Origin of the sequence: Salinimicrobium sp. WS361, assembly GCF_050750585.1 — a bacterium.
In the GTDB taxonomy this organism is placed as follows: domain Bacteria; phylum Bacteroidota; class Bacteroidia; order Flavobacteriales; family Flavobacteriaceae; genus Salinimicrobium.
The window spans coordinates 171,885-229,555 of sequence record NZ_JBOJLM010000001.1; the positions used below are offsets into that span (position 1 = coordinate 171,885).

Below are 57,671 nucleotides of genomic sequence, written 5' to 3' on the forward strand. Positions count from 1 at the left end.
TTGTAGTGAACGGTGTGGAGTATACTCAGTCTAAAACAGTTTCCCGTTTCAGTGAAAATGGAAAAGAATATTTAAAAGTAACGCTGACTGAAGCAGAGACCGATTCGGCTGTTTATGTGGCCAAAGATCCGGGTGGCACCGTAGCTTCAGATATTAAGCAAATTGATATGGTATACCAAAGAGCTGAATAAAGTAATTTTTGCCCCCAGAAAAGAATCCCCAAAAATGTCATTTTTGGGGATTCTTTTTTAATGTATAAGGAATAATGTATAAGGAATAATGTATAAGGAATAATGTATAAGGAATATTGTTTCGGCAAACAACAGTCAGTTTTTTTACCATTGTTACCTGTAGTGCTTATGCTACTTTAAAATCCTCATCTTTTAATTCAACACTAAATTTAATATTAGCTTTTAAAGCCCGGAATACTTTCAAAATCGTCTCAATAGTTACATTTTTTGCATTCCGTTCTAGTTTGGAAATTTGCGACTTTTGAACACCTACCAATTCTCCGAGCTGCTCTTGAGTCAGTTGTCTTTCTTTTCTGGCAGATTTTATCATTTCTCCTAAAACTTCCAATTTCAGGTCAAACTCATATTTGTCACGATCCTTTGTTCCAACTTCACCAATATGTTTGTCTTTCATTTGATCGAGCGTCATCATTTTCATTTTTTCCTTTGGGGTGTCCATAACTTTTGATTTTTATTGCTCAAAATATTCTTTCTTTATCTGTTTTGCTTTTTCAATTTCTTCTTTTGGCACTTTATCGGTTTTTTTGATAATGCCGTGTGTGGAAATTACAAGTGTTTCAGTTTTTTCCGTTTTATCCCAGAAGGCAAATAATCTATATTGTAGTCCTCTAAATTTTGTTCTGAATTCCCATATATCATCTGTAAGTTTCTTGAATAATTTCGGGTCGTTTACAAGTTTCGCTTTATCTAAATTGAAAAAATTTTCTTTCTCGTTTTCTCGTCCAGGTTTTCAAGAAAGTCAATTGCCTGCTCTAGAAAAACGACTTCAAACTTTTTCTCCATTCAGATTGCTTTGTTGTTCTCCAACAACAAAGCTAATGCAAAGTTTCAATATATGGAAACTTTTATAGATGAGATTACATCATAAGTAACATTTTTGAATCATCTATCTCCTTAATCCTTAGACATTATCCCTTAATCCTTGCCTTAATGTGCTTCCAGCCAGTTTTCTCCCAGGCCAAGTTCTACTTCCAGGGGTACTTCCATCTTAAAGGCGTTCTCCATTTCATGTTTCACCATTTTTTCAATGTCCTGTAATTCGGGACGGTACACATCAAAAACAAGTTCATCATGTACCTGTAACAGCATTTTTGTGCGGTAGTTCCCTTCCTGTAGCTTTTCGTGGATATTGATCATGGCCAGCTTAATGATATCGGCGGCGCTTCCCTGTATTGGGGCGTTTACAGCATTCCTTTCGGCTGCACTCCGCACCATCTGGTTACGGGAATTGATATCCCGCAAATACCTTCTTCTGCCGAGCACTGTTTGCACATATCCATGTTCGCGGGCAAATTCTACCTGTTCACTAATGAAATTCCGAAGCTTTGGATAGGTCTTATAATATGTGTCTATAAGTTCTTTTGCTTCTCCTCTGGAAAGTTCGGTTTGATTGCTTAATCCAAAAGCCGAAACCCCGTATACAATTCCGAAGTTCACAGTTTTTGCATTGCTACGTTGTTCCCTGGTGACCTCTTCTATAGGAACATTAAAAACTTTTGCAGCCGTAGAAGCGTGAATATCCTGATTCTGTTGAAATGCAGAGATCATGTTGTCTTCCTGACTCAAGGCTGCGATAATTCTTAGTTCTATCTGGGAATAATCTGCCGCCAGTAAAATATGGTCTTCATCTCTGGGGACAAATGCCTGTCGCACCTGTCGTCCTCTCTCGGTACGGATTGGAATATTCTGAAGGTTGGGGTTTGTTGAGCTCAATCTTCCTGTAGCTGCAACCGTTTGCATATAATCTGTATGCACTCTGCCCGTATTCTCATTTACCTGCAGGGGCAGGGCATCAATATAGGTGTTCTTGAGTTTTACGAGTCCGCGGTAGTCGAGTACCTGCCGGACTATTGCATGCTGCGGCGCCAGGGCCGAGAGAATTTCTTCGCCCGTAGAATATTGTCCAGATTTTGTCTTTTTTGGCTTCTCTACCAGTTTCAGTTTTTCAAATAAAATGATACCGAGCTGTTTTGGGGAGCCTATATTAAACTCTTCTCCTGCGGTCTCAAAAATGGCATTTTCGAGCTGCTTTATATCTTTATCTAATGCTTCGGAAAGGCTCGCCAAAAAGTCTTTGTCCAGTTTTATGCCCTCCAGCTCCATATCGGCCAGTACCCGTACCAGCGGAATCTCAATCTCATTGAAAAGTTTTTCAGTATTGGCCTCCTTTAATTCAGGTGTAAAATGCTGTTTCAGCTGAAGGATCACATCGGCATCTTCAGCACTAAATTCAGTTTGCTGTTCCAGCGAAATATCACGCATGGATTTTTGGTTCTTTCCTTTTCCCAGCAATTCTTCCACAAAAACGGGAGAGTAATTTAGATAAGTTTCTGCAAGTACATCCAGGCTGTGGCGCATATCGGGATTGATAAGGTAATGCGCGATCATGGTATCAAAGAGCGGCCCTTTGAACCTGATGTTGTACTTAGCCAGTACTTTAATATCGTGTTTTAAGTTTTGTCCTACTTTTTCAATGTCTTCAGCTTCAAAGAAAGGACGGAGTTTTTCCATGACCTCCTGTGCTTCGGCCCGATTTTCGGGTACCGGAAGATAAAATCCTTTTCCGGCTTCCCATGAAAATGCAACACCAATAATTTCTGCGGAAAGAGGGTTTGATCCGGTGGTGGTGAACTCAAAACAAACGCACTTTTGCTTCATTAAATTCTGAAGGAAAAGCTCCATCGCAAAACCTGAATTTACACTCTGATAAACATGAGGTACATCTTTAATGGTCTTTCTTCCTGAAAATTTCTCCACACTTTCGGCTGCTTCGGTGCCAAAAAGGGAAAATTGTCCGGCTCCTGCCTCCCGTTCCTGGGCTTTTGCAGTAGCTGTGCTCGTAACCTGTGTAGGCCTGGCTGTTTCTTCTCCCGAAAACAACTTCAGAAATTGCTCTTTTAGACGCCTGAATTCCAGTTCTTCAAAGATCTCCTGCACCTTTTCGGCATCGGGCATGGAAAGTTCATAATCTTCAGCATGAAATTTCACATCACAGTCAGTCATAATGGCTGCCAATTGTTTAGACATCATACCCTGTTCGGCGTGAGCCTCCACTTTTTCGCGCATCTTCCCTTTCAGCTTATCGGTATTTGCCAGCAGGTTTTCCATGCTGCCAAACTCTTGCAGGAATTTCTTGGCCGTTTTTTCACCCACTCCCGGCAAGCCCGGGATATTATCTACTGCATCGCCCATCATTCCAAGAAAGTCTATCACCTGCTCGGGGCGTTCTACTGCGAATTTTTTCTGTACTTCGGGGATTCCCCAAATTTCAATTCCGTTACCCATACGGGCCGGGCGGTACATAAAGATATTTTCGGAGACCAGCTGCGCAAAATCTTTATCGGGCGTTACCATGAAGACTTTATAGCCTTCTTTTTCTGCCTGTTTTGCGAGGGTGCCAATAATGTCATCGGCCTCACAACCCGGTAGTACTACCACGGGAATGTGCATGGCGGTTAATATCTCCTGTATGTAAGGAATGGCTTTTAAAATAGGTTCGGGCGTGGCATCGCGGTGCGCTTTATAAGCTTCAAACAATTCGGTGCGGGCGGCACTTCCTTCCTTATCAAAACACACGGCTAAATGATCGGGCTGTTCACGTCTTATAACGTCAAACAGGGAATTCATAAAGCCCATAATGGCCGAGGTATCAAGACCCTTGGAGTTCACAATGGGATTGTTGATAAAAGCGTAATAACCCCTAAAAATCAGGGCGTAAGCATCGAGAAGGAATAGACGTTTTTGTTCGGGCATGAATTAAATTTTAAGAGGATAAATTTACGAAACTTAAATGAGTATTAAGGTGGCCTTTGCAGGAGTGAGGTTTAAGTATTCAGTGTTAATATAATAGCAACAAATTGTAAGTTTTAAGCCGATAACCTGGGCGGACTCAAAAAAGTGTGCCGGTATGTTTTTCAGGAAAAACATACCGGCACAACTCAATTATCTAAAAAACTTCAGGAGTAACCTGACTTTTACACGGATAATTCTCTGTTCCTGTTTTTAAATCCGTAGAAAAAGATGTATCCGTAACATAACATGACCAGGATAAGAGCAAGATTAAATCCGAAGGAATCTGTAAGGTATCCAAAAGCAGGAGGAATAATGGCGCCACCCACAATCATAGTACACAATACCCCCGAACCCTGTGGTTTGTTGTCGCCAAGCCCGTCAAGTGCAAGACTAAAGATGGTGGGGAACATGATTGAATTGAACAACCCTACCGCGATAAGCGTCCACATGGCTACAAGGCCCGTGGTAATGTTTGAAATGAATACCAATCCAATAGCACAGACAGCAAAGGTGCTCAATACCATTGCTGGATTAAGGATCTTGGTGAGATAGGAACCAATAAAGCGGCCAATCATGGCGCCGGTCCAGTAGAAGGTAACAAAAACGCCCACTACGGCCATATCTGTAGAAGTGGTAACACCCGAAGAAAGGATCCATTCGGCGAGGGTTCGCATAAATGGCGTTTCCCGAATCACGTCGGGCAGGTTAAGAGTTAAGAAATAGTTGACCATATAGGAGCCAATCGCTACTTCGGCACCCACATAGAAGAACAATCCAAAAGCACCCATGATAAGATTTCGGTCTTTAAGCACCACGCCATAATCATTAGAAGCTTCGGTATCTGTTACCTTCGGAAGGTTTACAAAAAGAAATACCAGTGCGATAAGGATGATAAAAATTGCAATTCCTACGAAAGGCGTTTGTACGGCTGCAGCTTCCGAAGCATAATATTTTACCTGTTCAGCTTCGGTCATATAAGCGATCTCTTCTTTAGTCATCACCTTGTCGCTTAAAATCAATAAAGCTCCCAAAGCCGGAGCGATCGCAGTTCCGAGGGAATTAAAAGCCTGGGAAAGGTTAAGACGGCTGGACGCAGTTTTTGCCGGCCCCAGTATAGTTACATATGGATTGGCCGCTACCTGTAGGATGGTGATCCCACCCGCCAGGATAAAATAACCCAGCATAAATACTCCAAACACGCGGTAAGATGCCGCAGGCCAAAACAGGAGGCACCCTGTAGCCATGGTGAAAAGCCCCAGTACAATCCCTTTTTTATATCCTATTTTGGAGAGCAGCCAGCCCGCCGGGATTGACAATAAGAAATAGGCGCCAAAAAAGGCAAATTGAACCATCCCTGCCTGGAAGTAAGAAAGCGTAAAGACTTCTCGTAACCTTGGGATTAGCGAGTCAACCAGCACGGTAATAAAGCCCCATAAAAAGAAGAGGACAGTAAGAAAGATAAATGCGGTACGATAGGATTTTTTTTGTTCCATTTTTAAATGTAGGGTTTAGTAGGGATGTTTGCTATTGGTTGCCTTTTTTTGCCACACTTCTCTTAGCGCCAGAAAACGTTGTAGCGGCAAGGGCCGAAAAAGATATTCCCCGGTGGGGGTGTCGTAAACACGTTGATAAAATGCCATTTTTGACAGGTTAGCGCAATCATTATAAAGGGAAACTGTAGTTGCTTTGGCTGCACCACGTGAGGTGTTCTTTGTAAAATGATGTGTTTTCAAATTAGCTAAAGCACAGTTAAAGAAAAATCTGCCGTAAATGTATGAAAACTGATCCAGAAATTGTGTGCCTGTAAAGCTGCGGCTGTATGAGAATGCTCATGTTTTAAGCTGAAAATTTATTAGCCTGTTTAAGACCATTTTACAAGCTCGGAGCATATATTTTTGCTGAAGTTAGGCCAATGCAATTCTCTTCCGCAGAAATTTTGTGCCAGATCATTACATTTTAAAATGCTGAAGTACTTACTTATGCAAAATATTAATTGTGCTATAAATGAAAGATTTGGCAGGCCGCAACTTTTGGCAGGGCTTTCGCAGTACCTTTGCAGCTTAAAAATTTTTACATGCGCTGGATCATTTTTGTAATTATATACGTCATTCTCGATATATACGCATATCAGGCCTTTAAAACCGTTACCCGCCATTCCTGGATCTATTTTATCTATCTCGCCCTTTCTTTAGGGGTTTTGGCCTATTTGCTATACCAGTTCAATGTGCCCGAGAAACAAGGTCTCACAGGTGCGCGCAGTTATGCTATAGGTTTCTTTCTCGCTTTTTTCGCACCCAAACTTATCCTTTTTGTGCTTTTATTTGGCGAAGATCTGGTGAGGCTGGTGGTGAGTGGCTTTCAAAAACTTGCACATTCAAATGCCGATTATTCATTGCCGTCACGGCGTAAATTTGTGAGCCAGATTGCCATGGGAATCGCAGCTATTCCCTTCGCTTCGCTGCTCTACGGAATGTACCAGGGACGATACAACTATAAGGTCTTAAAGTACGTTTTACATTTTGACGATCTGCCAAAAGCATTTGACGGATACAGGATTACCCAGATAAGCGACATTCACTCCGGAAGTTTTGACAATCCTGAAAAGATCCGATACGGAATAGATCTAATTAATGAGCAAAAGAGCGATGCCGTGATGTTTACGGGAGACCTGGTGAACAATACAGCATCTGAAATGGATCCGTGGAAGGAAGTTTTTTCCACGATCTCTGCACCCGATGGTGTTTTCTCTGTATTGGGAAATCACGATTATGGCGATTATGTGAACTGGGAATCTGCAACGGCAAAAAAGGCAAATTTGGAGGCTCTTAAAGGAGTGCACCGGGAGATGGGCTGGAATCTTTTGCTCGATGAACACAAGAAAATCACCCGTGGCAGTGATGCTATTGCAATAGTGGGAGTAGAGAACTGGGGCGCCGGTTTTAAGCAGGTTGGTGATCTTAGTAAAGCAGCCAGGGAACTTTCGGGAGACGAATTCAAGATCCTCCTGTCGCACGACCCTTCTCACTGGCAGGAAAAGGTAAAAAAGGATGACAAAAAATTCCACCTTACCCTTAGCGGACACACCCACGGGATGCAGTTTGGAATAGAAATTCCGGGCTGGTTTAAATGGAGCCCGGCGCAGTACAGGTATGAGCACTGGGCGGGTATCTACAATGAAGCCGGACGTTTTCTAAATGTAAACCGTGGTTTCGGATTCCTGGCTTACCCGGGTCGGGTAGGGATTTGGCCTGAAGTTTCGGTAATTGAACTTCGGAAGGGGCCAAAACCCGCATAAAACAAACTTTTGACTATATTTGAGAAAGGCTGCAGGAACTCATGTTTCTGCAGCCGACTATCAATTTCAGGTATATGTCGAAATTTGGAGAGTTAATCGATTTGCAGGTGCCGGTCCTGCTTGAGTTCTACACCCACTGGCATGAAGCTTCCGAAGCTATGAATCCGGTTTTAAAAGATGTTGCAGCAGCATTGGGCGACAGGGCCAGGGTCATCAAAATTGATGTTGATAAGAATTCTGAACTTGCTGAAGCTTTGCGAATAAAAGGCCTGCCCACGCTTATGATCTATAAGGAAGGGGAGATGAAGTGGAGGCAGAGCGGTGAACAGGATGCCAACACCCTGATAGGCCTTATTAAAGAATATTTATAAAAATAGGTTCCAAAAATGCCATTTTTGGAACCTGTTTTAGTTTTTTTCGGCTTTACTTCTGAAGGAAATTGCTTCAAAAAGTTCTTCAGTTCATGAAGATGATTTCCGCAGAAAAACGCAAAGCACTACTTCTGCCAAAATCAGATCTGCGCTACAAAATCTGAAAAGACCTGCTTATGGCGTTCAAGATCAAGATCTGGCGACACAGAAACCCGCGCAATGTAATCTTTATCGTCTTCTTTAGTAGTTCCCTGGGTAGAGGTTGCAGGAATGGTCCAGTAACAGCCTTTTAATTGCCCATAGCTCACGCAGTACTTGCTCTCATTGGGAATCTCGCTAATCATCATGCCAATTAGCTTTTGATTTAATGCCCTTTTATAAGTTTCCCTTTCTTCGGCAGTGTCGCCTTTTGTAGGAAGATCAAGTGAAAATACTGATGGGGTGAATCCCTGGCTCGCAAGTTCTTCTGAAACAAAATTTATTTTTGCTCCGGGTAAGGTTTCGTGGATGTAATTGACAAATTCCCGCGTGTTTTTGTAAGCCTCCTTGATCCTTTGGTTCATTGACGGAAGTTGCTCAGCCAGTATTTCAACCTGAAGATGGGTAGCCTCATTGTTACAAAGTTTTAGATGCCTGTCAATTTTATCAAGCAATCCTTCGGCTTTTTCATTGGCAACACAATAGCCCGCAGTACATTTTCCGCCACTGGGAAATTTTGATCCGCTCACATAAGATATGACTCGCGTATTAGAAAGGATGCCATCTTTAGCCGGGAACTGCACATTTGGGCAGAAGGTTTGATCTAAAATAAAAACAGGGTCAATAGCAGGCTGGCCATTTGCGGTTTCGCGTGCTTTCCCGAGAACTGCCTTTAGGTTATCAAGATTGGGCACTTCTACCCGTGGATTGGTGGGTATTTCAGCAATGATATAAGGAACGGCATCCTGCTGTGCGATCTTTTCTAAAACCGCATCAATGCTATCTACCATATTGTTGTTCCCGTCAACAAGTAAATCTACTACTTCAACATGATCAAGACAGGCGGCAACCCTTCGTGCCTGGTCGTTTGTGCCGCCATAACAGTTAGGTGGCACAATGAATTTTATGTCTTTACCCGGATGTTTTTCAAGAGCACTGTCAACAAGCCCCATCATGATAGCGTACTGCATAGAAAGCCCAGATGACGCCAGTAATGCCTTAGAACCGGTAGCGGTAATCTCTTTAATAGACTTTAGCACACTGGCTTTATTGACTGCAAGATCATTTTGTGAGCGTTTATATGATTTCCCTGTTATAAGCTGTAAGGCAGCAAAAGAATCGGCCGGGGTCATGGCTATGGTTTCCCTTCTTCGCACATGCTGAATTTCGGAAACGTAATCGTCATTTTGATCTCCACTTACCAGTAAGATACTGCCAAGCTGTGGATGGATCTGGATAAAAAAGTCGACCGTAGCCGGAAGGTCAACAGTACCAAAATCCGTTTTTTGGGAAATGAGGATTGTACTGCCATCAAATTCAGGGATTTCTTCCAGATTGTTGATCTGCTTTAATTCGAAGTTATATCCGTAAACACGTCTAACCACATCGGCATCAAAAAAACCGGGTAATTCTTCAGTATAAAGAATGCGGGTGTTCTTCTTAGCGAAAAGATTTTTTCTAAGCACGGCCAGTATGGGAACTGTCCTGGATGAAAAACTGATCACATTCTGTGGCTTAAGAGAATTGAGTCGTGCAATGGTCCATTCAAGGATACTGGACAGTGGATGTCCCAGCCGGATATAATCAAAAGCGGTAGGTAGGGCACTGAGTGCTTCTTTTTTGGAATTATTATTCTGGTATAAATTTTCGAACTGTCTTAAGAACTGGGTTTTTGCCTGTTCTTCATTGTAGATGTCCAGCCTGTGGGTAGTGAGTGTTACCCAGTCATTGGGCATATTTTTTAAAACTGCTTCAAGGTAATTTAGCACGTTTTTCTCTTTCATGGTCTTTACTTTCAAATGGACCTGCAAGATAGACCGAATTGGACTTATTACAAAAGAGATGATGCAGAATTGTTACTCCTGTTCCCGGGCCAGGATGAAGACAGTCTCCACTATCTGCATTTCATTTTAAAAAAAATACAGGGCTTTTTCAGAAGGAAAATTATGCATTGTTGATGTACTGACTTCGATGCTTTGTATCGGCTTAAAATCAGTGAGAAAGTTTTTTCCTGAAACTTCCTTTTGTTAAAGCAATCACCATGAGCCCCAAACCTAAGCCTTCAATTAGGCCGATTGCGAAATCGTATTTTTCAGAAATATTTATAAAGTGACTCATCAGTTGGGCGATTGCGATTATAAATATCCCTGCAGAAATGAGTAGTAGCGTCCTGGTTCTGTTTAATTTGTTCACTTTTGATGGTTTTAAATGTGGCACTTTCAGTTATAATATGCTGTTACTGGCAGAGTGCTTCCCGGTTTCTTTGTTCAAGAATTCAGTTTTGGAATTGTCTGCATCTACAAATATTCGAAGCTGCTATATAAAAGCTGAATTACTGATGGTTCGGCATTCTCCACTTGCTGCACAGCGTCAAGATAATTTTCATAAGAATTTAAAGGAATTCCATTTCTATGCTCCTTTAAAGTTGAGAAGAACTTTATTTCGAACCATACTTTACCCAGCATTCTTTGCTCCTGGGGATTTAAGCTTTCATGATCGTAGATGATGTGCTGCATTTGTCGACGGGCCAACTCCTTAATGTCATTGGCTGCATTACTATGGGTAGGCAGATTCCTGATAGCTCCAACAATTATGTAAGTCTTTCCATAACCCACTTTAGAAACATACTGGTTGCCATACTTAAGCTCAAACACCTCTTTGTTTTCTTCCCATGCGTCTTTAAGCGAATCTCCCACCTTACCTACAGCAGTAAAGTTATCGTAGCCATGCGGGTATTTCACGCCGCCTACGAGAACAACATCTTCGGTCACCGGGTATTGTTCAATGATCGACTGGTAAAGCTCATCGGTAATGGCAAGGCTGATCCCGGCTTGCGGCCGGTAATTATTGTAAAAGAATTCGTCGAATAAGCGGTAAGGGTACATATATTCCAGCGGATTTACACTGAACTGCCAGACGGGGCTTTGAGATAAAGATTCATTTTTGTCAATGTAAGAAGTTTCAGAAATACCGAATGGATTACCCAGAGGCATATAGGTATTTGTGTTCATTCCAGATCCAAACTTTTCCTGATAAGGGAGATGCTGTTGCAGAAGGGTTTTTCCGTTCTTAATGACGGTGAGAGTTCGTTCTTCTGAAGCTGAATTGAAAACCATCTCGCTTGAGCTTAAATTGTCGCTCGAGGTAAAATTGACCGAAATGAGATCTCCGCCGTCATTATAGTTGTAAATAGTTGTGCCATCTTCACTAAAAACCTTCTTGGTTAACGGCTGTCCATTTTCATAAATGGTTTCAAACCATAGGCTCCCGTCAGGGTTATAATATTTAGACCAAAGTGGTTTGTTGTCCTCACTGCGGCTTACTTCCATATATAGATGATGGTTGGGGATGCCAGAGTATATTTTTGCTGATTTTATAAAACCATTTTCATAGTACTCATATTCTTTTGTAGGTTCATCGCTACCGTAGCGTGCCTCTTTTATCCAGCCATTTTCGTGCTGACTAATAAGCTCAAAATATTTGTTGGATTCAATAGAGTAATCAGTTTTCGGGGTATCGTCTTTTTGGCAGGATGACAATAGAAATACAAATACGAGCGCCAGGTAGAGGTGTGAATTTTTGACCATTTTAGGAGAAAGATGAAAAAATCGCATTGAATTAGTAATTAATAAGGCTAAAATAATAATTTAAAGTAAAGAGTTTAGATAATTTCAGAATCTGCCCAATTGCGGTGCTGAAAGTTTTGCAGCACATCTTTAAAATACTACTTCAGGGTCTTTGTTTCCAGAATTTCCCCAATCAGTTTTTTATAGTCCTCAACATTCTTGTTGAAGTTACTTTTTAAATGCATTCCTGTAAGAATTCCTGTTATCAACAATATCGCTACCACCAGATATACATAGGAACTGCTATTGAGTTCGAAAATTATTCCGGCTAACAGGCCCAATCCCAGGATTACATGGCCATACATCAACAATTTTGCTAAGGGGTGGTGGGTAAAGGAAATTTCTACATTGGTTGCGGTGTTAGGCTCCCTTCTTAATATTGTGCCATTGACAATGATGTTATTCTGAACATTTACTTCAAAGGCCAGGAGAAGCCTTTTGCGTATTTTAAATTTTACTGAATCTATTTTTTCACGGCTAGTTTTGAAAACAAATCTATTCCTGTCACCAAGGGAAGATTCTAACTTTTTGCTAATCTCTTCAGGACTAGTATTCACTTGAAAATTCCAGTCTTTCATAATTTTAATCTAGATGTTTGTACTATATGTCTGCAAAAAAATAATTTTGTTAATTATTTTTTCCAGTTTTCAACTTATTAACGCTGTACATAGTCTCATGTACCAAGTAAGATTCGGTTTTTGAACTCCAATATATCAATTACAGGTTTAATTTTAAAGGTAGTCAAAAATGACATTTTTGAGAGGTATTCTGCCGTTTGTATTAGTTTATTTTGGAAGCCAAGGCTTTCACAAATAAAATTCTAAACCAAATCCGAAACCTATCCCATTAAATGAATACTTGTGTGTGAGCCTCTCAACATCAGGGAAACTTTTATACAGGGTTTGATGTGTAAATAAGACTTTAAAATATAGAGAGATATGATCTATCAAAGGAATGTAATAACCTAAATCTGCTCTTAAATAGACACCCTTTTTATCAAGATCCCCCAGGTGTGTCCCGACTCTACCAGAAAATGAAGCGAAACCTTTTTTAGGATTGGCTGCGGGGAAAGGAGTAACCTCTAAAAATACAGGTAGGTATTCTATATTTTCATTTTCCAGTAAAAGGTTTTCTGAACCAATTCCTGCTCCAATACCAATTATAGATTTGTAATTTAAAGTAGCTGAAATTTCCAGGCCATATATTCGTGAGTTACTGCCTATCTCATAATCAGGGTTTCTGTTTGATGGATAATCTTCAAAAGGGACCATAATGGCCGAAAATTGTGGTTTGAAACTGATTTCAATCTTATTGGCAGATCTGTTTTTTTCCTGATCATTTAATCCTTGAGCGAAAGTAAAACTGCTTAGGAAAAAAGTGAGAATTAACACTAATATGTAATGTTTGTTAAGGCACATATTTTACAAAGTTAAAGGCACATCCTTTACACTAGATTCTGACCCTTTAAAAGGTGCAGCATGAAGTTTTAATCACCATACTTTAGAACTGAAGTATCTTTTCATTTTGTGGTGAATTCTTTTTTTTATCAAAACCAATTACTAGAAAAAAACATTTTCTTTAACCTCAGTTTTATTGAACTCCTCTAGAGCTATCTTGTAGCACATAGTAACTGGAGTTTTCGTATAAAGTTGCTCTTTATATCCGCCTATAACGAATAATTTGTGATTCAAAATATGAAGATTCGGTTCTTCAACCTGAAGATCAATCCTATAGGTTCTCATCTCTCTCTTTTCTACATCAATGGCATGAAATTTTCCACTTTCATATACATAAATTATATTCCCGTTAGAAACCACCCCCGGATTATTAAAACCATACTGCAACTTAGCTTCAGTTTTATATTTACCTGTAGTTAGATCTAACGATTCGATGCTGTTAGGAACGCTTCCATCACTCCCACCGATGATGAAAATTTTACCTTGAATATTAACAGCTTTAATTTCCTTTCTTTCGGGTAATTTTCCTGCTTCAAACCAAAGTCCCGTCAGAAAATTAAAAAGATGAACTTCATCAGTAAAGATCTTTTTTCTCCTGCTGTTTAAGCGGGTGGAGCCACCTAATACCAGTAGATCATTCCCATGAATGACCACAGCGGCGCCTGAAGCTTGATGAGGATAAACACGGTCCACCAGTAATGTGTCCTTCTGTAAATCAATTACTTCTATCGTTGTAGAAAGTAGGACCTTTTGGCCAGAGTGATTAAGATGTTTGCCGCCAAGCACATAAATTTTATTTTTATGTAGCACTGCATTATGACCGGCTCTCTTACTTACTTTGATGGGAGAAATTGTCCATTCATCCGTTAACTCATTGTAGACCTGTACATCCTCCGAATATTCAGGCATCGAGAAATTTGCTCGCGATATGCTCATGATGTCGGAAAGAGTTGGTTCCCCTAAGGTCGTCGCCATTGCTTCTTTGATTGGTTCCTCAACAACTGAAGCATCCCCTGCTATGACGTAAATCTTGTTTCCTAGGTCTATTGAACCAAAAGAATTAACTCCTTTTTTTAGTGAAGCTATCTCAGAAAACTTCAAGGTCTTGCTGAGCAGTCTCTTCGAATCCAGGTTCACCTCAGATAGTTGGTCCACTTCAGGCCTAAGGAAAATTTCATTACCGGATCTTCCTAATTCCTTCAGACTCATAGCAAGAGTTGTGTAGCCTATATAGGAGAAGGAAATAGAATCTGTTGGTGAAACCAACTCCTTTAGTTCTAATACGAATTCGCCTTCTTCTCCAGAAATTGTACTATTTGTAATGGCTGAAGAGGTAATATGCACATCACTTAGGGGTTTTTTGGTGCCAATATCTTTTATTACCCCGTGCAGCGTTTGTGAAGAAGAGATGCTGCTACAGCAGAAAAGCGTGAGTAACAAAAGTAATTTTACTGAAGACATATCGATAAAGGTTAAGCCAGCAATGTTTCTTTCATTTAGTTCTAATTGTTTCATCTTTAATTTATAATGATCGTGGTTTTGTCCCCCGAGTGCCGTTATAGTGATTGCTGGCAATTGCTCATAATGGTCACGGTTATTGACAAGTAGCGGGAATAGGGACGCGCAGTTGTCGGCTTAACCTTTTGTTTCTTGGTTTTCTGAATTACTTTCTCGGCAAAACCCGCTATTTGCTATAACCGAAATTAGGCGGAGTTATTTTGGTTTTATACTCTGCAAATATTCATCTGCACTCATAACAGGCAACAAAGACTTTTTGAAATCTTTTCCATTTCTAGTGATTATAATATCACAATCAGAATCTGTAGCACTGAAATATTGTAAAGCATCTTCAAAATCCTTAAAATCAGAATTCAATCCTTTTTCGATAATGTGTTCATCCAGTTTGCAGATTTCACATATGATTTTAAATTTTCTCAGTTTCTCCTGAGCAATTTTTGCAGACTCAAATTTTGAAATAAAATAGTTTAGTGTAGCAAAAGATATTGGAGAAACAACTAAGGTTAGTTCTTCTTTGTCAGCTAGTGAAGCTACTTTAGCAATTGAGTCATAGAAAGGATTCCGTTCTCCCAGTAAATCAAGGATAACGTTTGTATCTAGGAATAATCTCTTTTTCATTTATATTTCTCCAATAATGAATCTGTGTATTCTTTTTTATAATCTAAATCGATCGGAATTTTTGTTCCAGTAGCTAGACTTTTAATGAACGGAGAAATTTCAAAATCTGAATTTTTCTTGTCGGTTGTCAACGAATGTAAATATGCTTCTACAATTTTTGATAAGCTCATTTTCTTATCTGAGGCATATTTTTTCGCTCGTTCGATTATTTCCTGGTTAAGTTTTAATGTCAGCTTTGTATCCATAACAAAATAATTGTACGTATAAAATTAATTATAATATCCGTATAATTTAAAAATGGAGCAGAATTTTTCTGAATAATTACGCCCAATATGTTTATCTCCACTAATATAGTTGTTTATCAGCAATATGCTGTGGTGGCAGCAACAGGTGGTCTTCTTCTATGTCAGATTTATAAATTTGCTTAACCATCACATCTAAGGGGCTCTCAATTTTCAGGATGTCTTTTCGGGATACATGGGTGTAGATCATGGTAGTTTCGGGTTTTGAGTGACCCAGCAGCTCCTGTATGTAACGTATGTCTACGCCGTTCTCCAACATATGTGTTGCATAGGAGTGCCTTAAGGTATGCGGGGTAACCCTTTTCTTGATCCCGGCACGGCGGCAGGAGTCGGCAAGAAATGTTCTTATGCTTTGTGGGCTGTAAGGTCCGCCGTACAGGCCTTCAGCAAAAAACACACGAGGCACATAGGTGCTAAGGTAGTTCTTTAGTAATGGCAACATACTCTCGGCCAGCACCACCATCCTGTCTTTACGACCTTTCGAATTCTTTACAAAAATTTGTCGCCTGTGAATATCTATATGCGCCAGCTTAAGATTGAGCAGCTCTCCAATGCGTAGCCCGCCCGAATAGATCATAGCCAGAATAGCCCTGTGTTTCAGGTTTCTGGTGGCCTGCAGCAGCTTCATGATCTCCTGGCTGGAGAGCACCACCGGTAGATACCTGCTTTTGGAAGGTCGCTTAATTTCGTTGACATCAATATGTTCACTGTCGTACAGCTGCAAGAAGTGCTTTAGCGCACTTATGCACTGCCTGTGGGTGCTAAGGGCATAATTTTCGGCTGCAATGTGCTGCTCTACAAAAAGCTCAATATCCCGTTTTCTTAATTCTGAAATCTGCCTGTCTCCAACGTAGTGTACGAACTTCAGCACAAAACTATAATAGGTGCGTACGCTGCTTTCACTAAGGCGCTGGCCCCTTAGATAATTCACGTATTCATGCATGATCTTCTTCTGGGCCGGGCTGAATTCCAACACAGGCTGTGGTTGTTTGGCTTCCTTTACCGGAAGCTTAAAATTCTGAAGCCCGGTATAATCCACATATATTTTGTCTTCCCTTAATTTATTGAAAAGCAGCTGCTTATTGTCGGCCGTAAAACTCGTGTAAAAGCAACTGTGGGTGCGGGTCCATTTCACAACTTCAAGCTTCTGTAGCCTTGTTTTTATATCCTGGTTATAAGGGAATTTTATACCTATCTGCCATTCGTTCCGGTGAAAAAGGGGAACCAGAGTAACTTTTTTCATGCCGCTCATTTTTAAATAAATATAATCTAAAAACAAACTGAATTCTGAAAAATATCGATATAGTTATCTTTATTTCAGCGCTTTAAAGGAATAACCCTGCTTCTGAAAATGTTCCAGCACCTGTGGTAAGACTGCTTTGAGGTTTTTTTCAGCCTTTATGCTGTCATGGAAGACGATAATGCTGCCGGGCACGGCATTTTTCAGTACATTCTGAAGGACTTTTTCTGAAGAAAGCCGCTGGTCATAATCCATACTCACAATGCTCCACATCACAACGCTGTAACCTTCCTGCTGAAGTTTTTTGGCCTGCACATTTCTGATCTTCCCATACGGGGGACGAAAAATGGCATTTTTGAGACCTGTTTTCTGCGGAAGTTCTCTTTCTATCACCTCCTGTGCCTGCCGCACATTTTCGAGATATGCTGTGACTGAAGTTCTCCAGCCATTTAAATGATTGTGAGTGTGGTTTCCGACAGTATGGCCTTGTTCAACCACCATCCGGAAAATATTGGGGTGTTTGCTCACATTGTCACCAATACAGAAAAAACTCGCCCGGGCGTTGTACTTTTTAAGCTGGTCTAATACCCAGGGCGTAATTTCAGGAATGGGGCCATCGTCAAAGCTGAGGTAAATACATTTCTCCCGGGTGGGAACATCCCATATCCTTTTGGGGTACAAGAGTTTTATCACCCGGGGTATGCGCTCCCTCATTCTGCTCTTTTCTCAGCTTTACAGCGAATCCCTGATCTCTTGCTGAAGCAGCTCTGCTTCGCCGGCAGGGATTTCTTCGGGCGTCTCTTCAGGCCTTGCGTAGAAGTGCTGGAACAGCATTAGGTACTGGTTGAATTTATCGGCCTCTTCCCGGGCTATTTCTTCAGTATCATTAATAATCAGTAAATCTACAAGGCTTCTGTATCTTTCAATGTCTGTAACTATTTCACTGCCCCGAGAGAATTGCCTGTCCAGCTCAAGGGAACTGAAGTAGGTGAGGTTCTCCTGGTACTTTTTCGCTACCTGTTGCCACAACTCCCTTGCCTTTTCCTTTTGGCCTACTTCATAATAACCATGTATAAAAGGCTCCAGTAAAGTGTAGTATTCAAAATGTGCTACAGGCATTTTTTCCATCGCAAGATCCATGACCTCTTCTGCCCGTTGCATTTTTCCTTCATTCATCAAGGCTTCAGCAAGACGTGCAAGGTTGCTGCGGTATGTAATGGCATTTTTGCGGGTTTCAGGATCATAATATAAGCCCGGATCTCCCGAATTACCCCAGTACCAGTTCATCACGATGTCGTACATCTTATCGGCATCTAAACGTCCCATGTCAAATGGATTCCGCGGATTCACCGGAGTTTTTATGGGAACCAGTTTGTAGGCCACACCATCCAGTTGCAGGTAATCTTTCATCCACAGGTAATCATCATCTCCAAAGCTTCCGCCGGTAAAATAAATAGGCCGCTTCCAGTCGTTGTTTGCTACAATATCAAGCATCAACAAACGGTTTTTGTATAATATGTCTTCGTTGAGCTCAATCACGATCTCATCTACGATCTCATCAGCATTTTGCGGTTTTACAATTCCGTATTCCAGCACGTTTTCCCTGTTCACAGGAATTCTCACATGTTTGGTAGGGAAGGTGCTCACACTTTGGCCGCTCATAAGATCGGCTTTGGTGCGGGGATCATCGCTGGCAATCCAGTTCATCCAGGTTTGAATGTTCATGGTGTCCTGGGTTACAGGCTGAAACCACACAGCATCTCTCGTTCCATAGGTGTACTGCTCGTGAACAAGCTGCCCCGGTATGGGTTCACTTTCCCAGGCCTGCCGCTTCATTTGGTCAATATACCAATCGGTCATAAACAGGCTGGTATTCACTATACGCACATCTGTACGGTAGCCTTCTACCTGCTGGGCATACCACAGGGCAAAAGTGTCGTTGTCTCCAATGGTGAAGAGTATGGCATCCTCGTCAAGGCTGTCAAGGTACATTTTTGCCATGGCCAGCGCGGTATAACGGTCGGCCCTGTTATGGTCATTCCAGTTCTCGCTTGCAAGTACTGCAGGTACCGCGAGCAGGGAAGCTGTGACCACAATGGGTACTGCAATCTTTGGTTTCAGGTAATCTTTAAGGATGTCAAAAAGGGCATAAACCCCAAAGCCTATCCAAATAGCAAATACGTAGAAAGAACCTACCAGTGCATAATCTCTCTCCCGTGGCTCAAAAGGCCGTTCGTTGAGGTAAATTTTTAGCGCAATACCCGTAAAGAGGAAGAAAACGAGCAGCACCCAAAAATTCTTCTTGTCTTTAGTATACTGAAAAACGAGCCCAAGCACTCCTAAGATCAGCGGAAGGAAGTAGTAAGTATTCCTTGCAGGATTATTCAGTGCGTCTGAAGGAAGCTGATCCTGATTCCCCAGGCGGGCTTCATCAATAAAGTCGATCCCGCTTATCCAGTTTCCGTTCTGATCGGTATATTTTCCCTGAACGTCGTTTTGTCGCCCTACAAAATTCCACATAAAATAGCGCCAGTACATGTAGCCCATCTGGTACTCAAAAAGGTAATTGAGGTTGGAGCCAAACGAAGGTTTTTCGACATCCAGGTATTCCCTGAAGCGGCGTAAAAAACTGTTGTATTGCTCGTAATCTACGTTACCCTGATTAAAGTTCCGTTGAAATTCATTCACAGCGCCAATAAGCTGCTCTTCTTGTTGATATTCGGGTTTGATGGTGAATTCTAGAGGCCCTGTGAACTCCATGTAATTTGAAGCATGTTCTGTACTCCACATACGCGGCAGTATGGCCTTGTGATCATCATCGGTATTCTGTTTGGCGTTTTTGTAGTCGTTTACAATCACATATTTTCCGGCAGCCTCGTCTTTTTCATACTTCGGTTTATCGTCAATGTAAGGGTTGTTCTCATCCAGCCCGCTGTAGATCTCTGTGAATTGTGGGCCGTAGAATAAATGCGTTTCGGGGTATTGTTCCCGGTTGTAATAAGCCAGCAGTTCGCGGGCGTTGTTTGGGTTATTTTCGTTGATCACGGTATTGGCATTCGCCCTAATAGGCAGCATCAGCCAGGAGGAGAAACCAATAAAGATGAACAGGATGCAAAGCAGTAAGGTATTTAGCTGAAAGTATTGTTTTTGCCTGGTATATTTTATTCCGAAGTAAAAAGCAGCGATAAGCACAATGGCTGTAAAAATAGTTCCCGAATTGAACGGAAGCCCCAGGGTATTGACAAAGAAGATCTCTGTAGATGAAAATAAGTCAAGAGAATAGGGCAGTAGCAGCTTAAAGATGAACATAAGCACGGCGACCACTACCAAATTGGCAACAATAAAATTCTTGACGGTGATCTTTGAAAAGTTCTTGAAATAGTAAAGGAAACCTATGGCGGGCAGGGTAAGCAGCCCCATGAAATGCACCCCAAAAGAAAGCCCAATGATAAAACAGATCAAGATGACCCAGCGGTTGCCGCGAGGTGCGAACATATCGCGTTCCCACAGCAATCCCAGGTAAAACAGGATAGACATGAGAAAGGTTGCCATGGCATAAACCTCGGCTTCCCCGGCGTTGAACCAGAAACTATCGGTAAAAGTAAAGGCAAGTGAACCTACAGCGGCACTTCCAAGAACAGCAGCTTTTTTGGCCGCAGAGATCTCAGAGACAGGTCCGCTAATTTTGAGCACTAAAAGAACAATAGACCAGAACATGAACAGAATGGTGAATGCGCTGGCAAAAACCGACATTAAATTCACCATATAGGCTACCTGCGAAGGTTCACTGGCAAAAATGGAGAAAAATGCACCCATCATTTGATAGAGCGGTGCCCCGGGAGGGTGACCCACTTCGAGGTTTGAAGAAGTGGCAATGTATTCTCCTGCGTCCCAGAAACTAAGCGTGGGCTCAACAGTTAACCAAAAAGTAGTAAGTGCTATGAGGAAAACCACCCAGCCAAGAATTTTGTTCCACCGGGTAAAGTTAAAGTCTGTCATTTTAGTGAGTTTGAGAACAGTGGCGAATTTAAGAATAATTAAACTATTGTGGGAAGAACGCATTTTAAAAGAAGATATTTTGGTGCAGCACATGGTTTTAACTTCCCCGCTATTGCTCATGGAACCCAAAAATTTTCCAGGAAAGGTGTCAAAAATGCCATTTTTGAAGGGGCGTGATTTGGAGGTTCAAAAAGAATTTCAAAAAAATATTTGTAGAAGTAAAAGTTTGTTTTAAATTTGCATCCGCATTACAGCAGTGGCCTATGGTGTAACTGGCAACACGTCTGGTTTTGGTCCAGAAGAGTCTAGGTTCGAGCCCTAGTAGGCCAACAAAGTTAATGTTAAACCGAATTGTGAAAACAATTCGGTTTTTTTTTGTTTTTAAAAGTATGGGCGAAAAGCCGGATCAAGAACAGAATAAATTCAGGCGTTATGGAGTTTTAGGCTTTCCTGTTTTTTTCTGTTGACCTGAAAGTACCTCCTTTACTTTCTTCAGAAGGTCCTCCATTCCAAAAGGCTTGGCCACAAAACCATCGGCACCTGCCTGTTCACAGGTTTTGTCGGCACCCGAAAGGGCCGACATCATCAAAATAGGAACATCTGCAGTAGCTTTGTCCTTTTTTAGATTGGCACATACTTCTGTGCCGTCTACCCCCGAAAGCCGCACGTCGAGAAGAATAAGGTCTGGCCTGTACTTCTGGATAGTTTCTTTTGCCTGCAGGGGCTTATCTGTAGCAACTGCTTCATAGCCGTTAAATTCGAGCAGGGTCTTTAGCATTTCACTAATCCCCGCATCATCATCTATGATCAATAATTTATTCATCTTAATTTTCATTTCAGGAACAGTTTCCAGGTTCATAAGGTAAGGTGAAGGTGAATATGGAGCCTTCTCCAAGCTCACTTTCTACAGATAAAGTGCCTCCATGGCGTTCCACAATTTCATGGGCAAGAAATAGACCTATGCCTAGCCCGGCATAAGTATCCTCACTTTTTCCTTCTACCCGGTGAAAGCGTTTGAAAATTTCTTTCTGGTCTTTTTTGGAGATACCTATGCCTTTATCGGCCACACTTATGGCTGCGAGATTGTCGGCTGCATTAAATATCCTTAGTTCTATCCCTTTATTATCAGGCGAATATTTGATGGCATTGGTAACAAGATTTATAACGACCTGCCCCAGTCTGTCTTTATCGGCTGTGATTTTGCAGTTAAACTCGTGCCTGATCTCGATCTTATGCTCAATTTCTGTACGAATGATATCCTGTATGGTCTCTTCAAGAAATTCATTAATATCGAAAGTTTCCTTCTTCAGGTCCAGTTTGTTTTCTTCGATTCTCGAGAGATCGAGCATTTCAGAAATAAGCCTTGTAAGCCTGATCAACTGTTCATCAATACGCTTTAGAGAAGGCTTAAGAGGCAGGGATTCTATGTTTTGGTGTTCCTGTTGCAGCATGTTCAGCAAGAGCTGTACATAACCTTTTATAGAAGTTATTGGCGTTTTCAACTCATGGCTTACCAGTTGCAGGAATCCTTCTTTGCGTCTTTCTTCTTCTTTGAACCTTTCTATTTCCATAGTAGCACCCACCCAATGCTTAACGTTACCGGCTTCATCTAAAATAGGAATGGCCCGTATTAGGTGCCATCGGTAATCACCATCTTTATCACGAAGTTTCGTTTCATTCTCGAAGTCGACACCGGTTTTCACACTTACTTCCAGTTTCTCCAGGGTCTTATCCTTATCTTCAGGATGAATAAGATCAATCCAGCCTTTTTCTTGTAATTCCTCCTGACTTAGTCCTGTGTAATCCAGCCAGCTCTTATTGTAAAAAGTAATATTTCCGTGGGAATCTGCATAACTTACCTTTTCCGGAATAAGTTCTGCCAGCTGCCTAAATTGCTCCCTGCTTTTTATAAGTGCATTTTCGGCCTCTTTGTGTATTTGGATATTGGTGTTGGAGCCGTACCATTTTATAATTTCTCCATCTGAATTAAAAAACGGTAGTGCCTTAACCAGAAACCAGTTGTAGATACCTTCTGTATTTCTTAACCTGTATTCCATAGAAAAAGGATCGCCGGTCTTTAAACAGACTTTCCAGTGTTCCACAACCCTGTCTTTATCGTCGGGATGATAATAATCCAGCCACTGTTCAGGGGGTGCGTCCAGGTCAGAATTTCCAATATATTCTTCCCATCGGTTATTAAAAAATTCAGGCTGCCCCTGGCCACTGGTGATCCATATAAGCTGCGGAATGGTTTCGACCAGAAGTTTGAACTTGACCTCACTCTTTTCGAGAGATTTTTCTGCCATTCTTTTATCGGTGATATCGCCAAAAACCAGGAGGATCAATTTTTCGCCCCCGTCTTCTCTTTCTATTTTCCGGGCGTTTATTACCATAGTGCGTTCCCCAATCACCGGAAAATCCTGTGTGATCTCGTAGTCCTTGATCATCGATTTATCGTTAACTACTTTTTTCAGCAGTTTTTCAAGTTCGGGTATATTCCAGTCCTTATTCACGAGGCTTAGAACAGATTTGTTCTCTATAGCAGCCTCTGTGGTTCTAAAAGATTTGTAGAACCCCTTACTGGCCGACTTTATTCGTAGTTGGTTATCAAGAACTATCCATGGCTCCCGAACTGTTTCCAGAACATCTACCGCAAAGTTCCTGGCGATGTTCAGGTTTTTGTTCATACTCACCAGCTCCTGGTTGAGGCTGGTAAGCTCTTCATTGGTACTTTGCAGTTCTTCTTTACTGGTCTCCAGCTCCTCATTAAGGGTTTGAAGCTCTTCGCTCCCACTTTGCAATTCCTCATTCGCGCTTTGCAGCTCTTCATTTGTAGCCTCCTGGTCTTCGGTGATACTACGCATATCTTCCCGTGCCTGCGCCAGTTCTTTTTCAAGCTGATGAATGAGCAGGTCCTTTTCGTCCTCTTTTGTCTCTCTTAAGGCAATTCTTTCTACAGCCTTGCGATACCCGAGCACGGCAGGCTGTGCCGCAGGATCGTGAAAAAGGATCAAATAATATGGCTCGGCAAGATTAGATAGCGGGATTGCCTCAATAGAAATGACACGCTGCCCTGCTTCCTCCTGGATTGGAATGTTTTCTCTTACTACGGCTTCCCCTTCTTTCCTGGCGTGGTGAATGATGCTGCGGAGCTCAAAAGCAAGCCCTGTTTTTGCCATTTTTAACAGGTTTAGGTTGGGTTTTCCTGCCTGTGGCTCGAGGTAAGCCCCCGTGCGACCGCGAAAATGCACAATTTCCATAGCCTCGTCTATAACTACACCCGCAGGAGTATACCGGCTAAGGATCACCTCATCTGCAGCACGTTGAAAATCGGTTCTGGCGTTTTCTGTCTTTCTGCTCCTTCCAAATTCCCGGAAACTTTCTTCCTTGCGTTGGGTGGCGACATGCATGAACTTGCCCGGCTTATCCCTGGGCGTGAATATCTTGTGGTTTAGTTCTGACGGAATAAAAAGATCGGGTGCATTTCCTGTAGTTTCAGATTTTCCAAGCAGGAGATAACCGTCCTTTTTCAGCGCATAATGAAATGTGGTGAGGGCTTTTTTCTGAAGGTATGGTTGTAAATAGATGAGCACATTGCGACAGGTAATCACATCCATTTTTCCGAAAGGTGGATCTTTTAGAAAATTATGGAAGGAGAATACGCACATTTCCCGCACCTCTTTCTTTATTTGATAGTTATTGTCTACCCTGTTGAAAAATCGTTCCACCCTTTGCGGGTTGAGGTTTTCCATCTCAGATTTCTTATAAACCCCGTTGCGGGCCTTACTTATTGCCGGTTCGCTAATATCGGTCCCAAAAATTTGTACCCTGGCCCTCACCCCATTTTCTTCCATGAATTCGTGAAGACATATTGCAAAACTATATACCTCCTGGCCGGTGCTGCAACCTGCAACCCAAACCCTGAAAGCGCCATCAGAGTTTTTGTGTTCCAATATTTTTGGAAAGATGTTGTTCGTAAGATTGTTAAAGATCTCTTCATCCCGAAAAAACTCGGTTACGGGAATTAACAGATCCTGCTGCAGTACATCCTGTTCAAGTGTGTTTTCCCTTAAGTGCTGAAGATATTCTGTAGGATCTTCCTTGCCATTAAGTGCCATTCGGCGTAAGATCCTGCGGCGTATGGTGCTCTGCTTGTAGTAAGTGAAATCAATTCCCTTCCGTATGCGAAGTAATGCGAGTATTTTCTTGTAAACATCTGCATTTTCCTTCTCCAGCTCCTTTTCTTTTCCGTCTATTCCGAAGAAATTCCGTACAATCTCCAGGATCTTTTCCGGTATTTGGCGTGGAGAAAGCACAAAATCCACAACGCCTTGTTCAATGGCATTTTGAGGCATCGAGGAATACTCGGCAGTATCTTCGTCTTGCGCAAACGTGATGCCCCCGTTATCTTTTATAGCCTTGAGGCCAAGGGTGCCATCACTGCCGTTGCCAGTCAATATTACTCCAATAGAGTGAGCCTGGTGTACTTCTGCCATAGATTCGAAGAATAGGTCGATGGGCAGGTTTTTTACTCCGTCGCCTTTTTGCGGCCTTGGGCTTAGTTCCAGCTTCCCGTCATTAGACATCAGCATTTTATTGCTGGGAATGATGTATATGTGATTGGGTTTCACTGTGAGATCATTCGAAATTTCCTGGATGGGCAGCCTGGTAGATTTTTGCAGTAGTTCGGGTAGCAGGCTTTCGTGGCTGGGATCTAGATGCTGTACCAGTACATAAGCCATTCCCGAATCTTCAGGTATCGCCTGGATAAACTCCATAAATGCAGCCAGGCCTCCAGCCGATGCCCCTATGCCAACAACAGGGAATTTGTTTTCAGACCTTTTTAAACTTTCAATACTTGATTTTTTATTTTCCCGGGACATGTAGTCAACGTTATTTTGTGTTAGGTATGGTAATGCAGGGGAGATTTAAACTCCAAAGTCACTGCAACCAGACGTTCTATAAAACTCCAGTGCCAAAATAGTGTTATGTAGGGAATAACAGCTGTTAAGGTAGATCTTTTGAAGATACTATTTTTTAAACAACTTAGTTTCTGATTTCTACAGTTTCGGAATTTCTTCAGGTGGAATTAGCCAGGGTAAACGATACATGTGTTGACGCTATGTAACAGGCAGACAGCTTCTAATGCCTAAAATTCCTGTTGTCATCGCAATTTTTTCTTCCAATCCTGTTGATTTTAAAAGATTCTCTTGTTCAACCTCGTGTGGGTCTCTTTTTTTATTCCTTTTTCTGTAAATTATATGATATTTTATTTATAACCCCACAATTGAAAGGGTATTAAATTTATAATGCTGTAAATGTGTTAATTATACCTATTAACTTTATGGGGTATACTGTTTTTTTTTGTAGTTTTAATCCAGGTTGTAACTCGTAATAATCTGAAATATAAAAAAGCAGAAACTCTATTCTGCAGTGAAAAGTTTCAGGCGATAAAACAGGGCTCTTCTTTATGCTGAAGAAGAGCGGGGAATTAAGAGTAAGTGAGCAGGAAGAGATTGAAGGGCTTGATGCTCATGAAGACGATACTTAGGCCATCCCGAACTGAAGTATGAATAGTTACTGAAACGCACACGCTAAAGGCTATTCAAAAATGCCATTTTTGAGAAGTATTTTTTAATTGCTTCTGAAAAAAAGGTGGAAGGATATTAATTGAAAAATACAAGATACAATGACCACTTACGTGACTCAAAATGAGATGAGGTCGCTCTGGAAGATCTCGCTGGGAAAAATGATTGAAAGCTGCAGGGTAAATAAGAACCTGCCTGAAGGTTTGGTGGAGCTTATCAAGCACAATCTATTTGCGAAATATGCTTTGTACAACGTACATATTGACAAGATCGAGATTGGCGTGAATGAGTCGAAGCAAAGGGCTGCATCTTATCCAGAGATCACGGTGTATCAATTTCCGCTTGATGAACTGGAGGATAAATTAACAGCTTCCTTTCAAACTACACGAGGAGATTTAGAGTTCTACGCACGGGTTTTCAAAGGGAAAGAGTTTAATGACAATATCTTTGTACTCTAACCACCGGCTTTAAAAGATTGCGTAACTTCAGGTCGTAAAACTGCACCAATTCTGGTGCTGTGAGAACATTTAGCCAATCAAAATTTAAGACCTATGAAAAAGGGATTTTTAATAGATATGGATGGAGTGATCTATGGAAATGACACTTTGATCCCCGGAGCCGATAAGTTTATTGAAAAACTTCAGGAAATGGATATCCCATTCCTGTTTATGACCAATAATAGCCAGCGCACACCTTTGGATGCAGTTAATAAGGTGGCAAAAATGGGAATTAATATTTCTGAACAGAATGTATACACCAGCGCCATGGCAACCGCTTCTTTTCTCTCGTTTATGAAGCCCAATGGCAGTGCTTATGTACTTGGGGAAGGTGGTTTGATCACCAGCCTCGCAAGGGAAGGATACAATCTTGTGAATCAACGTCCAGATTTTGTGGTGGTGGGAGAGGGCCGGAATTTCACTTTGGAAATGGTGAATTCGGCAGTAGATATGATCCTTTCGGGATCACGGCTTATAGCCACCAACCTTGACCCATCCCCTAAAAAGACAGGCTGGACCAACCTGGGGATTCGTGCCGTAGTGGCCATGATTGAAGAAGCTACAGGTAAAAAGGCATTTTCGGTAGGTAAACCCAGCCCGGTAATGATGCGTTCTGCCCGCAAATATCTCGGACTTGAAGCAAAGGAAACTGTGATCATTGGAGATACTATGGATACAGATATTTTAGGCGGCGTGCAGTTGGGTTACACCACCATACTTACGCTCTCGGGCATTTCTACCAGGGAGAGCCTGAATGACTATGCCTTTAAACCCGACATTATTGTAGATTCAGTAGAAGATCTGGATCTTGAAGAGGTGTTTAACCTGCACAACAAATCTTTTGCTTAGAAAGAATGGAAACAAAAAAGCAGCCTTGATAGCTGCTTTTTTGTTTTGTTATAGCGGTTAAGCCGCCGGTAAATCTCCCGGCCCTTTGGTAGGAAGTTGCGTGGTTCCCATCAGGAACATATCAACACTTCTTGCTGCTTCCCTGCCTTCAGAAATTGCCCAGACAATTAAAGATTGCCCGCGGCGCATATCTCCTGCCGTAAATATATTTGGAATATTGGTTTGATAGTTATTTTCGGCTTTTATGTTGGTTCTTTCGTCTACCTCCAAACCTAGTTTTTCACTCAGGGTCTTTTCTGGCCCGGTGAATCCCAGGGCCAAGAGGGCCAGGTCACATGGCCATTCTTTCTCACTTCCGGGAATTTCCCTTAGCTGAGGTCTGCCGGTTTCGGTATTTACCCATTCCACTTCTATCGTTTTAAGGGCCTTTAGCTTTCCGTTGCTATCCTTTATAAACTCCCTGGTGGCAATGCTCCAGTTTCTTTCAACACCTTCTTCATGAGAAGAAGTAGTCTTCAGCGTAAAAGGCCAGTAGGGCCAAGGGCTGGCATCTGTACGGAACTCTGCCGGCATAGGCATGATCTCGAAATTTGTTACAGATTTTGCACCGTGCCTGTTAGAAGTTCCCACACAATCTGATCCTGTGTCTCCCCCGCCAATTACAATTACATGTTTATCACGGGCGTTGAGGGCTTCTGCTGGTTCGGCCTGCCCGTCAACTACTTCATTGTTTCTTTTAAGGAACTCCATAGCCTGTACCACTCCCTGTGCATCTGCTCCCTCAATGGGTAGAGGTCTGCGCTGAGTGGCACCGCCGCACAGAATTACAGCATCAAACTCCTTCAGCTTTTCCACATCATAATTTACTCCAATATTGGTTTCTGTTTTGAAGGTGATGCCCTCCTCTTCCAAAACATTCAACCTGCGATCTATCACCCATTTCTCCATTTTAAAATCGGGTATGCCATACCGCAGTAATCCTCCTGGTTTTTTATCTCTTTCAAAGACTGTCACCAAATGTCCTGCTCTGTTGAGTTGTTGCGCTGCTGCCAAACCTGCCGGTCCAGATCCCACTACCGCCACTTTTTTACCTGTGCGTACTTTTGGAGGTGCAGGTTGGATCCATCCCTCTTTAAAAGCGCGTTCAGGAATATACTTTTCCATTAATTCTATGGCTACGGGCGATTTTATAATCCCCAAAACGCAAGCCGATTCACAGGGTGCGGGACAAAGCCTGCCTGTAAATTCGGGAAAGTTGTTTGTGGAGTGCAGAATTTCTGAAGCCCGTTTCCAGTCATTTTTATATACTGCATTATTAAAGTCGGGAATGAGATTACCAACGGGGCAGCCGCTGTGACAAAAAGGAATTCCGCAATCCATGCAACGGGCGCCCTGTTCCTGGAGCTCCTCGTTGTTCATTTCCTGGGTGAATTCTTTATAGTTTTTTACCCTGTCTTTAACGGCAATGGTTTCTTCTTCTCTTCTATTGTATTCTAAAAATCCTCTTAATTTACTCATTTCAGGCTGTTTTTAATTCCGTCTGGGCATTTCTCAACTTTTCTTCTTCCAAAATCTTCAGGGCTTTTTTGTATTCCACAGGCATGACTTTTATAAAGCCAGTAGCAGCAGTTTCCCAGGCTTCCAGTATTTCTTTGGCGACATCACTTTGGGTATAACTGTAGTGATTCTGGATGAGCGTTTTTAGTTCTTCCAGGTTTTCTTCGGAAGGTTTCTCCAAATCGATCATTTCCATATTAAAGTTATGGCTGTTTATTTTATTGTCAGGGTCGTAGATGTAGGCTACTCCGCCGCTCATTCCGGCAGCGAAATTCCTTCCGATGTTCCCAAGTATCACTGCAACGCCTCCGGTCATATATTCACAACCATGGTCGCCAATTCCCTCGATAACTGCCCTGGCACCCGAATTTCGGACGCAAAAGCGCTCTCCTCCAATTCCGTTGATGTAAGCCTCGCCATTTGTAGCACCGTAAAGGGCAACGTTTCCAATAATGACATTCTCATTTGATTTGAAAGTTGCGGTTGAAGGTTTTTTAACCGATAATGTGGCGCCACTTAAGCCTTTTCCGAAGTAATCATTGGTGTTTCCTTCAACATTAAGTGTAAGGCCCCTGGTGGCAAATGCGCCAAAACTCTGGCCTGCAGCTCCCGTGAAATTAAGTGTAAGGGTGTTTTTTGGTAAACCTTTGGCCCCGTGAATTTTTGAGATCTCGTTGCTTATTATAGCACCTGTAGTTCTATTGATATTTGTAATAGGGAAATCCAGCTTCATCTTTTCTTTCCTGTATATGGCCGGATGTGCCTGTCTCAGGATCTCAAAATCTAAAACATCATCAAGGCGGTGGTCCTGCTGCTTTGAATTGTATAAAGTCATGCTTTCATCAATATCCGGCTTGTACAGGATGTTAGAAAGATCAATTCCCTGGGCTTTGTAGTGCTCTATGGCCTTATTCATATCCAGTTTCTGGCTTTGGCCTACCATTTCATTAATGGTTCTGTAACCCAGATCGGCCATGATTTGCCGTAGCTCCTGTGCAACAAAATACATGAAGTTGATCACGTGCTCCGGGGTACCTTTGAAGTTCTTTCTCAGCTCAGGATCCTGGGTTGCGATTCCCACGGGGCAGGTATTTAAGTGACAGGCACGCATCATGATACAACCCGACGCCACCAGTGGGGCTGTAGAGAAACCAAATTCTTCAGCTCCCAGCAGGCATGCTATGGCTACGTCTCTCCCTGTTTTTAACTGTCCGTCACATTCCACTACAATTCGGCTTCGCAGGTCATTGAGGAGCAGGGTTTGCTGCACCTCGGCTATTCCCAGTTCCCATGGGAGTCCGGCATGCCTCAAAGAGGTGAGGGGAGCGGCTCCCGTTCCGCCGTCATAACCCGAAACCAGAACTACATCTGCTTTGGCTTTTGCTACCCCGGCTGCAATCGTACCTACGCCAACTTTAGAAACAAGCTTAACGTTGATCCGCGCTTCCCGATTGGCATTTTTAAGATCAAAAATAAGCTGGGCAAGATCTTCAATAGAATAGATGTCGTGGTGTGGCGGTGGTGAGATAAGCCCCACATAAGGCGTGGAATTTCTCGTCTTTGCGATCTCCTGATTTACCTTTGGGCCGGGTAAATGACCGCCTTCTCCCGGTTTTGCACCCTGGGCCATCTTGATCTGGATCTCCTGTGCATTGGTGAGGTAGTTGATAGAAACACCAAACCTTCCTGAAGCTACCTGCTTGATGGCCGAATTTCTCCAGTCGCCATCGGGACTTTTGTGAAAACGGCTTTCATCTTCTCCTCCTTCACCCGAATTGCTTTTACCTTTCATCCGGTTCATGGCGATAGATAAATTCTCGTGAGCTTCTTTGCTTATGGAGCCAAAAGACATAGCTCCTGTTTTAAATCTTTTTACAATCTCTGTCCACGGTTCTACTTCTTCTATGGGTACCGGGTTGAGATCTTTGAACTTAAACATTCCCCTTATCGTCATGAGGTTGCGGGTTTGTTCATTTACCAGCCTGGAATATTCCTCATAGCTTTTTGGGTTATTTTGTTTCACTGCCTGCTGGAGCTTTGCAACAGTGGCGGGATTAAACATGTGTCTTTCCCCGTTTCTTCTCCATCTGTAATCTCCACCTATTTCGAGATCCATACCCTTTTGGTCCTCTGCCGGATTAAAGGCCTTGCGGTAGCGCTTCTGAATTTCTTTTTCAACCTCATACAGGCCTATTCCTTCTATACGGGTAGGCGTACTGCAGAAATACTTATTCACAAATTTTTTGTTGAGTCCCAGGATCTCAAAGATCTGTGCCCCGCGGTAAGAGTGCAGGGTGGAAATCCCAATCTTATTCATGATCTTGACAATTCCTTTTCCTACTGCAGTATTGAAGTTTTGAACGGCAACTTCGGGGTCTGTCACATCTAACTCTTTCTTTTCTACGAGGTCATAAATGATCTCGTTTACCATGAAAGGGTTGATTGCACTGGCGCCATAGCCAAACAACAATGCAAAATGATGAGGTTCACGCGGTTCGGCCGACTCTATGACTATCTCAAAGGAAGATCTTTTGTGATGCTTTTTTACGGTGTGGTGCACGTATGAACAGGCTAGCAGCGATGGAATGGGCGCCAGGTCTTCATTGGTATTTCGGTCTGAAAGTATGATGATATTACATCCCCTGTCAACTGCTGCGGTGATCTCAATAATGATCTCATCGAGTCGCTCTTCCACGCCGTTAAGACCTTTGTCGGCTTGATAGAGAATAGGAATAGACGCAGTTTTAAATCCGGGAATGTCTATATATTTGATCTTGTCGAGGTCTTCATTAGAGATCACGGGATTCTGAATGCGGAGTTTTTTGGCATGTTCAGGCGTTATCTCAAAAAGGTTCCTGTCTTCACCTAAAGAAAGGCTGATATCGGTAACAATTTCTTCCCTTATCCCATCCAGGGGCGGATTGGTCACCTGGGCAAATAGCTGCTTAAAGTAATTGAACAGTAGCTGCGGCTTGTCTGAAAGTACTGCAAGCGGCGTGTCCGATCCCATAGAACCTATTGCTTCCTTAGACAAATTTGCCATGGGCGCAATGATGGTATTGATATCTTCCAGGGTATAGCCAAAAAGTTTTTGCCTTGTCTTGAAATCGGTTTTTTCTACAGGAGTTTTGTTTCCGGTGTAGGGAACATTAGAAAGCGGCAGTAAATTCTCATCAAGCCACTGTTGGTAAGGTTTTTCAGCTACAATTTTGCTCTTTACTTCTTCATCTTCAATGATCCTTCCTTCATTCATATCTACAAGAAACATTCGGCCCGGTTCAAGACGCCCATGCCGCGCCACATTTTCCGGGGCTATTTCAATGACTCCTGTTTCCGAAGCCATTACCACGTACCCATCTTTGGTTACGGTATAGCGCGAAGGGCGTAATCCATTCCTGTCCAAAAGGGCTCCAATGTAGTTTCCATCTGTAAAGGGAATAGAAGCGGGCCCATCCCAGGGTTCCATGATACACGAATTGTATTCGTAAAATGCCTTTTTTGCAGGGTTCATCACAGGATTTTTTTCCCATGCTTCAGGAACCATCATCATAATGGCTTCGGGTAGGGAACGGCCGGTGTGTAAAAGAAGTTCCAGTACCGTATCCATAGAGGCAGAATCCGATTTTCCTTCAGCAGTAACAGGAATTATCTCCTTAATATACTCTCCTAAAAGGTCACTTTTGAAGAGCTCTTCCCGGTCTTTCATTCGGCTTAAGTTGCCACGCAGCGTGTTGATCTCTCCATTGTGGCACATATACCTAAAAGGTTGTGCGAGATCCCAGCTAGGGAAGGTATTGGTAGAAAATCGCTGGTGTACCAGGGCGAGCTTGGTTACCAGGTCGTGGTCATTAAGATCGGTATAGTAAATATTAATATCTTCGGGCATAAGCAGCCCTTTGTAAATAATGGTTGTAGTAGAAAGGCTGGCTACATAGAAGTGAAAGGAATCAGAAAGAGAGGATTCCTGTACTTTGTGTTCAGCTATTTTACGCGCTGTGAAAAGTCGGGCGTTAAATTCTTTTTCTGAAATCTCCTCATCCTTACCAATAAAGATTTGCTGCACATTGGGTTCGCTAAGAGCGGCAACATTTCCAAGGCAGGATTTGTCTACCGGCACTTCCCGCCAGCCCAGCATTTTTAAATGCTGCCTCTTTATCTCTTTTTCAAAGATCTCCTTTACTATTTTTCGCTGGTTGGCCGCAGGAGGTAAAAAGACCATTCCTACTGCATATTCTTTGGGGTTGGGAATTTCAAAATCACATACTTTTTTAAAGTAGGCGTGTGGAATTTCTATTAAAATACCCGCACCGTCTCCGGTTCTGCCATCTGCACTCACAGCACCACGGTGCTCCAGTCTCACCAGGATGTTAAGTGCTTTATGAATAATATCGTTGGTCCTTTTGCCCTTTAAGTTGCAAATAAATCCTGCGCCACAATTGTCGTGTTCAAATTCGGGGGAGTAGAGTCCCTGTTGCTTCATTCTCATATAGATCTCCTTGGAAAAATTACTGAATATCCAGCAAATTAGCCATTTCTATAATAATAGAATAACAAAATTATTATTTTAATACATTAAATATTGATTTAAGAATATAATTCGATTAAAATGATAAATTAGGAATATAGAGGAGTCATATTAAGAATTATGTAATTCAAAATTGATCAGATTTTTTCTGCGGAAGGTTGGGGAATTGCAAAGAAATAAGACGGGGTAAAACTGAAGTAAAATGCGTCTTACTCCGAAATTTTATGGATATTCAAAAATGCCATTTTTGACTAACTTTTTTTGTAACAGACCTAACCTGATAAATATCATGGTTTTAGCCTAATGTTTTTCCGACTTTCAGTCTTTCCCCGTCATCCAGCATTTTTTGATGGAATATAAAATCTACATAGCAGGAGGGATTGTGACAATTCTCGTTGTGGCCCTGTACTGGATCCTTATTAGCAGGAACAGCAAGTAGACCTACGGCTTTTTCCCTTCGCTGTTTCAAATTACCGAATCTGGAAAAGATAGCAAGAGGCAAGACTTTGTGTGAGTAAATTTCACCAATCCCTAACCCTTAATCACTAATAACCAATAACTAATTGAGGGAACTGGGTAAAAATCCGTAATACTTTTTGAAGGCCACTGTAAAGTGCTGCGGATTCTTATAACCTACTTCATAAGAGGCTTCAGAAACCGACAATTTTTCATGGGTGATAAGCTCTTTCGCTTTTTCCATACGCAGCCCGGTGATGTACTTGAAAATTGTGGTAGAATGCACCTTTTTGAAACTCTGTTTGAGTTTTGAGGTGTTGAGACCTGCTATGGGAGCAAGTTCGTTTATGGTGAGGTTTTTTCTGAAGTTCTTCTTAATGTGCTCCTCCACCCGTAGAATCCCTGTGTACTCCTTTTTTGGAAGGTGATCTTCCTGTGAAACACTATTTTTCGCGCCATCGTCTACCAGAAAACTCAGTAACATGGCGGTAATTCGTGCTTCGAGGTAGATCTTTTTGATATGTCCGCAGTAACGGCAACTAATAATTTCCCGTATGTGTTGCTGCAATTCTACCGGAATGATCCGGCTTTCCTCCCACAACAGGAACGGGTGGTCCTCTTTAATTCCGTCTTTCAAAGAAGATAATCCGCTGTAATCGGGGCCCATGATCTTCCGAAGTAATTTTTCTGTAAACAGTACTTCCAGGGTTTTCCGGGAAGAAGATTTGAAGTTCAAACACCCTTCGGGCCTGGGGAGGTAAAAGATATTGAAATGGCCGGCAGGTATAGAGATCGCAGGTACAGAAGGATCTACTGGGCAAAAATTATAATCTCCTTCCAGTTCAAAATGCAGTTTAAAAAGAGGCGAATTTCCCGAAATGTTTATCGAATAACCTGCCGAAGCTTCCAGGTCTTGTGTAATTAAACAGAAATGGTCCAGGTGCAGCTCGTGCATACTGCCTTTAACAAGCTCCTGGTCAATAATGAAGGTTTCTTCACTGAAGGCCTCGGCGCAAAAATCTTTGCTGAAAGTCTTTACTACAGCATTTTCTTCAAAAAAAGAGCTTTCTAACCTGAATTTCATTTGTCTTGTCGCCTGACTTCCTTTTAAATAACATCGCTAAAGGGTCGGGGTGGGCACATTATTCTTTTCACGTAAGTAAAAATTCCTTTTGCGTTACCCAACGGCAAGCCTCCCCCTTTACTTTTGCCAAAGGTAATTATTTTTATTAAATCTAAATAAGCCCATTCTTTTGAAATCTGCATCTTCATATATCTGGTCCGTTCTCTTCTGCTTTTTTTCGGTGGTTGTGTTTGGGCAAACAGCTAACAATTCCGGGGAAAAGGCCGGGCAGACAGTTAGTGCTACATATACCGTTTCTGGCTACGTAAAAGACCACAATGGATATTCTTCGGCCAATGTTGAAGTAATTCTCTCAAATACTTCGGAAGAATTCAAGTCGACATCGAATTATTCAGGTTATTATGAAATTTCCGGGGTGCCTTCAGGGTCATATATAATTGAACTTCGGAAGGAGAACCACGTTGAATATGGCGAAGTGATCATTAACGGGGAAGACGTGGTGCAGAACTTTCAGATTAAAAATAAAGGAGATTATGAACTGAGTGAGGTACTTCTGAATGTAGAATCTGTAAAATCTGAAATTGAAAAGAAAGGTTTCGCGGTAAATGTCATTGAAACAGAAGAAGCTGCGGTAAGAAATATTCAAACCAACGAACTCCTGAACAGAAGTGTGGGAGTGAAAATAAGACAGGGTGGTGGTTTGGGCTCTTCTGTAGACTATAACCTCAACGGGATGTCTGGTAACTCCATCCAGATTTTTATTGACGGAATTCCACTTTCGTCTTACGGTTCTTCCTTCGACCTTAGCAGCATTAGCCCCAGCATGATAGAACGTATTGATGTCTACAAAGGTGTGGTTCCTGCCGAACTTGCTTTTGATGCTTTGGGAGGTGCCATAAATGTCATTTTGAGAGATGATTTTAGAACCCAGATCAATGCTTCGGTTTCTTATGGCTCCTTCAATACTTTCCAGTCCAATTTCAATGCAGTTTACCAGGCAGAGAACTCCGGATTTTTTGTGAAAGCTTCAGGATTTTATAACCATTCCGATAATGATTACGAGGTTTGGGGAAGGAATGTTTACAACATTCTGCCCAATGGGAAATATGATTATGTAAAGGTGAAGAGGTTCAATGATGAATACTCTTCCCGTGGCGGAATTCTAGAAGCAGGTTTCAAAAAGGTCAATTGGGCCGATAAATTTTCTGTGGGATATACGGCTTCAGATTCTTACAACGAAATTCAGCATGGTGCGTACATGACCATCCCATATAAAGGAAGGTTCATGGAAGCCGAGGCGGGTATTGTGAATCTCACATACGAAAAATCTGATCTTTTTATTAAAGGTCTAGACTTCAATTTTCACGGTTTATACAACGAGCGCAAAAGAACTATAAATGATACGGTGACCTGGACCTACAACTGGTCTGGTGAACTTAGCCGCGACCGAAAAGGAGATCCTATACCGTCGCAGCGGGGAGCACAGCAGGGAGCGCCTACCATTGCAAATATTTACCGGGATATTTACTCTTTTAGGGGAGGACTTACTTACTCCTTTAACAACAATCACAAGATTGGCCTGCACCACGTACTTTACAATATTTCGAGGGAGCAGAATGATGAACTGTGGAACGGGATAAGAAAGAACTTCGTTGAAACCCGTGAGCTTGAAAAGAAAATTTCCTCTTTTTCTTATGAGTCAAGGTGGTTCAAGGATAAATTAAAGGCCAATGTATTCGGAAAATATTATCAGCAGAAGACGAATAAAATGGATCCCCGTGTTGCAACTATTGACGGGGAAGAGGTGCGGGTAGAAGAATACTTCAGCAATATTTTTGACTACACGGGATACGGGATGGCCCTTTCTTACCTGGTAAACTCGGGCATTGCCATCTTAGGTTCCGCAGAAAAAGCCCTCAGGCTTCCTACCGATAACGAGATCTTTGGGGATGTAGGAGAAAATGTTGCCGAAAATTCAGGACTGGAACCCGAACAAAGCAATAATTATAACCTCGGATTCAAGATCGGCCCGTACAAAATTGCTGAACACAGCGTCTCTCTCTACGCTTCTGGATTTTTAAGAGACACACGCGGAATGATTGTAAGGGAGCCCCAAATGACTTTGAATGATGCACAACAAACTGCTCCTTTTGTAAACATGCGAGGAACGGAGTCTAAAGGCTTTGATGCAGAACTGAATTATATTTTTAAAAATAACCTCAACCTGCTGGTCAACTTGTCCAAATTCAATACCAGGGTGAGTACAAAGTATGATTCCAACGGCAATGTCTTGTTTAACTACAACGCACAAATACCCAGTGAACCATTCTTTACTGCCAATGCTTCGGCCCGGTATTCCTTCAAAAATGTGTTTCAGAAGGAATCTTTACTAAACATCTATTACAACTATGCTTTTGTTGACTCCTTTTACAACGTATGGGTGGTGAATAAAAGGAGCGGACTTGAAAACTCGATGGTCCCTGAACAACATATACAGGATGTGGGCTTGAGCTACGTCTTTCCAAAAAAGAATCTCATTGTGAGCTTTGATGCCAACAACATATTCAACAAACAGGCTTATGACAATTTTGCCGTGCAGAAGCCGGGAAGAGCCTTCTATTTAAAACTCAATTATTCAATCAATAAATTCTAAAATTATTAAACATGAAAAATAGATTTACAAGACTATTTGGTTATACCGCTGTAGTTGGACTATTAAGCCTGTCTACGGCATGTAGCAGCGATGATGATTCGGTTTCTCCAGCGCCTGAACCTAACCCTGAACAGAGCAGGTGGCTTACCATTGCAGGAGCAGTAATGGACGAAACTCCTGGTAACGGTAACGGCGGAACCGTGCTATATTCTATTTCAAAAGAAAATGCTGAAGATCCCAACTACGCGATCAATGTTTTTGATAACGGTTTCCAGGTGAGATCTCAAAGAACAGCGAGATTACAATCTTCGGTAGATGGTTCTACTATGTTCAACATTGCTTACGGGGGTGACAATGGAGGTGAATTCTCAAAGTACATCGTTAACGGAGGTGATAACTTTGAACCAACAGGAGGCCTGGTAAATATTTCACAATATGCAGGGACTTCTCCAAGATGGGTAAAACTTTTTGACGGAGACAAAACCGGGGTAGCCGTTAGTGTAACAAGCCCTATGGTAAATGATGGGGACACTTACGAGTACACAAGAGGTACAGCAACCATCGTTACCATAGATATGGAGAACGTTGAGATCTCGAATAACATCTCTTTTGAACTCCCACTGCCTGCAGAAGAAGAGGCAGCAGGGCACCATATTTTTAGGTTAGATACGCCTGTACTTAACGCTGCAGGAGATAAATTGATCATTGGTACCTGGATGGGGAAAACAGATCCTGCTACAGGAGAACGCGACGCCAACGCCTATGAAAGACTTGGTTCTAAAGCGGTGGTTGTAGATTACCCGTCTCTAGAAAATCCTAAGATCATTACTTCTACTGTAGGATTTGGAGACACCAGCGGTTACCGTAGCTTTAACAGCTTTTTAGCCGAAGACGGTAATATTTACCAGGCTACCCAAAGAGATCCGGGGGGTTCTCATATTCTAAAGATCAATACAGATAATGAATATGATAACAGCTATGATTTTAGCCTTGATGAAGCCCTTAACGTTACAGGTTCATACATCCAGAGCTGGAGATATGTGAAAAATGGTATCGCTTATGTAATGTACACGCACGAGGATGCAGCGACTACCAGCTTTAGCGCCAGCACCCAGCAGAGTTTCCTTGCAAGAGTAGATCTTAATGCCAAAACTGCACAAAAAGTAGACCTGCCTTATGAGCCAGATATGTACTTTTTCCAGTACCAGGGCTTTGTGGTAGATGGAGATAATGTTTATGTTACTGTTTCCCCGGTTGGAAAAGACGGGAATATCTATGTTATTAACAGTATAACAGGTGAAGTGACCAAAGGGGCGCAACTGCTTAACGAGCCAGGAAACCATTTCATCGGAGTGTTTTAATTTTGAATTAGCTTATCATATCTTACTCCATAGTTCCGGCTACAGCTTTTTGTTGTATGCCGGAACTTTAAATTTCTTTCAATGAAGAATAAAAAGAAAAAATACGGCATTAGAAAGTTCCTCAATGACGTTCATCTATGGCTTGGCCTTGCCAGTGGGATCATCCTTTTCCTGGTTTGTTTCAGCGGAACTGTACTCACTTTTGAGAAGGAAATTAAAAATTTTTTTGCTGAAGATTTCAAGGTCTCGGGTACGCAGGCTATGGAAATTGAAGCACTCACTGAAGTATTGCAGCAGGAAGGAGAGGTCTCTTCGGTAAGTATTCCTGCTGAAGCCGGGAAACCTTACGAATTCCGGGTAAAGACATCTCCCGAAGATCGTCGCGGCACCACCTTCTACGTAGATCCCTACACCGGTGATTACATGCAGACCAAAAAGTCTTCGCTTGACGATTTTTTTATGTGGAATTTCAGGATGCACAGATGGCTGCTTTTAGATTCGGCTATAGGACGTCCCATTGTGGGAATAGCCACCATTATCTTCTTTATTCTTTCCCTGAGTGGCGTTGTACTTTGGTTCCCCAAAAAGCTGAAGTGGAAAAACATGAAGAGCGGCTTTAAGATAAAAACCTCGGCCAACTGGAAACGCATCAATCACGATCTTCACAATACACTCGGGTTTTACGCCTGTATTGTATTGGTCATCATGACCCTCACAGGGCTCTTCTGGAGTTTTGAGTGGTACCGCGAAGCAGGAAGTGCAGTTTTGGGTACAAAAGTCTTTAACAGGGGTGGAGGCCCTTCCTTTACTTCCAATGAAAATATAACTGAAGCCGATGAAGCCTCAATAGCCTCTATCTACAACATTTCTTCGGAAGAGCTCAACTATGAAGGCACCACCACAATTTCGTTCCCTTCCGAAAGGGAGCAGGTGTACAAGGTGAGAAAGACCAACGACAACGGCTGGTCTCCTGTGACTTCAGATCAATTGGTGATAGACCGCGATGGTACAGTTTTGAACAAAGAGATCTTTAGTGAAAAACCACTTAATTTACAGGTGGCTTCCCTCATCAAACCTATCCATACAGGAGAGATATTCGGAACTTTCTCCAAGATCATCTATTTCCTGGCCTGTTTAATCGCGACTACTTTGCCGGTTACCGGTACGCTGATATGGCTTAACAAGATGAAAAAGAAGAAGCCTAAGAATAGAGCCAGGAAACAAGAGGAAAGAGTCAAGACTGTTACGGAATAAATTTTTGCGGGTTTCGGGTTGCCAGTTGTCAGTTGTCAGTTTGTGGAGTGTGGAGTCCTGATTAGAGTTGACCCTTTTTAGAAGTTGGATGATTCTATTAACTCCCGCACCGCATATTTCTGCCACTGACCACGGAGCACTGGACACTTCTATTTTCGCCCTTCTAACTTCTAAAATCGTACTTTTACAGGGCTATGAAAAAGACCTTCAGCTACCTGTGGCCGCTCACCAAAAAGTACAACTCCAATTACAATGGGAAACTGGAAGTCACCTGGATCAACGGCCGAAAGGTGCTTGACAGCAGTAACGCCAATTATTCTTACGGCGCCCTTCAGGAAGTGCTTGACCACGGCTTTGCAGAAGTGCGTGCAGATCGTGCTGCCCCGGTGCTGCTTCTGGGTTTGGGAGGCGGTAGTGCAATTCCCCTCCTTCGGAATAAATATGGCTACTACGGAAAAATTACTGCCGTAGAACTCGATGCTGCAGTTATAGAAATTGCCAAAAATGAGTTTAATATTGAAGCACATCAACCCCTCGAGTTGCTGTGTGCCGATGCTGAAGCATTTGTCGCATCTTCGCAACAGCAGTTCGGGTTTATAATCGTCGACCTCTTCCTGGATCTCAAGGTGCCGGCACAGTTCTTTACCGATGCTTTCTGGAAGAATGTTGCAGCATTATTATCGGCAGATGGGAAAGTGCTTTTCAATGCCGGAATAAATGAGGCGCACCAGGAGCAGATCGATTACCTGCTCAAAAATGACACTTTAGGCATACATTTTCAGAAGAAGGAAAATGTCTACGGTAGTAACACCCTGCTGCTTGGGGAACGGAAGTAAAGCTGAAGCATTCCTTACGAATGAAAGACCACGATAGATAAAATATGAGGTCTCAAAAATGGCATTTTCGGAACTCTATTTCCGGAAGAAGTTTGTGAATAATATTTGCTGTTGAGGTTTATCTTCAGCTTTATTCCATCATTCAGGATATTTTCAGCAGAAGGGATCTCGTAAGTCTTCGATATTAATGTCTGAAGAAGTTAAGGAGGAAACATCAGTGTCAAAAATGGCATTTTTGGAGGTCTATTTCCAGAAGTCTTCTTCAGGGGATATCATAGTAAGAATTCACTAAAGTTTAGGTACAGAGAATCCTTCAGAAGTAATCTTTCGGAATAATAAAAAAGAAAAAGGCTATCCTAAAAAAGCTTCACACGTCATTTAACACCAGAACATCATTATTTAAATGATTCCGTGTCAAAACTCCTGAAATACATTCAGGGTGACGGGAAAAGAGTTTTTAAGACAGCCTCTGTGAGTGGATACTTTGAGGAATAGTACTAATTTACTGTTCCTGTAGTATTTTTGTCAAAAGTTCTTACTGCTTAAGATAATTTGGCCTTGATCTGGTCTTTATTATCTCTCACAAGGGTGTAGGCATAATATCCGGCTCCTGCAACAGCTCCCCATTTAAGGAGACTACCTGTCCACTGAAGTCCTTTTTTGGCAGCCCAAAGTTTTACTACTTTTTCACCTGCATCTTTTGCATTTTTCTTCAAGTCCATTTTTGTTGGTTTTTAAGGTTCTTTTTCAAGATCGTGAAGTAATGGGTTATCTTGCGTTAAAGGCTTTCCAAATAACACTTTTTTAACCCTTAAGCCTTTCCTGTGGGCTTAATCATTAATTCGTTAACATTTACGCTGTTAGGCTGGGATACGGCGTACAGCACAGCATCGGCAATGTTTTGAGGTTCAAGTTTGGGTTCGTCGCCAGAATAGTCTTTTTCTTCCAGTAATTCCTTGTCGGTAATATCATCCCTTAGGTTAGTGGCTACAGTTCCGGGTTCAATAGAGGTAACGCGGATATTGAACTCAGGTGAGAGTTCCATTCTCATGGCACGGGAGAGGGCAATGACTGCTGCTTTTGAAGCGCCGTAAACCGCACCGCCTTTAAATACTTCTATACCGTCTACAGAGGCAATATTAATAATGTGCCCGTTCATTTGGTTCTTCATGGCTGGTAACACCGCATTAATGCAGCGCAAAGTTCCTTTTACGTTCACTTCAATGGTCTCAAGCCACTCTTCAAGATGTTGATTTTTGAGGTAAGTAAGCGGCATTACGCCGGCACAGTTTACAAGAATGTGCACTTCCCCAAATTCGTCCCAAATATCTTTAAAAGCACCTTCTACACTTTCAGAATCTGTGACATCCATTCGCACCACCAGGCTCTTATTTTTTAATTCGTCTTGCAGGTCGTTTAATTTTTGAATATTTCGGCTGGCCAATGCCACTTTACATCCGGCCCCCGAAAGGGCTTTTGCAATTGCTCTTCCAATTCCGCTGCTTGCCCCGGTCACTATGGCCACCTTGTCCTGTAATTCCATCTTTCAGTTTTTCTTTAAAAGATAAGATTTGTGAAGAAGGTACAGGGGTTGAATAACAGGAATTTAACGTCTCTGTCTAATATTTCTGAAGGAAGGGGTTTTGTAATGTATGCTTCGGAAATACTTCAGAAGGAGTCAGGAAACACAGAAAATTATGATCAGAATATAGCTTTTTCCGAAGAAGATTTATTGCTGCCGACTCAGGTACATATTCATAAAGAGATTGTGGGCCATATTCCTGGCTCTGTTCTTCGCAATGCTGGCTCTGTCACCTTCAAAAAGCTCATCAAGGGTTTCATACCACATGTTGAGCCATTCGCCGAAATGTGCCTGTTCAATAGAATGATCAAAATCCCGGTCTACTTCTTTGTGGGCCCGCATGGGGTTACCACGAAATTTGCTTACCATAAATAGGTTGGTCTCCCAGAAGTCGGTAAGCTTCTCAAGATGGGCAGGCCAGTCATTTATAGTGTCATTAAAAAAGTGGCCAATCTTTTTGTTGGCGCGCACTTTGGTATAAAATGTAGAAACCAGGAGAAAGACATCCTCCCGGTTTTGTATATCGTTTTTCATAAGAAAATACTCTTTCTAATAGCGCATAAACACATTGATTATTAGCAGGAGCGAGCTAAGTAGGAGGCTAAAAATTAATGTATTAAAAACAAATTTAGGCTTTAATTGTGCTAAAACTGTCACCATATATATCATACACACTGCAACTACCAGGAATAGCTGGAACATTTGAATAAAGTCATGCCCGTTCATTAAGATCACCATAGCCGCTGCAGCACCCAAACATGTTGAAAGGATGATGGCCACTGCCGAATATCCTACATAAAGGTCTTCAAAATCTTTGTAAAGTGTGTTGTAAAGTTTCATAGCATAGTCGTTTTAAATTATGCTGTAAAATTAAGAGGATAGGGAAGGAGAGAATATGATTGGGATCATAAAACAGGACATTTATGTCTCAGATCTAAATCATAAGAAGCTGGTAATGAACTTTTACCGGTACACTTTTCGCTTTTTTATTTGAAGTTCGCCTTTCTTTTCAAGAGACTTGGTGGCACGTATCACGGTCTCCACGCGCAGCCCGGTAAGGTCGGCGAGTTGTTGCCGGGTAAGGTTAAGCCGGTAAGTAAACTTTCCATCTACCTTATCTACATGCTTGAGGTAATCTATGATGCGAAGAATTCTGTGCTCGGGTTCCTGGCTCGATATTTCTGAAACCATGATGGCTTTGTAGTAAAGCCTTTTTGCAAGGGTTTCGGTGATCTTTAGGTGGACTTTTGGATTTGACGAAAGCAGTTCTAAAAATTGCTCTTTTGAAAGCTGAAAAACTTCGGCATCTGAAATGGCTTCGGCATTTGCCGGATATTTCACGTTTGCCAGCAACGGCGGTTCTCCAAAACTCTGCCCGATAGAAAAAATACCCTGGATGAACTCTTTACCATCTTGGTTGTAATTGTTCATCTTGATCTCTCCTGAAGCTACCTGGTAGAAGTTGAGAGCCGATTCTCCTTCCCGAAACAATTGATCTCCTTTAGAAAAAGACACCCTTTTGGCGCCGTAATTAAGCAACAGGTTTTCGTCTATCATATATAACTACTGGTGGGAATTTATAAGCTCAACCAGGTTAGCTTTTGGTACCACGCCCGACTGTCGCCATAATTGTTCTCCTTTTTTAAACAGGATAAGTGTGGGCACGCCGCGCACCTGAAATTTTTCGGCCAGCGCCTGATTTCTGTCTACATCTATCTTCACAATTTTAACCTTGTCTCCAAGATCGGCTTTGGCTTGTTCTAAAATTGGAGCCAATGTTTTGCAGGGGCCGCACCAGTCGGCAAAAAAATCTACAAGAACGGGCTTGTCATCCTGGATGATCTCGCTGAATTTACTTTTCATATTTTTCTTTTTTAAGCACTCTAAAGGTACTCAAAAATGGCATTTTTGGAAAGTATTTTCAGGTCTACCTTATTCCGGAGAGCCTTTTATGAGCTTCCTCTTCCAGGGCAGCCCTATGGTTGGGGTGAGCGATAGAGATGAGGGCTTTGGCTCTTTGTTTCAGGTTTTTTCCGTAGAGATTCACTACACCATACTCGGTAGCGATGTAATGTACGTGCGCCCTGGTGGTGGTAACGCCTGCACCTTCTTTTAAATTGGGAACTATCTTGGAGATGCCTTTTAAAGTGGTTGAAGGCATGGCAATAATTGCTTTGCCACCTTCAGAAAGGGAAGCGCCGCGAATAAAATCCATTTGTCCGCCTACGCCCGAATACTGGTAGGTGCCAATGGTATCGGCGCAAACCTGCCCGGTAAGGTCTATTTCTATAGCACTGTTAATCGCTGTCACCTTCGGGTTTCTTCTAATAATCGCCGTATCGTTGGTGTAGGCTGCTTCCTTAAAATGGATCACGGGATTATCATCTATGAAATCGTATAATTTTGAGGAGCCAAGGGCAAAGCAGGTCACGATCTTTCCGGTTTTCACCTCTTTTTCTTCCCCGGTAATAATGCCTTTTTCTATGAGTGGCAAAACCCCGTCAGAAAACATTTCAGTATGAATTCCAAGGCGTTTGTGGTTCATGAGGTTGTTGAGCACCACATTTGGAATGGCGCCAATTCCCATTTGAAGGGTAGCTCCATCTTCAATAAGTTCGGCTACGTTTTTTCCTATTTGCTTCTCAATTTCTGAAGCTTCAACAGGCATATGGGCATGTAAAGGTAAACTGGCCTCTACTGCGGCTGTGATCTGGCTTACATGAATAATCCCGTCACCATGGGTTCTTGGAACCTGCGGATTTATTTGCGCAATAACTGTTTTAGCGGTTTGTATAGCCGGAAGGGTAATATCTATTGAAAGGCCCAGCGAACAGAATCCGTGTTTATCGGGAGGGGAAACCTGAATAAAAGCTACATCAAGGGGTAAGATGTTCTTTCTAAATAACAGGTGGATCTCACTTAGAAAAATAGGAATATAAGCCCCGTATTCCGAATTTATCGCATTGCGAACATTACCGGCAGCAAAACAGCTGTTCAGAGAAAATGATTCCCTGTACGGCGGCTGTGTATAACGCGCAGGGCCTTCGGTATGTATGTGGAAGATCTCCACGTTCTTTAATTCTTTATGGCGCTCTACCAGGGCCTCAATAAGAATATTTGGTGTCATGGCCGCTCCCTGGATGAATATCCTGTTACCCGATTTTACATAAGACACGGCCTGGGCAGCACTTACTAACTTCATATTGCTTATTTTTTTACCTGTAAATTAAATTGAATGTCGATTTCGTCTTTAACGACGATCATTCCAAACAGCTTTTTTGGAGCCTCAAGTTCGTAGTCTTTTATATTGAGGTGCAGTTTTCCTTTAAATTCAGCTATTGCAGCATTTTTTATGGCTACAGGCAATTCATAAAATCTTTCTTTGCCTGCTATGGTGATGCCAACTTTTGCTACTGCTTTTGTAGGGGAAGACATGCTCACCTCGTTTAACTCGAGAAGTATCCTGGGATGTTTATCTGTTTGCAGGAGGTCGTGGAAGTCGCGGTTTATACCTTTGCTCCCACAGTCAAAGCCTTTGTTGTTAAGGATGAGTACAGCTCCTGTAAATTTTATTTTATTACCATTTTGTGTGTAAGTGATATTTTGAGAATCTTCTAAATATGAATTATCAAACTCACACTGAAATGCAGCAATATTAGAGTCCCCAATGATAGTGAGCTCACTGCTGGGGAGCACTGTGATGTTTCTTTTCTGAAAATCCTGTGCGCGTGTTACCGCACTACAGAAAAGTACCAATAAGACAAACGCAATTTTTTTCATTTTTTTAAAGTTAAAAAAAATGGGGGAATTTAATTCCCCCATTTTCTGGCTAGTTCAAACGAATCTTTTATTCTTAGAAGCTGATTACTGCTTCAATGTTAAAGCCGTTGAATTGTCCGTCGTTGTGAATATCACCTGTAGGGTAGTCATTGTAATCCTGGTTAACATACTCAACTTTAGTAAGGATGTTTTTGGTCATAAACCATCCACCTCCAATGTTGAAGCGGTTAACTGTTACATCTTCTCCAGATTTAAGTTCACCATTTACAGTATTGTAACGTCCACCTACGTAGAAGTTCTCGTTGTTACCAAATCTGTAGATAAGTTCACCTGCATATTGGTTCCAGCTTCTTTCGTCAGTTTCAGAAGCGTATTTACCGCTAGCTCTTTCATAGATTCCGAAGAATTCAAGTCCACCTGCTTTGATGAAAGGGTTGATCATGAAAGAAGTCAATTCATTTTTAAGGTCTGGGTTAATTCTACCAGATCTAAAGCCATCTCCAGGGTTGTTTGCATCTGGGCCAGACATTACGTTGTAGTATCTTGAACCTGCACGGTCACCACTGTATAAATAAGCACTTTTAGTTTGGTTTGTGTGGTAAACCGATCCTGTTAATCTAAATCTGAAATCTTCAGAGATTTGGTTGTCATAACCAAATTTTGCAAGAAGAGAAGGGCTTGTATGACCTTCACTAGAAGTAGACTGGTTTAATTTACCGTTTGTAAATCCAACCATACCTAGCCATGGGCCGTTGAAGTAGTAGATCTCACCACCTACCTCAGTAGTAAAGCTGTCCATTAGGTAGTTTCCTACGAATGGGTTGTAAAGAGCCATTGCGTTGTCAGATCTTCTGAAGTGAGCATCACCATAGTTGTTCTCCATGTGACCAAACCTGATCCTTAAGTGCTCCATAAGACCAGAAGCTAACCCTTCACTGATGAAGTCAAGGTTATCTACTTGTAGGTATCCTCCTTTTACGTAAGTATCAGGGTGGTTTTGAGAAGAAAGGTAAGTGTTAAGGTGTACTCTAACTCCTTTTGCAAGCAAAATGTCAAAAGTCATGTTTGCAGTAGCAAGGTTAAAGTCTTTTCCAAGTTCATATAATTCAGGAGCGCCTGAAGCATTTTCCTGTTCTAATGCCTGGAATTGAAGTGCAAAAGCACCACCAAGTCTTACCTGTACTCCTTCGAATTCACCGTAGTTGTTGTCTTTTGTAGGCTCAAATGTGCTTATACCGCGTTGATCTGGATATCTAAAGTTAGGTAGACTTCTGTCCCAAAGGGTAGTGTTTTCATTGTCTTCTACAACAAGAACATCTACATCTTGTGCCTGTGCCTGAAAGCCCATGGCCATCAAAAGAGCAATACCGGAATATTTAATTAGAGTTTTCATTTTTGATACATTAAAAAAGTTGATAGTTGAATTTTAATATTTGTTGTTGAATTAGGGTTATTTAGTAAAAACAGTCTGGAATTTAATGTTCACTTCATCTCCAGTGGTGATAGTTCCAAACATAGCTGTTGGGGGATCCACTTTGAAATCGGTCATTTTTATCTTTTTGTCACCGCTTAGCGTGATTTTATCACCGGCAACTTTAGCATCGAAGATCAATTCTACATTCTTCTGGGTTCCTGCAATGGTAAGTACACCATTAGTAGTTACTTTGCATGAGGTTTTTGAAGTGCAATCAAGGTTTTTAACGCTTGATAATTCGTAGGTAATTCTTCTGTGTTTATCGGTGTCAAGAGCCTTATAGGTGTTTTTGTCCATTCCTCCTTTTCCACTCTTCAGGCTTTCGGCAACTACTGCAAACTGTAATTGATCAAGTTTCACTAATTGTCCGTCTTCCATTTGAACCTTTATACTTCCCTGGAGTTCTTTTGCACTTAACTCCCAATCGTGTATGTTTGAGGTTCCTTCCACTTTTAAACTGGAGGCTCCGCTATTTACATTAAAGGTTTGTCCTACCATTGTATTGGCAGAAAAGACCATTACCAGAAAGCTTCCAATTACTAACCAAAGGTTCTTTTTTGTGTTCATGATTTTTGTTTTTTTAATTATGGTACAAAGATGGCACAGATATGAGCGGTAGAGTATGACGTGGGTCAGCTTTCAGCAAGATTCTCATAATACCTGATTCTAAATTTTTATATTCTCCTTCACATTTAACTAATTGCCTTTTAATGAGCTCGTTAATCTTGAGCTTCAGTCAGGCCCTGATCTAAAAGCTGATAATGCTCATACTTTTACCGATAAAATGTGCTCCGAAAGTTCCAAAACATGCTCTGCTTTGGCAAGATATTAAGAAACTTTAACCAGAATTTTAGGACTTGCAAATCAAAACAGGGATAAATCTGTCCGGAATATTAAAATATGGATTGCCACGAAAGAGGAGAAAATAACAAATCCTTAACAGATTTTAGTGGCAGCTGGCTGCAGCATTGACCACAGCTGTTTGTGGTGCAGGAGATACATAAGGGATGCCAAGACCCATACCTCTTATAATAAATAGTGCGCCCATGAGAACTACAAAAACCGGAATGAGTTTTTGCACCTTCTTTCTCATTTCCCCACCCAAAAGTCCGCTAAAGTAGACTGCTGTTGTCATTAGCGGGATGGTGCCAAGCCCAAACAGGAGCATATAAAGGCTTCCTGTAAGCATCTCACCGCCAGCCAGTGCAGCAAAGACAGCCACGTAAACCAGGCCGCAGGGAAGAAGACCATTAAGAAACCCAATGGTGAAAAAAGTATCGGGTGTTCTCTTTTTAAGGGCGACACCCAATGAAGACTTGATCCTGCCTACAAACCGGAACAACGGCTGTGAGAAATTTACCTTTTTTAATATACCGGACGGAAGAAGGATAGCCAGGATCATAAGCACGCCTACACCAATAGACAGTTGCTGCTGCATTCCAAAAAGGTCAAAACTCTTTCCCAGTAACCCAAACACCAGTCCTATAAGAGCATAGGAAAGCAGGCGCCCAAAGTGATAAAGAAAGATTTGGAGTAGCTTGAGGATCTTATTGTCGCGAGACAGCGGAAGCATAAAAGCAATAGGCCCACACATCCCAATACAATGGAAACTACCAAGAATACCCAGTATGAAGGCAGAGTAGAGCATTAATATAGAATATCCTCTTTAAAATAGAATTTTTCACCCTTGTATTCCCAGTCAATAATTATGTTCCAGCGGCCGTCTATAAAGCGACTATCAGGTACGAGCAATTGATGTGAGGACAATGAAAGAGGAATTTCAGAGTCCAGTTGCTTGTTTGACGGCCGGTACAGGAACACATTTCCTTTTATGGATGCAAACTCAAGTTTCTGGGGAAAGCTTATCACAAGACCTTCCGAAGTTTGTTCGAGCTGTATATTTTCTGAGAGCAGGCTGGCATTTTTTGTCTTATCCAACTGTTCCTGAAATGTTAGTTCATTTTTGTAGTATTCTTCTACAACCAAATCATGGCTGTAAGCTTTATCTGTGATCATTGTAATCACAAAAAACATTATAAAAGCTATAAAACTAAATATAGCCAGTACCAGTGATGTGCCCCAGGATATTTTCATGATCTTATTTTTTATTTTCAGAAGAATTTCGTCTTTCTGATTTTTTAAATTCTTTTTTGTTGAACAGTTTTACCGTTCCTAATTTCTTTCCCGTATTCTTTAAATACTCTTCAAAAATGGCATTTTTGGGAAGTATTTTTTTGTTCTTTTTCTGCGGAAAGCTTCACAATCCTTTATATACAGCTGTTTCTGAAATACTTTTTTTCTTCAGTAGCCGGTTTTTTACCTGAAGCTTCTTGGCCCCATAAAATTGGTGCTGGTGGTTTCTATCAATTTCTCCCCGCTGTAAACACCAATTTCCACCTTGTTTTTTTCATCTTTTAAAAGAGCCTTCGGGATCTCGATAAACAAGGTTCCCTGTGCAAGCCCGTTTTCGGGTACTATAATCCTGTCATGGGTTACAGATTCAATACTACCCTTGTGCGACATCAGTTTAAAATGTACATCCTCAAAACTGCCTGTAGTTTTATTGATAAGCTTAAAGGTGTAGACATTACTGATAATATTATTATCGTGAGTCTCGTACAATTGTCCCGGCAGTCTTAAAACTGTGGCTTCAACATCTGTCCTTAAGAACAACATGCCCGAGAGAATCCCTACCAATACAAACAGAATGGCAGCATAACCTTTCATCCTGGGGTTAAACCTGAATTTTTCCTCCTTCTCAATATTCTCTTCAGAATAGAATCCTATCAATCCTCTTGGAAGGTCTACTTTATCCATCATGGCATCACAGGCATCTATACAGGCAGTGCAGTTGATGCATTCCAGCTGGGTACCATTCCTGATGTCAATTCCTGTAGGGCAAACATTCACGCATTGGGAACAGTCAATACAATCCCCCTTTCCCAGCTGGGCCCGATCTTCATTTTTCCTGAATTTTGATCGACCCTTAGAACGTTCTCCTCTTTTATGGTCGTAAGCAACAACTACAGATTTTTTATCTAGCAGTACACTCTGCAATCTACCATAAGGGCAGGCAATGGTGCACACCTGTTCTCTAAACCATGAAAAAATAAAGTAGAAAACCCCGGTGAAGATCAAAAGAGCTATAAAGGTGCTCAGGTTCTGGAATGGCCCTTCTGTAATATATCTCAGCAGTCTTTTGCTCCCCACGAGATATGCCAGGAAAACATTGGCAATACCGAATGATATGAGGAAGAACAGGAACCATTTAAAACCTTTCTTTCTTATTTTATCTGCATTCCATTCCTGCTTGTCCAGCCTCATCTGGGCACCACGGTCTCCTTCTATCCAGTACTCGATTTTTCGGAATACCATTTCCATGAATATCGTCTGGGGGCAAATCCAGCCGCAAAAGATCCTTCCAAATGCCGAAGTAAAAAGCGTGATGAACATTACTGCAATGATCATTGCAGTAACCCCGAGGTAAAAATCCTGGGGCCAGAATGGCTGCCCGAAAATGAAAAATTCCCTTTCCAGCACATTGAACATCATGAACTGGTTGCCATTAATATGTATAAACGGCGAAGCAATAAGAAAAAGGAGCAGGAGCCAGGTTAGGTGTGTACGATACCTATAGAACCTTCCTTCAGGTTTTTTGGGGTAAACCCAGGAGCGCTTACCTTCGGCATTCATTGTGCCTATTCTATCCCTAAAGTTATCTTCTTCTCTTTCCACTTCCTGCTTCCTTTTCTTAATTCAATTCTATTCTGTCCAGATATCTCCTTCGGAATCTTTGGGGTTGGCTGGAGAGGTTCCCTGGAGGCTAAGTACATAACTTGCTACCTGTTGGATCTCTGCCGGTTTGAGCGAAGATTTCCACGCAATCATCCCTTTACCTGCACGTCCACCTTCACTAACTGTGTGGAAGACGTTTTTGATACCTCCGCCAAGAATCCAGTGTTCGTCGGTAAGGTTAGGTCCTATTCCACCACCTCCGTCGGGAGCGTGGCAGGCCATACAGTTGGTTTGGTAAATTGTCTCGCCCTTTTTTAAATCGGCAGCTTCGGTAAGGAGAACCACGTTTTCGGCATTAACAAGATCGGGGGCTGTCTTTTTGTATTCTTCAACTTGAATTTTTGCAGCCAGCATTTCCTTTTCAAATTCGGCTACCTGGTTTTCTCCATCCCACAGGTGGTAATATGCGAGATAACCTGCAGCAAAAACTATAGAGGCGTAAAAGGAGTAGAGCCACCATGGCGGGAGCTTGTTGTCCAGTTCTTTAATTCCGTCGTAGTTGTGGTCCAGCTCCAGCTCCTTTTCTTCAGAAATTGGGCGTGTACCGGCAAGTTTACGGTAGATCCTTTTTAAGTCATACTTTTTGATTCGCTCCTGTTGAGCTCTCATGTATCGCTCTTTAGCTTCAGGGGTAAGCGCCTGAAACATGACATTTTCAATTGCATTAAGAATGGCTTCCGCAGCAATAAGGAATAACAGGATAACCACCAGCACGGCCGATAGCAGTGGAAATTCAATAAAAGCATAATTATCACCTGAGTCTATAAAGTATTCTAGAACTCCTACAATGAGGAGAAAGAAAACGGGGATTCTTATCCAGGCTGGGATGGATTGTCTCATAGGTTCTGGTCGTTATCTGTTTCTAATGGTATTTGTTCTACAGTATGGATGTAGTCTTTTTTTGCGGTGAAGACCCACCAAAAAAGTGCTACAAAAAAGATGAAGAAAATAAGCAGGGAAATAATTGGATAGATCTCTATCCCTGCAATGCTCTCCATATGTCCTTTTATAAATTTTAGCATGACAGTTAGTTTGTTGAAGTTGTTGAATTCACCACTTTAATATCTGTTCCCAATCGCTGTATATAGGCGATAAGGGCCACGATCTCTCTATCTTTCATCTCAATAAATTCCAGTCCGTTCTCTTCAGCATATTTTTTGTCGGCCTCGTATGTGGCAACAAAATCGGGGTCGCTGTAAAGGTTTTGTTGAATGCTGGTAGCCTGCTCTTCCATATGAGCCTGGGCGTTTGCTATCTCGGCTTCGGTATAGGGAACTCCAAGTTGTACCATCGCTTCCATTTTAGCTTCGGTTTCAGAGCGGTTATGTTTGCTGGTGATCAACCATTTGTAACCGGGCATGATAGAACCAGATGAGGTACTTTGTGGGTCATACATGTGGTTAAAGTGCCAGTTATCTGAATACTTGCCTCCAACTCTCATAAGATCCGGGCCTGTACGCTTACTTCCCCATAAGAACGGGTGGTCATATACATATTCCCCGGCCTTTGAGAATTCGCCGTAGCGTTCTACCTCACTTCTAAAAGGGCGAATCATTTGCGAGTGGCATGATACACAACCTTCTCTTATATAGATATCCCTTCCTTCAAGCTCCAGTGGCGTGTAAGGCTTAACACTGGTAATTGTGGGGATATTTGATTTTACTAGCAGAGTGGGTACAATTTGAATAATACCTCCTATAAGAATCGCAATAGTAGCTAAAACTGTAAGTTGCACCGGCTTGCGCTCCAACCAGGTGTGGAAGCCTTCTCCCACAAGTCTTCTATTGCTGATCTTTTGTAGTGGTGCTGCTTCAGCCAGCTCATCGGTTACTTCACTACCGCTTCTAATGGTTTTGTAAACATTGTACAACAGGATGAACATTCCGAAGATGTACATACTACCTCCAATGGCCCTAAACCAGTACATAGGCATGATTTCGGTCACGGTTTCTAGGAAGTTTCCGTAGACAAGGGTGCCATCGGGGTTAAATTGTTTCCACATTGAAGCCTGTACAAAACCTGCAACGTACATTGGCAGTGCGTAAAGGATAATACCCAAGGTACCTGTCCAGAAGTGGGCGTTGGCAAGTTTAATAGAGTATAATTTGGTCTTGAACATTCTTGGAACCAGCCAGTACACCATACCAAAGGTTAAGAAACCGTTCCATGCAAGAGCCCCTACGTGTACGTGTGCAATTACCCAGTCACTAAAGTGGGCAATGGCATTTACGTTCTTAAGAGAGAGCATTGGGCCTTCAAAAGTGGCCATCCCGTACCCGGTGATCGCAACCACCATGAATTTTAAAACAGGATCTGTCTTAACTTTGTCCCAGGCTCCACGCAGGGTTAGAAGTCCGTTGATCATACCACCCCATGATGGCATTAACAGCATTACAGAAAAAGCAACACCCAGGTTTTGAGCCCAATCGGGTAATGATGAATATAATAAGTGGTGTGGGCCGGCCCAGATGTAAATAAAAATTAAGGACCAGAAGTGGATTATAGATAATTTATAGGAGTACACGGGGCGGTTTGCAGCTTTGGGTACAAAGTAGTACATGAGCCCCAGGAATGGTGTAGTAAGGAAAAATGCCACCGCATTGTGCCCGTACCACCACTGTACCAGTGCATCCTGCACTCCTGCATATACCGAGTAGCTTTTAAACAAACCAACAGGAATTGCAAGGCTGTTGAAGATATGAAGTACGGCAACGGTAACAAAGGTTGCGATGTAGAACCAGATGGCTACATATAAATGTCTTTGTCTTCTTTTGAAGATCGTGGCGATAAGGTTCCATCCAAAAACAACCCATACAACAGCAATAGCAATGTCAAAAGGCCACTCCAGTTCGGCGTATTCTTTAGAACTTGTAAAGCCCAGGGGCAGTGTAATGGCAGCTCCAATAAGGATTAATTGCCAGCCCCAAAAGTTGATACTGCTTAAGATGTCACTATACATCCTGGCTTTGAGCAACCGCTGGGTTGAGTAGTATACCCCGGCAAAAATAGCGTTCCCCACAAATGCGAAGATCACCGCGTTGGTGTGTAATGGGCGCAGGCGTCCAAAACTCAACCAGGAAATTCCGTCGGTTAAATTGGGGAAAAGGAATAAAAAGGCCAAAAGAAGCCCGACTGACATTCCTATGACTCCCCAAAAAAGGGTGGCATAAAGGAACTTTTTTACGATTTTGTTGTCGTAGTAGAACTGTTGCAATTCCATTCTTTTAATTGTCTTGATTAATTTTACTCGATTTTGTTGATTTCTCTTTTACAAGCTCATCCTCAAAAAGAATACGCACCGATGGGGTATAGTCATCGTCGAACTGGCCGTTACGCACAGCCACTATAAAAACAATGAAAAACAATACCGCTACAATAATGCTTATTGTAAGGAGTAAATAGATGACGCTCATACCTATTTATATATCAGGCAAAACTACAAGCATTGTTAGTTTGTAAATATGATTTCGGTCAGGTTTCATCAGAAATATATTTGTAAAAAATTCAGACATATATGATTAGGCTCATATAAAAGAGAGAGCTTAAATCGGACATTTGTATCTGAAATTAATATTAAACACATCTGATCATGAAAAATTTCAAACATTCAAAAAAGAAACTTGTATACGTTTTCTTTCTTGCAGCCCTTGTAGTAGGGGTGTTCACTTCCTGCGATAAAGCAGTTGCAGCTAAAGAAAACCCTGAACTAATGAAAGTATATGGAGAGAGCGAAGCCGAAATGACTGCTCCTCCAATGGTGCCAAGACCTGTTGGAAAAAGAGCTGCTACCAAACTCATAGTTAATATGGAAGTAGTAGAAAAAGAAATGGAGATGAGTGACGGAGTAAGTTATGTGTACTGGACTTTTGACGGTACAGTTCCCGGAAGCTTTATTCGTACCCGCGTTGGAGATGAAGTTGAATTCCACTTAAAAAACCACCCAGATAGTAAATTGCCACACAATATTGACCTGCACGCAGTAACAGGGCCTGGTGGTGGAGCCGAGTCTTCTTTTGTAGCTCCAGGCCACGAAGCTGTATTTACTTTTAAAACCATGAATCCTGGTTTATATGTATACCACTGTGCTACTGCTCCTGTTGGGATGCACATCGCAAATGGTATGTATGGTCTTATTCTTGTTGAACCAGAAGGGGGTCTTGAGCCGGTTGATAAAGAATACTACGTTATGCAGGGGGATTTCTACACCGAAGGTGAGAATGGCGAAAGAGGCCTGCAGGCTTTCAGCATGCAGAAAGCAGTTGATGAAGATGCAGATTATGTAGTATTCAATGGTAAAGTTGGTGGCCTTACAGGAGACAACGCCTTAACTGCAAAAGTTGGTGAAACCGTACGTCTCTTTGTAGGTAACGGTGGCCCTAACCTGGTATCTTCCTTCCACGTGATTGGAGAGATCTTCGACAAAGTTTATGTTGAAGGTGGATCTTTGATCAACGAGAATATTCAAACTACTCTTATCCCTGCCGGTGGTGCCGCTATTGTAGAATTCAAAGTTGAGGTACCCGGAAACCTTGTATTGGTTGACCACTCTATATTTCGTGCTTTCAACAAAGGAGCCCTGGGTATTCTTAAAGTTGAAGGAGAAGAGAATAAAAAAGTCTATGGTGGTAAAATCGAAGAGAAAGTTTACAACCCCGGAGTTTCTGCTGCCGAAGTTACCGAAGAAGAAACTGAAGATGCACCTGTAGCCAATACTTCTTTAGCCGAAAAAATGGAAAGGGGAAAACAAATCTACACCCAAAACTGCCTTGCCTGCCACCAGGCTACCGGTAATGGGATTCCAAATGCTTTCCCTCCCCTTGCAGGTTCAGATTATCTAAATGCCGATGTTCATCGCGCCATTGAAGTAGTGAAGTTTGGTCTTACCGGTGAAATTGAAGTGAATGGAAATGTGTACAACAGTGCAATGCCAAAGCAAAACATTTCAGATGAGGATGTTGCAAATGTGCTGACTTATGTTTATAATAACTGGGGCAACAACAAAACTGAAGTGACTGCCGAGATGGTGAAGAAAGCGAAGTAATTAGCAGCTAACTATAAAATTTAAAGAAATGAAAACCTTAACCAGATTGGCAATATGCATCGCGATAATGATCCAGGGCCAGGCCTATAGCCAGTCTGGTTCAATGGTCGAAATCCGCGGCGGGGAGTTTATTCCTCTCTACGGAACAAAAACCGAAGTTCCTGTTGGCGATTTCCTGATGGATGTCTATCCCGTGACCAATGCCGAATTCTTAGAGTTTGTAGAGCAAAATCCGAGATGGAGGAAGTCAGAGGTAAAACAACTGTTTGCCGATGAGAACTACCTGCGCAGCTGGAAAAATGATTTGGCTTTTGGCAGTGAAGACCTGCCCAATTCCCCGGTGACAAATGTCTCCTGGTTTGCCGCAAAGAACTATTGCGAGTGCCAGGGCAAAAGGTTGCCTACAGTAGATGAGTGGGAATATGTGGCCATGGCAAACGAGACCAGCCCCGATGCCCGTTCCGAGAAATCTTATAACCAATACATCTTAAGCTGGTATGAAACGCCCACCACTTTTAAAAATACGGTAGGCAATACCTTTAAGAACTATTGGGGAGTGTATGATCTTCACGGCCTGGTTTGGGAATGGACTTCCGACTTTAATTCGGTGATGATTGGAGGGGAATCCCGGCAAGACAGCACAGGTGATAACAACCTATTTTGCGGGGCGGC

At 42.0% G+C, this 57,671-nt stretch carries 49 protein-coding genes, 1 tRNA gene and 1 pseudogene (2 of these 51 cut by a window edge); 12 read left to right on the forward strand and 39 right to left on the reverse strand.

The window, feature by feature from the left end; all coding sequences use genetic code 11:
- Positions 1-191 carry the 3' portion of a lipocalin family protein gene (locus tag ACQ93I_RS00815; protein WP_431696714.1) on the forward strand. Its footprint begins 415 nt before the window's first position, so only the last 191 of its 606 coding nucleotides appear in the window; its start codon lies beyond the left edge, outside the window; the stop codon is at positions 189-191.
- A gap of 166 nt (positions 192-357) precedes the next feature.
- On the opposite strand, the gene ACQ93I_RS00820 is transcribed toward ACQ93I_RS00815, so the two are convergent.
- The 5 genes and pseudogenes from ACQ93I_RS00820 to ACQ93I_RS00840 all read right to left on the reverse strand — a co-directional run bounded on the left by ACQ93I_RS00820 (position 358) and on the right by ACQ93I_RS00840 (position 5,776).
- On the reverse strand, positions 358-690 hold the full coding sequence (locus ACQ93I_RS00820) for a helix-turn-helix domain-containing protein (protein ID WP_431696715.1): 333 nt from the start codon (positions 688-690) through the stop codon (positions 358-360).
- 12 nt (positions 691-702) lie between these two features.
- A pseudogene (locus ACQ93I_RS00825) lies at positions 703-1,034 on the reverse strand (type II toxin-antitoxin system RelE/ParE family toxin).
- 144 nt (positions 1,035-1,178) lie between these two features.
- Entirely contained in the window at positions 1,179-4,004 is a 2,826-nt protein-coding gene (gene polA, locus ACQ93I_RS00830) for a DNA polymerase I (RefSeq protein WP_431696716.1), read from the reverse strand.
- Positions 4,005-4,225: 221 nt separating this feature from the next.
- Positions 4,226-5,536, reverse strand: a complete 1,311-nt coding sequence (locus ACQ93I_RS00835) for a sugar MFS transporter (RefSeq protein WP_431696717.1) — start codon at positions 5,534-5,536, stop codon at positions 4,226-4,228.
- Positions 5,537-5,551: 15 nt separating this feature from the next.
- On the reverse strand, positions 5,552-5,776 hold the full coding sequence (locus ACQ93I_RS00840) for a hypothetical protein (protein WP_266067993.1): 225 nt from the start codon (positions 5,774-5,776) through the stop codon (positions 5,552-5,554).
- 341 nt (positions 5,777-6,117) lie between these two features.
- Here ACQ93I_RS00840 and ACQ93I_RS00845 point away from each other — a divergent pair, with 341 nt between their 5' ends.
- Together ACQ93I_RS00845 and ACQ93I_RS00850 are read left to right on the forward strand one after the other, a co-directional pair.
- Positions 6,118-7,338, forward strand: coding sequence for a metallophosphoesterase (locus ACQ93I_RS00845; protein WP_431696718.1), 1,221 nt, complete (start codon positions 6,118-6,120; stop codon positions 7,336-7,338).
- Positions 7,339-7,412: 74 nt separating this feature from the next.
- Complete coding sequence (locus ACQ93I_RS00850; RefSeq protein ID WP_431696719.1) at positions 7,413-7,709, forward strand: thioredoxin family protein; 297 nt, start codon at positions 7,413-7,415, stop codon at positions 7,707-7,709.
- Between the two features lie 140 nt (positions 7,710-7,849).
- Here ACQ93I_RS00850 and ACQ93I_RS00855 read toward each other — a convergent pair whose 3' ends face one another.
- The 11 genes from ACQ93I_RS00855 to ACQ93I_RS00905 all read right to left on the reverse strand — a co-directional run bounded on the left by ACQ93I_RS00855 (position 7,850) and on the right by ACQ93I_RS00905 (position 20,667).
- On the reverse strand, positions 7,850-9,691 hold the full coding sequence (locus tag ACQ93I_RS00855) for a cystathionine beta-synthase (protein WP_431696720.1): 1,842 nt from the start codon (positions 9,689-9,691) through the stop codon (positions 7,850-7,852).
- A gap of 208 nt (positions 9,692-9,899) precedes the next feature.
- Positions 9,900-10,100 carry a hypothetical protein gene (locus tag ACQ93I_RS00860; RefSeq protein WP_431696721.1) on the reverse strand — a complete coding sequence of 67 codons (201 nt, stop codon included), beginning with the start codon at positions 10,098-10,100 and terminating at the stop codon, positions 9,900-9,902.
- Between the two features lie 104 nt (positions 10,101-10,204).
- A complete protein-coding gene (locus tag ACQ93I_RS00865) occupies positions 10,205-11,521 on the reverse strand; it encodes a hypothetical protein (protein WP_431696722.1) in 1,317 nt (438 codons plus the stop codon).
- Between the two features lie 110 nt (positions 11,522-11,631).
- Positions 11,632-12,111 (reverse strand): DUF423 domain-containing protein, encoded by a 480-nt coding sequence (locus tag ACQ93I_RS00870; RefSeq protein WP_431696723.1) that lies wholly within the window; start codon positions 12,109-12,111, stop codon positions 11,632-11,634.
- A 228-nt stretch (positions 12,112-12,339) separates the two neighbouring features.
- On the reverse strand, positions 12,340-12,804 hold the full coding sequence (locus ACQ93I_RS00875) for a hypothetical protein (protein WP_431696724.1): 465 nt from the start codon (positions 12,802-12,804) through the stop codon (positions 12,340-12,342).
- Positions 12,805-13,092: 288 nt separating this feature from the next.
- Positions 13,093-14,505, reverse strand: coding sequence for a Kelch repeat-containing protein (locus ACQ93I_RS00880; RefSeq protein WP_431696725.1), 1,413 nt, complete (start codon positions 14,503-14,505; stop codon positions 13,093-13,095).
- Positions 14,506-14,703: 198 nt separating this feature from the next.
- On the reverse strand, positions 14,704-15,126 hold the full coding sequence (locus ACQ93I_RS00885; RefSeq protein WP_431696726.1) for a type II toxin-antitoxin system VapC family toxin: 423 nt from the start codon (positions 15,124-15,126) through the stop codon (positions 14,704-14,706).
- Complete coding sequence (locus tag ACQ93I_RS00890; protein WP_431696727.1) at positions 15,123-15,371, reverse strand: DUF6364 family protein; 249 nt, start codon at positions 15,369-15,371, stop codon at positions 15,123-15,125. Before ACQ93I_RS00890 ends, ACQ93I_RS00885 begins: the two co-directional genes overlap by 4 nt.
- Positions 15,372-15,471: 100 nt before the next feature.
- Complete coding sequence (gene xerA, locus ACQ93I_RS00895) at positions 15,472-16,671, reverse strand: site-specific tyrosine recombinase/integron integrase (protein ID WP_431696728.1); 1,200 nt, start codon at positions 16,669-16,671, stop codon at positions 15,472-15,474.
- 69 nt (positions 16,672-16,740) lie between these two features.
- Positions 16,741-17,382 (reverse strand): polysaccharide deacetylase family protein, encoded by a 642-nt coding sequence (locus tag ACQ93I_RS00900; protein ID WP_431696729.1) that lies wholly within the window; start codon positions 17,380-17,382, stop codon positions 16,741-16,743.
- 18 nt (positions 17,383-17,400) lie between these two features.
- Positions 17,401-20,667 carry a protein O-mannosyl-transferase family gene (locus tag ACQ93I_RS00905; RefSeq protein ID WP_431696730.1) on the reverse strand — a complete coding sequence of 1,089 codons (3,267 nt, stop codon included), beginning with the start codon at positions 20,665-20,667 and terminating at the stop codon, positions 17,401-17,403.
- 257 nt (positions 20,668-20,924) lie between these two features.
- On the opposite strand from ACQ93I_RS00905, the gene ACQ93I_RS00910 reads away from it, so the two are divergent.
- Positions 20,925-20,997 (forward strand) — tRNA-Gln (locus ACQ93I_RS00910).
- Between the two features lie 100 nt (positions 20,998-21,097).
- Here ACQ93I_RS00910 and ACQ93I_RS00915 read toward each other — a convergent pair.
- Both ACQ93I_RS00915 and ACQ93I_RS00920 read right to left on the reverse strand, forming a co-directional pair.
- Complete coding sequence (locus ACQ93I_RS00915) at positions 21,098-21,502, reverse strand: response regulator transcription factor (RefSeq protein ID WP_431696731.1); 405 nt, start codon at positions 21,500-21,502, stop codon at positions 21,098-21,100.
- Between the two features lies 1 nt (position 21,503).
- Positions 21,504-25,550, reverse strand: coding sequence for a CheR family methyltransferase (locus tag ACQ93I_RS00920; RefSeq protein ID WP_431696732.1), 4,047 nt, complete (start codon positions 25,548-25,550; stop codon positions 21,504-21,506).
- Between the two features lie 806 nt (positions 25,551-26,356).
- Here ACQ93I_RS00920 and ACQ93I_RS00925 point away from each other — a divergent pair.
- A complete protein-coding gene (locus ACQ93I_RS00925) occupies positions 26,357-26,713 on the forward strand; it encodes a hypothetical protein (RefSeq protein WP_431696733.1) in 357 nt (118 codons plus the stop codon).
- Between the two features lie 93 nt (positions 26,714-26,806).
- A complete protein-coding gene (locus ACQ93I_RS00930) occupies positions 26,807-27,601 on the forward strand; it encodes an HAD-IIA family hydrolase (protein WP_431696734.1) in 795 nt (264 codons plus the stop codon).
- Between the two features lie 57 nt (positions 27,602-27,658).
- Here ACQ93I_RS00930 and ACQ93I_RS00935 read toward each other — a convergent pair whose 3' ends face one another.
- From ACQ93I_RS00935 to ACQ93I_RS00950, 4 genes are all read right to left on the reverse strand, one after another.
- Entirely contained in the window at positions 27,659-29,119 is a 1,461-nt protein-coding gene (locus ACQ93I_RS00935; protein ID WP_431696735.1) for a glutamate synthase subunit beta, read from the reverse strand.
- A gap of 1 nt (position 29,120) precedes the next feature.
- A complete protein-coding gene (gltB, locus tag ACQ93I_RS00940) occupies positions 29,121-33,644 on the reverse strand; it encodes a glutamate synthase large subunit (protein WP_431696736.1) in 4,524 nt (1,507 codons plus the stop codon).
- 334 nt (positions 33,645-33,978) lie between these two features.
- Positions 33,979-34,152: a hypothetical protein gene (locus tag ACQ93I_RS00945; RefSeq protein WP_431696737.1), complete on the reverse strand. Its 174-nt coding sequence runs from the start codon at positions 34,150-34,152 to the stop codon at positions 33,979-33,981.
- Positions 34,153-34,242: 90 nt separating this feature from the next.
- Positions 34,243-35,223, reverse strand: a complete 981-nt coding sequence (locus tag ACQ93I_RS00950) for a helix-turn-helix transcriptional regulator (RefSeq protein ID WP_431696738.1) — start codon at positions 35,221-35,223, stop codon at positions 34,243-34,245.
- Positions 35,224-35,392: 169 nt separating this feature from the next.
- Here ACQ93I_RS00950 and ACQ93I_RS00955 point away from each other — a divergent pair, with 169 nt between their 5' ends.
- From ACQ93I_RS00955 to ACQ93I_RS00970, 4 genes are all read left to right on the forward strand, one after another.
- Positions 35,393-37,876 carry a TonB-dependent receptor gene (locus tag ACQ93I_RS00955; protein ID WP_431696739.1) on the forward strand — a complete coding sequence of 828 codons (2,484 nt, stop codon included), beginning with the start codon at positions 35,393-35,395 and terminating at the stop codon, positions 37,874-37,876.
- A gap of 11 nt (positions 37,877-37,887) precedes the next feature.
- Positions 37,888-39,237, forward strand: a complete 1,350-nt coding sequence (locus tag ACQ93I_RS00960; RefSeq protein ID WP_431696740.1) for a hypothetical protein — start codon at positions 37,888-37,890, stop codon at positions 39,235-39,237.
- 81 nt (positions 39,238-39,318) lie between these two features.
- Positions 39,319-40,491 carry a PepSY-associated TM helix domain-containing protein gene (locus ACQ93I_RS00965; protein ID WP_431696741.1) on the forward strand — a complete coding sequence of 391 codons (1,173 nt, stop codon included), beginning with the start codon at positions 39,319-39,321 and terminating at the stop codon, positions 40,489-40,491.
- 194 nt (positions 40,492-40,685) lie between these two features.
- Positions 40,686-41,327: a spermidine synthase gene (locus ACQ93I_RS00970; protein WP_431696742.1), complete on the forward strand. Its 642-nt coding sequence runs from the start codon at positions 40,686-40,688 to the stop codon at positions 41,325-41,327.
- A 542-nt stretch (positions 41,328-41,869) separates the two neighbouring features.
- Here ACQ93I_RS00970 and ACQ93I_RS00975 read toward each other — a convergent pair.
- The 17 genes from ACQ93I_RS00975 to ccoS form a co-directional block, all read right to left on the reverse strand.
- Positions 41,870-42,049, reverse strand: coding sequence for a hypothetical protein (locus ACQ93I_RS00975; RefSeq protein ID WP_266067964.1), 180 nt, complete (start codon positions 42,047-42,049; stop codon positions 41,870-41,872).
- A gap of 89 nt (positions 42,050-42,138) precedes the next feature.
- Entirely contained in the window at positions 42,139-42,870 is a 732-nt protein-coding gene (locus ACQ93I_RS00980; RefSeq protein WP_345596838.1) for an SDR family oxidoreductase, read from the reverse strand.
- Positions 42,871-43,056: 186 nt separating this feature from the next.
- Positions 43,057-43,443, reverse strand: coding sequence for a group III truncated hemoglobin (locus ACQ93I_RS00985; protein WP_431696743.1), 387 nt, complete (start codon positions 43,441-43,443; stop codon positions 43,057-43,059).
- A gap of 15 nt (positions 43,444-43,458) precedes the next feature.
- On the reverse strand, positions 43,459-43,749 hold the full coding sequence (locus ACQ93I_RS00990) for a hypothetical protein (protein ID WP_431696744.1): 291 nt from the start codon (positions 43,747-43,749) through the stop codon (positions 43,459-43,461).
- Between the two features lie 123 nt (positions 43,750-43,872).
- Positions 43,873-44,466, reverse strand: coding sequence for a Crp/Fnr family transcriptional regulator (locus ACQ93I_RS00995; protein ID WP_431696745.1), 594 nt, complete (start codon positions 44,464-44,466; stop codon positions 43,873-43,875).
- 6 nt (positions 44,467-44,472) lie between these two features.
- Complete coding sequence (gene trxA / locus ACQ93I_RS01000) at positions 44,473-44,772, reverse strand: thioredoxin (RefSeq protein ID WP_431696746.1); 300 nt, start codon at positions 44,770-44,772, stop codon at positions 44,473-44,475.
- A 64-nt stretch (positions 44,773-44,836) separates the two neighbouring features.
- Entirely contained in the window at positions 44,837-46,111 is a 1,275-nt protein-coding gene (locus tag ACQ93I_RS01005) for an acetyl-CoA hydrolase/transferase family protein (protein WP_431696747.1), read from the reverse strand.
- A gap of 5 nt (positions 46,112-46,116) precedes the next feature.
- Positions 46,117-46,689 carry a YceI family protein gene (locus ACQ93I_RS01010; RefSeq protein WP_431696748.1) on the reverse strand — a complete coding sequence of 191 codons (573 nt, stop codon included), beginning with the start codon at positions 46,687-46,689 and terminating at the stop codon, positions 46,117-46,119.
- 73 nt (positions 46,690-46,762) lie between these two features.
- Entirely contained in the window at positions 46,763-48,082 is a 1,320-nt protein-coding gene (locus ACQ93I_RS01015) for a hypothetical protein (protein WP_431696749.1), read from the reverse strand.
- A 57-nt stretch (positions 48,083-48,139) separates the two neighbouring features.
- Complete coding sequence (locus ACQ93I_RS01020; RefSeq protein ID WP_431696750.1) at positions 48,140-48,730, reverse strand: YceI family protein; 591 nt, start codon at positions 48,728-48,730, stop codon at positions 48,140-48,142.
- Between the two features lie 379 nt (positions 48,731-49,109).
- Positions 49,110-49,811 carry a sulfite exporter TauE/SafE family protein gene (locus ACQ93I_RS01025; protein WP_431696751.1) on the reverse strand — a complete coding sequence of 234 codons (702 nt, stop codon included), beginning with the start codon at positions 49,809-49,811 and terminating at the stop codon, positions 49,110-49,112.
- Positions 49,811-50,257 carry a FixH family protein gene (locus ACQ93I_RS01030; protein ID WP_431696752.1) on the reverse strand — a complete coding sequence of 149 codons (447 nt, stop codon included), beginning with the start codon at positions 50,255-50,257 and terminating at the stop codon, positions 49,811-49,813. Before ACQ93I_RS01030 ends, ACQ93I_RS01025 begins: the two co-directional genes overlap by 1 nt.
- A 222-nt stretch (positions 50,258-50,479) precedes the next feature.
- On the reverse strand, positions 50,480-51,856 hold the full coding sequence (gene ccoG, locus ACQ93I_RS01035; protein ID WP_431696893.1) for a cytochrome c oxidase accessory protein CcoG: 1,377 nt from the start codon (positions 51,854-51,856) through the stop codon (positions 50,480-50,482).
- 69 nt (positions 51,857-51,925) lie between these two features.
- Positions 51,926-52,798 (reverse strand): cbb3-type cytochrome c oxidase N-terminal domain-containing protein, encoded by an 873-nt coding sequence (locus tag ACQ93I_RS01040; protein WP_431696753.1) that lies wholly within the window; start codon positions 52,796-52,798, stop codon positions 51,926-51,928.
- The gene (locus ACQ93I_RS01045; protein WP_265162426.1) at positions 52,795-52,980 is read right to left on the reverse strand and encodes a CcoQ/FixQ family Cbb3-type cytochrome c oxidase assembly chaperone; all 186 of its coding nucleotides are present in this window, start codon (positions 52,978-52,980) and stop codon (positions 52,795-52,797) included. Before ACQ93I_RS01045 ends, ACQ93I_RS01040 begins: the two co-directional genes overlap by 4 nt.
- Positions 52,981-52,985: 5 nt before the next feature.
- Positions 52,986-55,178 (reverse strand): cytochrome-c oxidase, cbb3-type subunit I, encoded by a 2,193-nt coding sequence (ccoN, locus tag ACQ93I_RS01050; RefSeq protein ID WP_423817980.1) that lies wholly within the window; start codon positions 55,176-55,178, stop codon positions 52,986-52,988.
- 4 nt (positions 55,179-55,182) lie between these two features.
- A complete protein-coding gene (gene ccoS / locus ACQ93I_RS01055) occupies positions 55,183-55,371 on the reverse strand; it encodes a cbb3-type cytochrome oxidase assembly protein CcoS (protein ID WP_431696754.1) in 189 nt (62 codons plus the stop codon).
- Positions 55,372-55,547: 176 nt separating this feature from the next.
- On the opposite strand from ccoS, the gene nirK reads away from it, so the two are divergent.
- Positions 55,548-56,999 carry a copper-containing nitrite reductase gene (nirK, locus tag ACQ93I_RS01060; RefSeq protein WP_266067949.1) on the forward strand — a complete coding sequence of 484 codons (1,452 nt, stop codon included), beginning with the start codon at positions 55,548-55,550 and terminating at the stop codon, positions 56,997-56,999.
- A gap of 28 nt (positions 57,000-57,027) precedes the next feature.
- Positions 57,028-57,671: the 5' portion of a formylglycine-generating enzyme family protein gene (locus tag ACQ93I_RS01065; RefSeq protein ID WP_431696755.1), read on the forward strand. The gene runs 136 nt beyond the window's last position; the window shows 644 of its 780 coding nt (coding positions 1-644); it begins with the start codon at positions 57,028-57,030; the stop codon falls past the right edge of the window.

Bases quoted from the DNA above. Each gene is read 5' to 3' on its own strand.
- ACQ93I_RS00820 (WP_431696715.1), bottom strand. From the start codon at position 690: ATGGACACCCCAAAGGAAAAAATGAAAATGATGACGCTCGATCAAATG.
- polA (WP_431696716.1), bottom strand. From the start codon at position 4,004: ATGCCCGAACAAAAACGTCTATTCCTTCTCGATGCTTACGCCCTGATT.
- ACQ93I_RS00835 (WP_431696717.1), bottom strand. From the start codon at position 5,536: ATGGAACAAAAAAAATCCTATCGTACCGCATTTATCTTTCTTACTGTC.
- ACQ93I_RS00845 (WP_431696718.1), top strand. From the start codon at position 6,118: ATGCGCTGGATCATTTTTGTAATTATATACGTCATTCTCGATATATAC.
- ACQ93I_RS00850 (WP_431696719.1), top strand. From the start codon at position 7,413: ATGTCGAAATTTGGAGAGTTAATCGATTTGCAGGTGCCGGTCCTGCTT.
- ACQ93I_RS00855 (WP_431696720.1), bottom strand. From the start codon at position 9,691: ATGAAAGAGAAAAACGTGCTAAATTACCTTGAAGCAGTTTTAAAAAAT.
- ACQ93I_RS00865 (WP_431696722.1), bottom strand. From the start codon at position 11,521: ATGCGATTTTTTCATCTTTCTCCTAAAATGGTCAAAAATTCACACCTC.
- ACQ93I_RS00870 (WP_431696723.1), bottom strand. From the start codon at position 12,111: ATGAAAGACTGGAATTTTCAAGTGAATACTAGTCCTGAAGAGATTAGC.
- ACQ93I_RS00875 (WP_431696724.1), bottom strand. From the start codon at position 12,804: ATGGTCCCTTTTGAAGATTATCCATCAAACAGAAACCCTGATTATGAG.
- ACQ93I_RS00880 (WP_431696725.1), bottom strand. From the start codon at position 14,505: ATGAAACAATTAGAACTAAATGAAAGAAACATTGCTGGCTTAACCTTT.
- ACQ93I_RS00885 (WP_431696726.1), bottom strand. From the start codon at position 15,126: ATGAAAAAGAGATTATTCCTAGATACAAACGTTATCCTTGATTTACTG.
- ACQ93I_RS00890 (WP_431696727.1), bottom strand. From the start codon at position 15,371: ATGGATACAAAGCTGACATTAAAACTTAACCAGGAAATAATCGAACGA.
- xerA (WP_431696728.1), bottom strand. From the start codon at position 16,671: ATGAAAAAAGTTACTCTGGTTCCCCTTTTTCACCGGAACGAATGGCAG.
- ACQ93I_RS00900 (WP_431696729.1), bottom strand. From the start codon at position 17,382: ATGAGGGAGCGCATACCCCGGGTGATAAAACTCTTGTACCCCAAAAGG.
- ACQ93I_RS00905 (WP_431696730.1), bottom strand. From the start codon at position 20,667: ATGACAGACTTTAACTTTACCCGGTGGAACAAAATTCTTGGCTGGGTG.
- ACQ93I_RS00915 (WP_431696731.1), bottom strand. From the start codon at position 21,502: ATGAAAATTAAGATGAATAAATTATTGATCATAGATGATGATGCGGGG.
- ACQ93I_RS00920 (WP_431696732.1), bottom strand. From the start codon at position 25,550: ATGTCCCGGGAAAATAAAAAATCAAGTATTGAAAGTTTAAAAAGGTCT.
- ACQ93I_RS00925 (WP_431696733.1), top strand. From the start codon at position 26,357: ATGACCACTTACGTGACTCAAAATGAGATGAGGTCGCTCTGGAAGATC.
- ACQ93I_RS00930 (WP_431696734.1), top strand. From the start codon at position 26,807: ATGAAAAAGGGATTTTTAATAGATATGGATGGAGTGATCTATGGAAAT.
- ACQ93I_RS00935 (WP_431696735.1), bottom strand. From the start codon at position 29,119: ATGAGTAAATTAAGAGGATTTTTAGAATACAATAGAAGAGAAGAAGAA.
- gltB (WP_431696736.1), bottom strand. From the start codon at position 33,644: ATGAGAATGAAGCAACAGGGACTCTACTCCCCCGAATTTGAACACGAC.
- ACQ93I_RS00950 (WP_431696738.1), bottom strand. From the start codon at position 35,223: ATGAAATTCAGGTTAGAAAGCTCTTTTTTTGAAGAAAATGCTGTAGTA.
- ACQ93I_RS00960 (WP_431696740.1), top strand. From the start codon at position 37,888: ATGAAAAATAGATTTACAAGACTATTTGGTTATACCGCTGTAGTTGGA.
- ACQ93I_RS00965 (WP_431696741.1), top strand. From the start codon at position 39,319: ATGAAGAATAAAAAGAAAAAATACGGCATTAGAAAGTTCCTCAATGAC.
- ACQ93I_RS00970 (WP_431696742.1), top strand. From the start codon at position 40,686: ATGAAAAAGACCTTCAGCTACCTGTGGCCGCTCACCAAAAAGTACAAC.
- ACQ93I_RS00975 (WP_266067964.1), bottom strand. From the start codon at position 42,049: ATGGACTTGAAGAAAAATGCAAAAGATGCAGGTGAAAAAGTAGTAAAA.
- ACQ93I_RS00980 (WP_345596838.1), bottom strand. From the start codon at position 42,870: ATGGAATTACAGGACAAGGTGGCCATAGTGACCGGGGCAAGCAGCGGA.
- ACQ93I_RS00985 (WP_431696743.1), bottom strand. From the start codon at position 43,443: ATGAAAAACGATATACAAAACCGGGAGGATGTCTTTCTCCTGGTTTCT.
- ACQ93I_RS00990 (WP_431696744.1), bottom strand. From the start codon at position 43,749: ATGAAACTTTACAACACACTTTACAAAGATTTTGAAGACCTTTATGTA.
- ACQ93I_RS00995 (WP_431696745.1), bottom strand. From the start codon at position 44,466: ATGATAGACGAAAACCTGTTGCTTAATTACGGCGCCAAAAGGGTGTCT.
- trxA (WP_431696746.1), bottom strand. From the start codon at position 44,772: ATGAAAAGTAAATTCAGCGAGATCATCCAGGATGACAAGCCCGTTCTT.
- ACQ93I_RS01005 (WP_431696747.1), bottom strand. From the start codon at position 46,111: ATGAAGTTAGTAAGTGCTGCCCAGGCCGTGTCTTATGTAAAATCGGGT.
- ACQ93I_RS01010 (WP_431696748.1), bottom strand. From the start codon at position 46,689: ATGAAAAAAATTGCGTTTGTCTTATTGGTACTTTTCTGTAGTGCGGTA.
- ACQ93I_RS01015 (WP_431696749.1), bottom strand. From the start codon at position 48,082: ATGAAAACTCTAATTAAATATTCCGGTATTGCTCTTTTGATGGCCATG.
- ACQ93I_RS01020 (WP_431696750.1), bottom strand. From the start codon at position 48,730: ATGAACACAAAAAAGAACCTTTGGTTAGTAATTGGAAGCTTTCTGGTA.
- ACQ93I_RS01025 (WP_431696751.1), bottom strand. From the start codon at position 49,811: ATGCTCTACTCTGCCTTCATACTGGGTATTCTTGGTAGTTTCCATTGT.
- ACQ93I_RS01030 (WP_431696752.1), bottom strand. From the start codon at position 50,257: ATGAAAATATCCTGGGGCACATCACTGGTACTGGCTATATTTAGTTTT.
- ccoG (WP_431696893.1), bottom strand. From the start codon at position 51,856: ATGAATGCCGAAGGTAAGCGCTCCTGGGTTTACCCCAAAAAACCTGAA.
- ACQ93I_RS01040 (WP_431696753.1), bottom strand. From the start codon at position 52,798: ATGAGACAATCCATCCCAGCCTGGATAAGAATCCCCGTTTTCTTTCTC.
- ACQ93I_RS01045 (WP_265162426.1), bottom strand. From the start codon at position 52,980: ATGCTAAAATTTATAAAAGGACATATGGAGAGCATTGCAGGGATAGAG.
- ccoN (WP_423817980.1), bottom strand. From the start codon at position 55,178: ATGGAATTGCAACAGTTCTACTACGACAACAAAATCGTAAAAAAGTTC.
- ccoS (WP_431696754.1), bottom strand. From the start codon at position 55,371: ATGAGCGTCATCTATTTACTCCTTACAATAAGCATTATTGTAGCGGTA.
- nirK (WP_266067949.1), top strand. From the start codon at position 55,548: ATGAAAAATTTCAAACATTCAAAAAAGAAACTTGTATACGTTTTCTTT.